This window comes from Pelomonas sp. V22 (assembly GCF_030014915.1).
Lineage (GTDB): Bacteria > Pseudomonadota > Gammaproteobacteria > Burkholderiales > Burkholderiaceae_C > JAUASW01.
This window is the reverse complement of record NZ_JAGIXS010000001.1, coordinates 1,408,369-1,465,527: the sequence shown is the minus strand read 5'-3', so window position 1 is coordinate 1,465,527 and position 57,159 is coordinate 1,408,369. Positions and strand designations below refer to the sequence as shown.

Below are 57,159 nucleotides of genomic sequence, written 5' to 3'. Positions count from 1 at the left end.
GCATGGAGGCTACAGCGCGCACGTATCGCTACCTCGATGCCAATGAGGTGGCTGAGCAGAAGAAGGCCGCAGCCAAGGCGGCCAAGAAATGAGGCCGGCAATGACGATGCAAGCACCTAGATTTGCGGCGCTGCTCGCCCTGGGCCTGGCGCTGGCCGGCTGCTCTGCCGACATGGAAGAGCTGCAGACCTGGATGAACGCCGAGAAGACCAGTGCCCGTGCCAACGTTCCCCCGTTGCTGCCGCCCAAGAAGTTCCTGCCCCAGCCCTACGAGGCCATGGGCGGCGTCGACCCCTTCAGTGCGCAGAAGCTCAGCGTGGCGGTCAAGCAGGAGGCCAGCCAGCCGAATTCGCTGCTGGCAGCCGAGTTGAACCGCCGGCGTGAGCCGCTGGAAGCCTACCCGTTGGACAGCATGAGCATGGTTGGCAGCCTGACGCGCCAGGAGCGCCGCTACGCCTTGGTCAAGGTGGACAACCTGCTGTATCAGGTGAAGACCGGGGACTACCTCGGCCAGAACTTCGGTCTCGTCAAGCAAATCAGCGAGACGGCCATCACGCTGCGGGAACTCGTCCAGGACGCGACCGGCGATCAGGTTGAGCGCATCACGACCCTCCAGCTTCAGGAGAAGGGACGATGAGAAAAATCACTCAGGAGATCTCGAGGATGAATCGTTGGCGCGCATGGGCTCTGGCTCTTTCCACGTGCATGCTGCTGCCGCTTCAGGCTTGGGCGCAGAACAGCATCAAATCGATCAACAGCGCACAGCAAGCCGGTTCGGAGGTTGTGCGCATCGAGTTGGCGCAGCCGCTGACCGAACTGCCGCGCGGCTTCACGGTGCAGACGCCGCCGCGGATCGCCATCGATCTGCCAGGGGTCAGCAATGACCTTGGCCGCTCCATGATCGAGATCAACCAGGGCAATCTGCGATCGATCAACGTGGCCCAGGCCGGAGAGCGAACCCGCCTCGTGCTGAACCTGCGTCAGGCCGCCAGCTACCGTGCGCAATTGCAGGACAGCGCCCTGGTCCTCGTCCTTGAAGGCGCGGCAGGCGCTGCGGTGGCCGCGACCACCAGCGAGCCTGTGCACTTTGCGCAAGCCCTCAACAGCAGCCCGCAGGCGATCAAGGAAGTGGATTTCCGTCGGGGCCAGGATGGCACCGGACGTGTGATCGTCAACCTCCCGAGCAACCAGGTCGGGGTCGACATCCAGCAGCAGGGCCAGTCGCTGGTGGTGGAGTTCTTGCGATCGACTCTGCCTGAAGCCTTGCGTCGCCGCCTGGACGTGACCGATTTCGGCACGCCGGTGCAGGCCATTGCCATCAACCAGATCGGTGATCGCGTGCGCATGGTGGTTGAGCCGCGCGGCTCCTGGGAGCACAGCGCCTATCAGACCGACAACCAGTTCGTGCTGGAGGTGCGGCCTCAGAAGGTTGATCCGAACAAGCTGGTCGCCGGCCCTGGTTTTGCGGGTGACAAGCTGTCGCTGAACTTCCAGAACATCGAAGTCCGGGCCCTGCTGCAGGTCATCGCCGATTTCACCAACTTCAACGTGGTGACCAGCGACACCGTGACCGGCAATGTCACGCTGCGCCTGAAGGACGTGCCCTGGGACCAGGCGCTCGACATCATCATGCAGGCCAAGAACCTGGGCCTGCGCAAGACCGGCAATGTGCTGCTGATCGCGCCCAAAGATGAGCTGGCTGCCAAGGAGAAGATGGAACTGGAAGCCAAGGCCCAGATTGCCAATCTCGAGCCTGTGCGCACCCAGGCCTTCCAGCTGAACTACACCAAGGCCGAGGAAGTCGCCAAGGGGCTGGCCGGTACGGCCACCAGTGCTGGCGGCGGCACCGGTGCCACTTCGACGCGCATCCTCTCGCCACGGGGCAGCGTGATTTCGGAAAGCCGCACCAACCAGCTCTTCGTCAGTGACATCCCTTCCAAGCTGGAAGAGATCCAGGCCATGATCGCCAAGATCGACGTGCCGGTGCGCCAGGTGCTGATCGAGGCCCGCATTGTTGAAGCGGACGACAAGTTCGGTCGCTCCCTCGGCGTCAAGCTGGGCAGCCAGGACCTGCGCGGTGTTCAGGGTGGCATTCCCGGCTACAACGTCGCAGGCAACAACTACCTGACGGTGGGCGGCAATTACAACGCGGTCGGCTCGCAGACCGGCCAAGGCCCGGCACAGAACTACGCCAACAGCCAGTTCGTGAACCTGCCGGCCAACGTCTCCTCGGATGCCTTCGGTGGTGCCAACGCAGTGAACTTTGCCCTGTCGCTGTTCAGCGCTACGGCCAACCGTTTCCTGAATCTGGAACTCTCGGCACTTGAAGCCGACGGCAAGGGCAAGATTGTTTCCAGCCCACGGGTCATCACCGCCGATCAGGTCAAGGCCCTGATCGAGCAAGGTGAGGAGCTGCCCTACCAGGTGGCCACGGCCAGCGGCGCGACGTCCATCTCGTTCAAGAAGGCGGTGCTGAAGCTGGAAGTGACCCCACAGATCACGCCCGAGGGCAATGTGATCATGACCGTTGACGTCAACAAGGACAGCCGCGGCACGCTCACGCCGCAGGGCTATGCAATCAACAACAAGCACGTGCAGACGCAGGTGCTGGTCGAGAACGGCGGTACGGTCGTGATCGGCGGTATCTTCACGCAGGACGAGCGGGTGGACGAGCACAAGGTGCCACTGCTGGGGGATATCCCCTTCCTCGGCAACCTGTTCAAGAACAAGTCGCGTATTTCGAGCAAGACCGAACTGCTGATCTTCCTGACCCCCAAGGTGGTCAGTGAGCGCACCGTTGTCAAGTGATGGCGGAAGACGGCTCAGCCGAGGTCGTGTGGTGTGAATGGATGGATGAGGGAGCCGCTGGCACCTGATGGCTGCCGGCCCAGATGGAGATTGTGGAAATGAAGAAACTTGTTGGCCTTGGACAGCGTGCGCTGCAGTGCCTCGCGGGCTTGGCCCTGAGTGCGACCCTGGTCGCCTGCGGCGGCGGTGGCGGTTCGGCGGGAACGCCGGTGGTGGGCGGTGGCGGCACAACGACGCCTACGACGCCCGCGACAGATGTTGCTACGGTCACGATGAGTCTGTCCTCCACCACGGTGACGGCCGGCGCGCCAGCCACGCTGACGGTCAAGGTCGTCAACAAGGCTGGCACGGCGCTCCCAGGCCTCATTGTCAAGTTCTCAACCGATGGGGGCCTGGGCGCCTTCAGCGCCGCGTCGGCGCTGACGGATGCAAGCGGTGTGGCTTCGACCGTGATGTCTCCCGCCGTGGCAACGTCCACGGGCGCTGATACGGTCAAGGCGACCGTTACCTATCTTGACAAGTCATACAGCGCGTCCACGGGCTTCCAGTTGACGGCCACGAACGTCACGATTGCCTCCTTTACCTCGGACGTGGCCAATCTGTCCGCCTATGGACAAGCCAACCTGACCGTGACCCTGGTGGGCACTTCGGCCACGACGCCTGTGACGCTTGCGATGACGTCGTCATGCACCACCTCGGGCAAGGGGAGCCTGACACCAGCGACGCAGACCACCAGCACCGGTCGCGCGACTTTCACCTTCCGTGACGGGGGCTGCGGCGCAGTCGCTGCCAGCGAGAACCTTCAAGTGTCTGTTACCGGTACCAGCTTGACGCAATCACTTGCGCTGCCGGTCTCTTCTCCGTCTGCGGCCAGTATCGGGTTCGTGTCAGCCGCACCAACGAGCATCTACCTGCGTGGATCCGGTCTGGTTGAAAGTTCCAACGTGACCTTCCAGGTCAAGGACGGAAACAACAATGGCCTTCCCGGCAAGACTGTGGTGCTGGAGCCCAGCGTCTTGGTCGGCGATTTGCGGCTCGACGATCAGACAGGTGCCGTGACAAAGATTACGGACAGCAATGGCAACGTGATCGTGCGCATCAATTCGGGCACGGTACCCACGCCCGTTCGAATCAAGGCGACTTTGCAGGGGAGCAACATCTCGACGGTCTCCAGCGCGTTGGCGATTGCCGTCGGCCTGCCTTCGCAGCTGAACTTCTCCATGGCGCCTGCCACGTTGAATATCGAAGGCTACTCAATCCAAGCGACGCCCAACACATTCACGGTCATCGCGGCAGACCGCCTGGGTAACCCGGTGCCCGACGGCACGGCGGTGAACTTCGTTGCAGAAGGCGGCCAGATTCAAGCCATCAAGATGACTGCGCTGAATAACAGCGGCATCGCAACCACGACGGCCAACTTTGTCTCGGCGTCGCCGGTGCCGGTGGATGGCCGCGTCACCGTGGTGGCTTACGCGCTGGGCGAGAAGTCATTCCTGGACGTCAACGGCAACAACGTCTACGACGCGGGCGAGGACTTCCAGGACTTGGGCGATATCTTCCTCGACCGCAAGTACGACAACTTCTACCAGGCCAGCGAAGACCAGTTTGTTTCTCTGGCCACCGGTGACAGCAAGTCCTGCCTGCCGGCGGCGTCCAGCTTGCTGGCAACGGACGTCACCGTGCCCGTGCGTCCCAATACCTGCAGTCAGCAGTGGGGGCGTGCCTACGTCAGGCGGGCATCGCAGATCATCTTCTCGACATCGGATGCGCGACCCCTGTGGGGCGAGGCTTGGCATCCGAATGCTGTGGGTGTCGGCGGCTCCTGCGCGGCCTCCGCGACCTTGACGACGCATTACGTCAGCGACGTCAAGCAAGACAAGGTCTACAAGGTCGTGTCGGGTACGCAGCTCTATGCAATGGGTGGCAGCAGCAGCATCTCCATCACCCTCGCTGACGCCAATGGCGTTGCGTTCAACCCGATGGCCGCTGGCACGGTGGCGAGCTTTGTGGCCACGGATGGCCTGTCGACGACCTTGTTGGGCGGTTCGCCTGTCCCCAGTACGGCTTATCCGACCGCGCTGAATTTCAGCTACAAGTTCGATGAGAAGACGGACGAGGGCACCGTCACGATCAATCTGAAGTCCCCCAGTGGGCTGACGACGTCCGTGCCGGTCAAGATCTCGACTCGTGCGATCGGGCAGGCCGTGAAGGACGCAATCAAGGTGGCGTGGGACGCAGATACCAATGTTCCGAAGAAGGTGACTGCGGATCCGGACAAACCAGCGACTTGGTCACTGGACCAACAATATCGCTACAGCTTGGCTGCGTGCACCCCCTGAAAATCGCCCTCGTCGGCATGCCCGGCGGTGGCAAGTCCACGGTCGGGAGACAACTGGCACGTCAGCTTGACGTGCCTTTTGTCGATTCGGACACAGAGATCGAGAAGCGCATCGGCTGCGCCATCAAGAGCTTCTTTGCCCGTGAGGGCGAAGAAGTTTTTCGCTTGATCGAGAGCGAAGTGATTGCCGAGCTGCTCGCTGCTGATACCGACATGGTGCTGGCCACCGGTGGTGGTGCCGTGCTGCGCGAGGAGAACCGCGACTGCCTGCATGAGCGCGCAACCGTGCTCTACCTGCGCTCGACGCCGGAAGAGCTGTTCCGCCGCCTGCGCCACGACACCCAGCGGCCGCTGCTGCAGGTCAAGGACCCGATGGCAAAACTGCGCGAGCTCTTTGCCGTGCGAGACCCGCTTTACCGCCGCACCGCCCACTTCGTGCTCGAAACCGGCCGCCCCTCGGTGCAGGGCCTCGTGAATATGGTGCTGATGCAATTGGAGCTGGCCGGCCTGGTCAGTCCGATGCGGGTGAAGGCTTCGGTGGGCGCAGAGCCTCACTGAGTGTTTGACGACGATTCGCTGCATCCTGGCGGCGAGTTCGAGCAGAAGCGGCCCGTACACTTGCGGGCATGAGTGCTTCGCAGTTGCCCGTCATCACCGTTCCCATCGCGCTGGATGAGCGCAGCTACGACATCCTGATCGCCCCCGGCTTGCTTGACGCAGGCAGCAGCTGGCAAGGCCTGCCCAAGGCCACATCCGCATTGATCGTCAGCAACGAGACCGTTGCGCCGCTGTATCTGGAGCGGGTGAGGGCGCAACTCAGCAAACATTACGCCCGCATCGAAACGGTCGTGCTGCCCGATGGCGAGCAGCACAAGGACTGGACTTCGCTGAATGCGATCATCGACAAGCTCCTGTCCACGGCCAGCGACCGCAAGACGGTGCTGGTGGCCCTGGGTGGCGGTGTGATCGGCGACATGACCGGCTTTGCCGCGGCCATCTATATGCGCGGCGTGCCTTTCGTGCAGGTGCCCACCACGCTGCTCTCGCAGGTCGATTCTTCCGTAGGCGGCAAGACCGCGATCAACCATCCGCTGGGCAAGAACATGGTGGGCGCGTTCTACCAGCCGCAGCGCGTGATCGCTGACCTGGACACGCTGGACACGCTGCCACCGCGCGAGCTGTCGGCGGGCCTCGCCGAAGTGATCAAGTACGGCCCCATCGCCGATGGCGCCTTCCTCGACTGGATCGAAGCCCATCTCGATGCCTTGCTGGCCCGAGACAAATCGGCCCTGGCCTTTGCCGTGCAGCGCAGCTGCGAGATCAAGGCCTGGGTCGTGGGCCAGGACGAGCGCGAGAGTGGCATCCGCGCCATCCTCAATTTCGGCCACACTTTCGGCCACGCTATTGAAACCGGCATGGGCTATGGCGAATGGCTGCATGGCGAGGCCGTCGGTTGCGGCATGGTGATGGCTGCCGAGCTGTCGGTGCGGTTGGGCTTGATGCCCGCCGCGTTTGCGACGCGCATGCGCCGCTTGATCGAGCGAGCTGGCCTGCCGGTCGTCGGCCCCAAGCTTGGCACCAAACGCTATCTGGAGCTGATGCGGGTCGACAAGAAGGCCGAAGGCGGTGAAATCCGCTTCGTGCTGATCGAGGCCATGGGCCGGGCCGGCATGCACAACGCGCCCGATGCGCTGGTGGCCGAGGTACTCGACCACTGCACCACTGCCTAACGGGACCGAAGAACAACACGATGCGCGCCGCCTACGCTTGCCACCCCAACCAGAGCAAAGGCCGCCGCTTCCCTGAGCCGGCCGCACCGACGCGCAGCGAGTTTCAGCGCGACCGCGACCGCATCGTGCACAGCACGGCGTTTCGTCGCCTGGTCTACAAGACGCAAGTCTTTCTGAACCATGAAGGCGATCTGTTCCGCACGCGGCTAACGCATTCGCTGGAGGTGGCGCAGCTGGGCCGCTCCATCGCCCGCAGCCTCGCGCTGGATGAAGACTTGGTCGAGACCGTGGCCCTGGCGCACGACCTCGGCCACACGCCTTTCGGCCATGCGGGCCAGGACGTGCTGGACGATTGCATGAAGGACCATGGCGGCTTCGAGCACAACCTGCAGAGCCTGCGCGTTGTGGATCAACTGGAGCAGCGTTACCCAGCCTTCGACGGGCTCAACCTCACCTTTGAATCGCGCGAGGGCATCCTGAAGCATTGCTCGCGGCGCAATGCGCAGGCGCTTGAAGCTGCCGAGCCGGGTGGCGTGGCCGCGCGCTTCCTGAATGGCACGCAACCCAGTCTCGAAGCCCAGCTCTGCAATCTGGCCGACGAGGTGGCCTACAACGCCCATGACGTGGACGACGGTGTGCGTTCGGGCCTGATCACGCTGGAGCAGCTCGAAGCGGTGCCGCTTGTGCGGCGCTACCTGCGCGAGGCCCTGGCCGAGTATCCACAGCTGAACGCCAAGCGTCTGCTGGCCGAAACCATCCGCCGCATGCTCTCGGCACAGGTCTACGACATCATCGATGCCAGCCGAGCCCTCCTGCTCGAAGCCGCGCCGCCTGACGCCGACGCCGCTCGCGCCGGCCCGCCGCTGCTGCGCTTCAGCGCCGACATGCGCGCGGCCAGCACCGAGCTGAAGCGCTTCCTCTTCGCTAATCTCTACCGCCACCGCCAGGTGGCCGAGACGCGCATGAAGGCCGAGGCCGTGCTGCGCGACCTGTTTCGCGTCTACTTTGAAGATCCGACCCAATTGCCCGAGGAGTTCGCCAGCGCCGACGACATTCCGCGCGCCGTGGCCGACTACATCGCCGGCATGACCGACCGCTATGCCCTGCGCGAACACCAGCGCCTGACCGGCCAGCAATTGTTCCCGGCTTAAGTCAGCTCCCGCGCGTAATAATGGGGACAGACTCAACTGTCTGAATCCCCACATGGCCCGATTGCCCCGGCTCGCCGTTCCCGGCCAGCCCCATCACCTGATCCAGCGCGGCCTGAACCGCCAAGCCATCGTCGCGGACGACGTGGACCGACAGCGCCTGCTGGACGAGTTGCGTGAATGCGCGGCCACGCACAAGGTCGCCATCCACGCCTACGTGCTGATGGACAACCACCTGCACCTGCTCGCCACGCCCGAGAGCGCCGAGGGCCTGAGCCGGATGATGCAGTCGCTCGGCCGGCGCTATGTCGCCGCCTTCAACAAGCGACATTCTCGCAGTGGCACGCTCTGGGACGGCCGCTTCCGTGCCGCGCCCATCGAAGCAGGCGCCTACCTGCTGGCGTGCATGCGCTACATCGAACTGAACCCCTTGCGCAGCCAGTCGGCAGGGCAGGCCGGTGACTACCGCTGGTCCAGCGCCGCCCATCACCTGGGCCAGCGGCGCGATCCCCTGGTCTTCGACCACGCCTTGTTCTGGGCCACCGGCAATACGCCGTTTGAACGGGAACTGGGCTGGAAGTCCTGGCTGGAGCAGGGCTGCAGCACTGGCGAGTGGCGCGTGCTGACCGAGGCCGCCCAGAAAGGCTGGCCGCTCGGCTCGGCCGGCTTTCTGCACGGCCTGGCGCAGGACACCGAGCGCCCATTGCAGCCGCGCAAACGAGGGCGCCCGGCCGGCCGCAAGGCAGTTCCCAGCGGCCTTCTCTGACTATGTCCCCATTTAATTGAATCAAGCAGACGACGAATCCATCAAAAGGAGTCTGACCCCATTTGTTCGTTCTTGAATGTAATGCTGCAGCGCAGTAATCTCGCGGCTCACTTTTGCCCATGTTGGAGAGCGCCGTGAGCACGATCACCCAGGCCGCACAGATTCAAGCCGAAATTGCCGAGTTGACCGCCAACGGGCTCTACCGCCCGAGCAATGAAAGGGACGCTTGCGGCCTTGGCTTCGTGGCCCACATCAAGGGCCAGAAGGCGCATGCCATCGTCCAGCAGGGCCTGAAGATCCTCGAGAACCTGGACCACCGCGGTGCGGTCGGTGCCGACAAGCTGATGGGCGACGGCGCCGGCATCCTGATCCAGATCCCGGACGAGTACTACCGCGAGGAGATGGCCAAGCAAGGCATCGAGCTGCCGCCCCCGGGTGAATACGGCGTCGGCATGATCTTCCTGCCCAAGGAACATGCCTCCCGCCTGGCCTGCGAACAGGAACTGGCCCGCGCCATCAAGGCTGAGGGTCAGGTCTTGATCGGCTGGCGCGATGTGCCGGTGGACGCCGAGCTGCCGATGTCGCCCACGGTGCGCGAGAAGGAGCCGATCATCCGGCAGATCTTCATCGGCCGCGGCCCAGACATCATCGTGCCCGACGCGCTGGAGCGAAAGCTCTACGTCATCCGCAAGACCGCCTCTAGCGCGATCCAGGCGCTCAAGCTGACCCACAGCCGCGAGTACTACGTGCCCAGCATGAGCTGCCGCACGGTGATCTACAAGGGCTTGCTGCTGGCCGACCAGGTCGGTGCCTATTACAAGGACCTGAGCGATGAGCGTGTCACCTCGGCCATCGCCCTGGTGCACCAGCGCTTCTCGACCAATACCTTCCCCGAGTGGCCGCTGGCCCACCCTTACCGCATGGTCGCCCACAACGGCGAGATCAACACAGTCAAGGGCAACTTCAACTGGATGCGCGCCCGCGAAGGCGTGATGAAGTCGCCGGTGCTGGGTGACGACTTGAAGAAGCTGTACCCGATCAGCTTCGAGCACCAGTCCGATACGGCCACCTTCGACAACGCCATCGAGCTGCTCACCATGAGCGGCTACCCGCTGGCCCATGCCGCGATGATGATGATCCCGGAAGCCTGGGAGCAGCATGAGCTGATGGACGAGCGCCGCCGGGCGTTCTATGAGTACCACGCCGCCATGATGGAGCCGTGGGACGGCCCGGCCGCCATGGTCTTCACCGACGGCCGCCAGGTCTGCGCCGCACTCGACCGCAATGGCCTGCGCCCGGCCCGCTATGTGGTGACGGACGACGACCTGGTCGTGCTGGCCTCCGAATCCGGCGTGCTGCCGATTCCGGAGAGCAAGATTGTCAAGAAGTGGCGCCTGCAGCCGGGCAAGATGTTCCTGATCGACCTGGAGCAGGGCCGCATCGTTGACGACGAAGAGCTGAAGACGCAGTTCGCCAACGCCCGCCCTTACCGCCAGTGGATCGAGAACGTCCGCGTAAAGCTGGACGACATCGAAGTCGGCGCCGTGCAGCCTGCCGAGTTCGCCACCTCGCTGCTGGACCGCCAGCAGGCTTTCGGCTTCACGCAGGAAGACATCAAGTTCCTGCTCGCGCCGATGGCCGCCAACGGCGAAGAAGGCATCGGCTCGATGGGCAACGATTCGCCGCTGGCCGTGCTCTCGAGCAAGGACAAGCCGCTCTACAACTACTTCAAGCAGCTGTTCGCCCAGGTCACGAACCCGCCGATCGATCCGATCCGCGAAGCCATCGTGATGTCGCTGAACAGCTTCGTGGGCCCCAAGCCCAATCTGCTGGACATCAACGCGATCAACCCGCCAATGCGGCTGGAGGTGTCGCAGCCGGTGCTGGACTTCGAGGACATGGCGCGCCTGCGCGGCATCGAGGCCCACACGCATGGCAAGTTCAAGCCCTTCGAGCTGGACATCAGCTACCCGCGCGAGTGGGGCCGTGAAGGCGTCGAAGCCCAATTGGCTTCGCTGTGCGCCTCGGCAGTGGACGCGATCAAGACCGGCCACAACATCCTGATCATCACCGACCGCCATCTGAGCGCCGAGCGCATCGCGATTCCCGCGCTGCTGGCCCTGTCTGCTATCCACCACCACCTGGTGCGTGAGGGCCTTCGCACCACGGCCGGCCTGGTGGTTGAAACCGGCACGGCCCGCGAAGTGCACCACTTCGCTGTGCTGGCCGGCTATGGCGCAGAAGCGATCCACCCCTACCTCGCGCTGGAGACGCTGACGGCGATGTCGGCAGAGCTGCCGGGCAACCTCTCGGCCGAGAAGGCGATCTACAACTACATCAAGGCCGTGGGCAAGGGCCTGTCGAAGATCATGTCCAAGATGGGCATCTCGACCTATATGTCCTACTGCGGCGCGCAGATCTTCGAGGCCATCGGCCTGAAGTCCGATTTCGTCGAAAAGTACTTCCGCGGCACGCCCACGCAGGTCGGTGGCATCGGCGTGTTCGAGGTGGCGGAAGAAGCCATCCGCCTGCACACGGCTGCCTTTGGCGACGACCCGGTGCTCGAGAACATGCTGGAAGCCGGTGGCGAATACGCCTGGCGCAGCCGTGGCGAAGAACATATGTGGACGCCGGACGCGATTGCCAAGCTGCAGCACAGCGCGCGCTCGGGCAAGTTCGATACCTACAAGGAATACGCCCAGATCATCAACGACCAGAGCAAGCGCCACATGACGCTGCGCGGCCTGTTCGAGTTCAAGTTCGACCCGACCAAGGTCGTGCCCATCGAGGAGGTCGAATCGGCCGCCGAGATCGTCAAGCGCTTCGCCACGGGCGCCATGTCGCTGGGTTCAATCTCCACCGAGGCGCACGCCACGCTGGCTGTGGCGATGAACCGCATCGGCGGCAAGAGCAACACGGGCGAGGGCGGTGAAGACCCGGCGCGCTATCGCAACGAACTGAAGGGCATCAAGATCACGGCCGGCACCAAGGTGTCCGACGTGATTGGCGGCAAGGTCATCGCGGTCGACTACGAGCTGAAGGAAGGCGACTCGCTGCGTTCCAAGATCAAGCAGGTGGCCTCGGGCCGCTTCGGTGTGACCACCGAATACCTGGTCAGCGCCGACCAGATCCAGATCAAGATGGCCCAAGGCGCCAAGCCGGGCGAGGGCGGTCAGCTGCCGGGCGGCAAGGTAAGCGAGTACATCGGCATGCTGCGCCACTCGGTGCCGGGCGTGGGCCTGATCAGCCCGCCGCCGCACCACGACATCTATTCGATCGAAGACCTGGCCCAGCTGATCCACGACCTGAAGAACGTGAACCCGCGCGCCGACGTGTCGGTCAAGCTGGTGTCGGAAGTGGGCGTGGGCACCATCGCTGCCGGCGTGACCAAGGCCAAGGCCGACCACCTCGTGATCGCCGGCCATGACGGCGGCACCGGTGCTTCTCCCTGGTCGTCCATCAAGCATGCCGGCACGCCGTGGGAACTGGGCCTCGCCGAGGCGCAGCAGACGCTGGTGCTGAACCGCCTGCGCGGCCGCGTGCGTGTGCAGGCCGACGGCCAGATGAAGACCGGCCGCGACGTCGTGATCGGTGCGCTGCTGGGCGCTGATGAATTCGGCTTCGCCACTGCACCGCTGGTGGCCGAGGGCTGCATCATGATGCGCAAGTGCCACCTGAACACCTGCCCGGTGGGCGTGGCCACGCAAGACCCGGTGCTGCGCGCCAAGTTCTCGGGCAAGCCCGAGCATGTCGTCAACTACTTCTTCTTCGTGGCCGAAGAGGCGCGCCAGATTATGGCGCAACTGGGCATCCGCAAGTTCGACGAACTGATCGGCCGCTCCGACCTGCTCGACACCCGCAAGGGCATCAGCCACTGGAAGGCCAAGGGCCTGGACTTCAGCCGCGTCTTCCACCGGCCGAATGTGCCGGCCGACGTGGCCCGCATCCATGTCGACAAACAGGACCATGGCCTGGAGCGCGCGCTGGACGTCAAGCTGATCGAGAAGTGCCTGCCCGCCTTCGAGAAGGGCGAGAAGGTGCAGTTCATGCAGCAGGTGACGAATGTGCGTCGCACGGTCGGCGCCATGCTGTCCGGCGAGCTGATCCGCCGCCGGCCCGAGGGCCTGCCGGACCAGACCGTCTTTATCCAGATGGAAGGCACGGGTGGCCAGAGCTTCGGCGCCTTCCTGGCGCAGGGCATCACCTTCTACCTGATCGGTGACGCGAACGACTACACGGGCAAGGGCCTGTCAGGCGGCCGCGTGGTGGTGCGCCCGAGCATCGATTTCCGTGGCGATGCGACGAAGAACATCATCGTCGGCAACACCGTGCTCTACGGTGCAACGCGTGGCGAGGCCTTCTTCCGTGGCGTGGCGGGCGAGCGTTTCGCCGTGCGTTTGTCCGGCGCTTCGGCGGTGGTCGAAGGCACGGGCGACCATGGTTGCGAGTACATGACCGGCGGCACCGTCGTGGTGCTCGGCAAGACCGGCCGCAACTTCGCTGCCGGCATGAGCGGTGGCATTGCCTATGTGTACGACGAGGACGGCCACTTCGCCCGCCGCTGCAACACCGCCCAGGTCGCACTGGAGAAAGTGCTGCCGAGCCACGAGCAGGAAGCCGGCGTCGACAAGGCCATCTGGCATCACCTGCATGGCGCGGAGCAGCAGACCGACGAGGCGATCCTGAAGAAGCAGATCGAGGACCACCACCGCTGGACCGGCAGCCAGCGCGCCCGCGACATCCTCGACCACTGGGCCGAGTCGCGCGCCAAGTTCGTCAAGGTGTTCCCGCATGAATACCGCCGCGCGCTCGGCGAGATCCACGCGGCCAAGCAGGCAGCGGCAACCATCGAAGTCGCCAAGTCGCCCGCCGCCCAGCCCGCCGTCAAGGCCTGAAGCCGCAACCGCCAGAGGAAGGAAGAATCATGGGAAAAGTCACCGGCTTCATGGAATACGAACGCCTGGACGAGGGCTATGAGCCCGTAGAGGCCCGGGTCAAGAATTACAAGGAATTCGTCATCGGCCTGAACACCGAGCAGGCGAAGGTGCAGGGCGCCCGTTGCATGGACTGCGGCACGCCGTTCTGCAACAACGGTTGCCCGGTCAACAACATCATTCCGGACTTCAACGACCTGGTCTACAAGGGCCGTCCGGAAGACTGGAAGAGCGCCATCGCCGTCCTGCACTCGACCAACAACTTCCCCGAGTTCACCGGCCGCATCTGCCCCGCACCGTGCGAGGCGGCCTGCACGCTGAACGTGAATGACGACGCGGTGGGCATCAAGTCCATCGAGCACGCCATCATCGACCGAGCCTGGGCCGAGGGCTGGGTCAAGCCGCAACTGCCCAAGCTGAAGACGGGCAAGACCGTGGCCGTGGTCGGCTCCGGCCCGGCGGGCATGGCCGCCGCCCAGCAGCTGGCACGCGCCGGCCACAGCGTCACGCTGTTCGAGAAGAATGATCGCGTGGGTGGCCTGCTGCGCTACGGCATCCCCGACTTCAAGATGGAGAAGAACCATATCGACCGTCGCGTCGAGCAGATGCAGGCCGAGGGCGTGACCATCCGCACCGGCGTGCTGGTCGGCTCGATGCCGGAAGGCTCCAAGGTCACCAACTGGGCCAAGGAAACCATCACCGCCGAGGAGCTGCAGGCCCAGTTCGACGCGGTGCTGCTGACCGGCGGCGCCGAAGCGTCGCGCGACCTGCCAGTGCCGGGCCGCGACCTGGCCGGCATCCATTTCGCGATGGAATTCCTGCCCCAGCAGAACAAGGTCAATGCGGGCGACAAGCTCAAGGGCCAGATCCGCGCCGACGGCAAGCACGTGATCGTGATCGGCGGTGGCGACACCGGCAGCGACTGCGTGGGCACCAGCAACCGCCATGGCGCCAAGAGCGTCACCCAGTTCGAGCTGATGCCCCAGCCTCCCGAAGAGGAAGACCGCCCGCTGACCTGGCCCTACTGGCCGATCAAGCTGCGCACCTCCAGCAGCCACGAAGAAGGCTGCGAGCGCGAGTTCGCCATCGCCACCAAGGAATTCCTCGGTGAGAAGGGCAAGCTGACGGGCGTCAAGACGGTGCGCCTCGAGTGGCAGGGCGGCAAGATGACCGAGGTGGCCGGTTCCGAGCAGGTGCTCAAGGCCGACCTGGTGTTCCTGGCCATGGGCTTTGTGTCTCCGGTGGCGACAGTGCTGGAGGCTTTCGGCGTCAGCAAGGATGCTCGTGGCAACGCCAAGGCCACGACCGACTTCACGGGCGGCTACGCCACCAATGTGGCCAAGGTGTTTGCCGCCGGCGACATGCGCCGCGGCCAGTCGCTGGTGGTCTGGGCGATCCGCGAAGGCCGCCAGGCGGCCCGCGCGGTGGACGAGTTCCTGATGGGCGAGAGCGCCTTGCCGCGCTGAAACCGACCCCGCCCAGCGCAGAGCCACCTTCGGGTGGCTCTTTTCATTCCAGGCTGTTGCGACTGCTTACCTGGGGGAACCACTTGTCGGCCAGGTCCTTGCGCTCGTCGGCGGACCTCATTAATTTGCCAACTTTTGCAGGACATTGGGGCCGGCGGTGACCACAATGGCCCCAAAGGTCATGCCAGAGGGAACACTACGGCCCCACACCGTCGACCCAACGCATAGAAAGCACAGCCCCGACCATGAGCAAGCAAGCAGCATCCTTCAAGCCCGGCAAGAACGCGCGTCAGCAAGGCTTCACGCTGGTGGAGCTGATGATCGTCGTTGCCATCATCGGCATCCTCGCCGCCGTGGCCGTGCCTTCCTACAAGGACTATGTGCGTCGGAGCCAACTGCCCGAGGCCACTTCGGCCATGGCCACGCTGCGCATCAAGTTCGAGCAGTACTACCAGGACAACCGCAACTTCGGCACGGCAAGCTGCACGAACGGCGCGGTGGCCTTGGGTGGCGCTTCCAGGTTTACCATCACTTGCGAGCTCACCAACACGGGGCAAGGCTACGTGTTGACGGCCACCGGAGCGAGTGGACAGGCCGTCGGCCACGTCTACACGGTGAACCAGAGCAACGTCCAGGGCACCACGAAGTTCAAGGGCGAGACGGTTTCAGACAAGGCCTGCTGGCTGCTGAAGGGTGACGAATGCTGAGGCCGGCAGCGCAGCGCGGTTTCACGCTGATCGAGGTCATCGTGGTGATGGTGATCTTTGGCGTGCTGCTGGCTGTTGCCATGCCTCAGGCCAGCGAATGGATGCGCAACCTCAGGCTGCGCAACGCCGCCGAATCGATCAAGAACGGCCTGGACCTGGCCCGCATGGAAGCGCTCAAGCGCAATTCCAACGTGGGTTTCTGGATGGTCGAGGACAGCACGTCCAAGGTGCCGACCAATGCCTGTGATGTTTCCTCCAGTTCCGCGGCCTGGGTTGTCAGCGTTTCCAATCCCGGCGGCGAGTGCGGCGCCGATCCTTCGCTGACCACTGCGCCGCAGCTGGTGCAGCGGTCCACGGCTTCCGAGAATGCGGCAAACCTGTCGGTGAGTGCACTGTCGGCCACCGGTGCGGCTGCCAACCGGGTGATCTTCAATGGCCTGGGGCAGGTTCAGACCGTGGCCGGCTCCAGCAATATCCAGACGATAGATGTGCAGGCCAGCAGCGGCACGGCTCGACGCCTGCGCATCGTGATCGAAAGCGGTGGCGCGATCCGTACCTGCGATCGCGATGTCGCCGCCGAAGACGCGCGGGCCTGCCCCGCTTTGTGAGGTTCATATGCGAGCCCCCCTTCTCATCCCACGGCGCCCCCGCCCCCAGCACGGCGTGGCCCTGATCGAGGCGATGATCGCCATCCTGATCTTCGCGTTTGGCATTCTGGGCCTGGTGGGCCTGCAGGCCGCCATGACCCAGGCCCAGACGACGGGCAAGATCAGAGCCGACGCCGCCAACCTGACGGCCGATCTGTTTGCCTTGGTGCAGACCGACCACGCCACCATGCTGAGCCAGTACAGCACGGCCAACTGCGCCGGCTACTCGCGCTGCAATGACTGGAAGCACAAGGTCGAGTCGGTCTTGCCGGGCGCCAACATCACAATGACTGCCACCGATGCGACGCGCACGGTGCAGGTGACGCTGTCCTGGCAGCAGGGGCAGGAACCGCGCAATCAATACACCTCAACCATGGTGTGGCAGCAATGAAGCAGCTTCTTGCAATCCGGTCCTACCGCCGCCAGGCGGGCTTCACCTTGGTGGAGCTGATGGTGGGCGTCGTGGTGGGCCTGCTGGCCACGCTGATGATCGCGAAGGTGCTGGGCCTGGCCGAAGGCCAGCGGCGCAGCGCCACCTCCGGCTCGGATGCCCAGGTCAGCGGAGGCCTCGCCATCTACACACTGGACCGCCAGCTCAAGATGGCGGGCTATGGCCTGACGGTGGAGGGCGCAGCCCTGGGGTGTAGCCTGTCTGGCACCTACGCCGGCGCAGTGCCTGCCGGCATGCCGGCCGTCTTGGCGCCGGTCCTGATCACGGCCGGTGCCGATGGTGCACCGGACACGATACGCCTGCTCTCCAGTTCCAAGGCGAGCTTCTCCCTGCCAGCCAAGCTGACGGCACCTTTCTATGACCCCAACGACGTGATCGGCGACAAGGCCCGCCGCATCGCCCTGACCTCTTCGCTGGGCATGAGCCAGAACGACCTGCTGGCCCTGGTCTATCAGGACAGCGTGCCGCCCGCTGCCAGGCGGGACTGCCAGTTGTTCCAGATCACGGCGACCCCGGGTCTGAAGGAAATCGCACGTCAGACTACGGGCTCGTGGAACTCCGCCGGCTTTCCCAGTGCCGTGGCGGGCGAGGGGGCTTTTGTGATCAATCTGGGCGTGTTGAACGACGTGACGTTCAGCGTCACTGCGGACTACCGGCTGCGACAGACGACGCGTGCATTGCGCGATCAGACTAGCGCCGACCAGGATCTGCAGTCCAACATCGTGGGTCTGACGGCCTTCTATGGCAAGGACACCAATGGCGACGACGTGGTCGACACCTTCAACAAGGACACGCCGACCAACAATGCTGAATGGATGCAGGTGCGGGCCGTGCGCCTGGCGCTGCTGGCTCGCAGCACGCAGTTCGAAAGTGAAGAAGTCACCAAGGTGGCGCCGAGCTGGGACGTGGGCACGTTTGCCACCGTGAGCGGCGCCGCGACCTGCGGAAGCAGCAAGTGCGTCGCGCTGAAGGCCGATGTGACCACCGACTGGAAGCACTATCGCTACAAGGTGTTCGAGCTGCTGGTTCCGCTGCGCAATCAACTCTGGCGTGCCGACTTCACCCAGTCGGCATCAGCCCCGCCCCTGCCGACTCCATGAGGCCCGACATGGCTCGTAGAACTCTCAGACATTCGATGAAGGCCGGTGTGCACCGCGTGCAGCGCGGCATCTCGCTGGTGTTTGCGCTGATGGGCCTGGTGGTCCTGACACTGGGCGCGGTTGCACTGCTTCGGTCGGTCGACACGGGCCTGATGGTGCTGGGCAATCTTGGCTTCAAGCAGGACTCGCTGGCCGCGGCCTCCATAGGCACCGAGAGCGCCATCAACTGGATTCAAGGTTCGACCATCGACACCTTGCAGAAGTCGCAGGCCGCACTCGGCTATTCGGCGGTGGCCATGCCCACGCTGGAAACCACAGGCCCGCGGGCCGACGCCGACCCGACCAGCAAGGCGGTGTTGGTCGACTGGCTGGGCAACAGTTGCGATGTGCCGGGCTTGAACGGCCGGACGGTGGATGTCTGCAACCTGCCAGGCTTCCTGCCGGATGTGGGCAACAACAAGATCCGCTACTACATCACCCGGCTGTGTGCCAACGAAGGCCTGCCCGACTCGTCGAACGATTGCGTCAAGCCCATCGTGCTGTCGGCAACGGGTTCGACGAGCCAGCGCGGCTCGCTGGGCTACGGTTCCAGCACCCGTTTTACCGACATCAGCCCGGGTACCTATTTCCGCATCATCACGCGGGTCGAAGGCGTCCGGGGTACGGTCAGCTTTACAGAGACCCTGGTCCATTTCTGAAACTGGCACACGAATCCAGATTCGAGAGGCAGTCATGAACGCAAGCAAACATCCCAACCCGCCGCGCCGCTTTCTGGCCCTGGCCCTTGGTCTGCTGACCACGGCCCTGCTGCCCGCGCAGGCTGGCACGACCGATATTGCCTCGGCGCCGCTTTTCACCACGAGCACCACCAAGGTCAAGCCCAACGTGATGTTCGTGCTGGACGATTCCGGCTCCATGGCCTGGGACTACATGCCGGACGACGCCAGGTTCGGCAGTTCCAACTACAACAGGGTCTACGGTCGCCGTGCCGCGCAGTGCAATGGCCTTGCCTTTGACTCGACCAAGGACTACGTCGTGCCGGTCAACGCTGCCGGCGCCGACCTGGGCAATGCCAGCCAGGACTTTCTCAGCGGCACCTATGTCGACACCGCGAGCTACCTGTCCAGCGGTGACGTCAACAACACCTCGAACAAGAACAAGCTGACGGGTACTACCAGCCTGAGCGTGGCCAGCAGCGGTTCGATCACGGTGACCGTGACCAGCGGTACCGTGCCGTACTACAGCACCAATGGCGGCATGATCGTCAGCCTGTTCGGCAGCACGGTGCCCGATTGGCGTGGGCGCTTCTCCTATCTCAGCAGCGCCTACATGATTGGCAAGGTCACGGGCTGGGACCCCAGTACCAAGCAATTGACGGTGGAACGTCTTCAATCCGTGGGTTCGGGCACGATAGACAACGTCTATGTCGGCGTCGGTTCCCCCATCGACAACGTCTACTACACCTACAGCGGCAGCAAGACCAAGCTCGACTACGTCTACACCGCTGCCGGTATCGATGTCGAAAAGGGCATCTACCCTGAATGCAGCGCGCCCATCGGCGACGCCGCTGGCAAGGGTGTGTTCACGGCCAACCTGGTGCTGCCCGGTTCAACCCATGCGAAGAACTACGCCAACTGGTACTACTACTACAGCACCCGCATCCGGATGATGAAGACCAGCCTGACCCGGGCGTTCTCGCCGCTGGATGAGCGGTACCGGATCGGCTTCATGACGATCAACGACAACACCGACGAAGGCATCCTGAACGTGCGGGACTTCGGTATCACTGGCACAGGTTCCGATGCCATCGACCAGAAGGACCTGTTCTATTCCCGCGTCAATGGCGCGATCGCCCGCAACGGCACGCCGCTGCGTGCGGCGCTGTCCAAGGCCGGCCTGTACTTCGCCAAGAAGATTGCTGGCCAGACCTACGACCCGGTGCAGTATTCCTGCCAGAAGAACTTCACGATCCTGTCGACCGATGGCTACTGGAACGGCAGCGCCGGCTACCAGCTCGATGGCACGACGGCCGTGGGTCAGCAGGACGGCGGCGCGACGGTTCGTCCGATGTTTGACGGTGGCAATGCCATCGTGAAGAAGGTGGAGACCTGGACCGAGACCTCCACGCTGGAGCGCACGACGATCACGCCGTACAGCAAGACCGACTCTGTGACGACGACTCGGAAGATCCCCGGGACCACCTTCCTTACCAAGACCTACACGCGAGGCACGCTCAGCTCCGACTCAGGGTTGACGATTTCTAGCATTAGCCGCAGTTGCAGCGGCAGCTACACCTGTACCGTCACTGTCACGACGAGCAGCAACCACAACATGTCTACCGGTGACAAGGCGATCATCACCGGGACCAGCATTGCGGCCTACAACAGCAGCACGCCGGTGACGATCACCAAGACCGGCAACAAGGTCTTCACCTACGTGATCTCGGGCAGCGGCGCAGCGCCCGGAACGCCGACCGTTTCCTCGGCAAAGATCGGCTACTCGCCAGGTGGCTGTCCCATGGGGCAAGGTGCTGTGACGCGGACCGAAGCGACCTACACCACCGGCATTCTTGACGTGAAGCGCACCGACACGGTCTGGGCATTCACGCGCACGCTGGTTCAGAACGTGGCGACAGCGACGCCCTACACCAGGACGGTCACGACCGTCGATGGCGTGCTGAGCTCGGACGTGACGACGACGGGCTCGCCGAGCACCAACACCAGCACCGTGTCCTCGACGGATTCCACGCCGGTGTCGGACACGCGATCGCCGGTCAATGGCACAGGCAATGGCAACAGCTACACAACCTCGCCGGTGACGAGCGGGTCCTACCCGGACGGCTGTGCCTCTTCGGCGCCTTCAACCACGACCACGACCACGACGCTGGCCGCGGAAGGCGCTCCCACAACGACAACTTCGGTGGCGCCCAGTTACACGGCGGGCACCTCGTCCGTGAGCAACGGACCGGCGGTCAATGTGGTGGGCGAGAAGACCACCACCACCTCCTCCACGGCGTCGACCGGCGGTTCCATGGACAGCCTGGCCGACGTGGCGATGTATTACTACCAGACTGACCTGCGCGACGATGGTCGAAGCAATTGCACGGGCGCACTGGGCCTCAGCGTTTGTGAGAACAACGTCAAGTCCGTAGGTGCCGACACGGCCGAGTGGCAGCACATGAGCACCTACACCCTGGGCCTCGGGGTGAATGGCCTGCTCAAGTACCGGTCCGACTACGACACCGCCGACACCGGCGACTTCAAGGCCATCAAGGGCGGCACGGCCAACTGGCCGGCGCCTTCGAGCGACGCCGTGGCCAATATCGACGACCTCTGGCATGCGGCGGTCAACGGGCGCGGGCGCTATTTCAGCGCGACGGATCCGACCACGCTGGCAGCCAGCCTGTCGTCTGCGTTGAGCTCTATCGATGCCGATACGGGCTCGTCTTCAGCAGCTGCGACCAGCACCTTGCAGCCGGTGGAAGGCGACAACGGCGTGTTCATCGCCCAGTTCCAGTCCGGCAACTGGACCGGTGACCTCAGGGCCTACGCGATGAATGTGAAGACCGGCGCGGTGCCGACGACGAAGCTCAATTCGGAAGGCAAGATAGTTGACGCTGCGGCATGGTCGGCAAGCGCCATGCTCAACGCGGCGAAGGTGGCGGCCCGCACGGTCTATTACTTCAAGGGTGGCACCGGTGCGACCGGATCGCTGCGCGCTTTCAACCTTGCCAATCTGACGGCCGACGGCATGAACGGCTACGTCGAGAATGCCTGTTCCAAGACGCCTGCGCTGACGCAGTGCGGAAGCGCTGGCACCACCATGCGGGACAGCCTGAACTCGGGCGCCAACATGGTCAGCTTCCTGCGAGGCGAGGTGCAGACGCAGTACCGCGTGCGCACCGCCGTGCTGGGCGACATCGTGAATTCATCGCCCGTCTACGTCGGCAAGCCCGGTTTCAGTTACACCGAGAACGCCTACGCCAGCTTCAAGTCGAGCAAGGCCTCGCGGGCCCCGACGCTCTATGTCGGCGCCAATGACGGCATGCTGCACGCCTTTGATGCTTCCAATGGTGATGAGCGCTGGGCCTACATTCCGCGCCTGGTGATGGACAAGCTGTACCGACTGGGCGATTCGGTCTACGAGTCCAAGCATCTGTACTACGTGGATGCCACCCCGGTGGTGGGCGATGTCTTTGTCGGGGGCGCCTGGAAGACCATCCTGGTCGGCGGGCTCAACGCCGGCGGCTCGGGCTACTACGCGCTGGACGTGACCGATCCGGCCAACCCTGTCGCGCTGTGGGAGTTCAATGACACCAACATGGGGCTGAGCTACGGCAACCCGGTCATCACCAAGCGCAAGGACGGCAAGTGGGTCGTGGCTTTCACCTCGGGCTACAACAATGCAGACGGTCTGGGCCATCTGTTTGTCGTCGATGCTGCCACCGGTGAAAAGCTGACCGACCTTTCGACCGGCATCGGCTCGGCTGGGGATCCGAGCGGCCTGAACAAGCTCAACGCCTGGATTGCGGCGGACAGCGACAACACCGCGCTGCGCTTCTATTCCGGTGACCTGAAGGGCAACATCTGGCGCTTCGACATCGACGGCAACCTGGAGCCCAAGAACAGTGCGCTGAAGCTGGGCCAGGCGATCAAGGATGGCGTGCCGCAGCCGATCACGACCACGCCTCAATTGGCCGAGATCGAGGCCAACGGCGGCAAGCATGCCGTGGTCTACATCGGCACGGGCCGCTACCTGGGCAAGACGGACGTGACGGACGCGCAGGTGCAGACCATCTACGCCGTCAAGGACGGCCTGGGTGCGACCGGGCTTGGTGACCTGCGCAGCACGGCGGCTGCTCTGGTGGCGCAGGAGATTGATGACCCCACGGGCAGCGTGCGCACGGTCAAGGAAGGTCATCCGGTCGACTGGAGCACGCAGAACGGCTGGTACCTGGACCTGCCCTCCACGCGGGAGCGCATCAATGTGGACATGCAACTGGCCTTCAGCATGCTGACCGCCGCGGGCAACATTCCCGGCAATACGGCAACGGACTGCGACAAAGCCCAGGACGGCACCTCCTATATCTACCAGCTGAGCGTGATCAGCGGCCGCGGCACGGCCAAGAAGCTGAGCTCCATGGTGGCGGGCCTGAGCACGGTGCAACTGGCCGACGGTACGGGCGTGACCGTCGTGACCAAGACCGACGCTTCGGCACCCGACCCGCTGACCGTGCCCCCTTCGTCGATGGCCAACGCCAAGGCACGCCGCAGCTCGTGGCGCGAGTTGATCGATTGAGCGAGGCCGGCTGGCGGCGCGCCCCCCTGCTGGTCTGCACAGGGCTGGCGGTGGGGGGGCACCTGATGCTGGCCTTGCTGGGCGGACGCGGCTCCGCCTCAGCCGCAGCGGTCGCGCCGGGCGCTCTGACGGTGCGTGTGGTGCAAGCCCCGCCTGCCCCCGCTCCCCTCGAGCTTCTGGCCGAACTTGCTCGGTCGGAGATCCCTGCAGCTGAGCCGGACCGCCGGGAGCCCCCGCTGAGCGTTTCTGCAGCAGCCAGCCAGCCTGAGCCGGCGCTGCTGATCCGTTTCGACGAAGCCGACTACCGCCCCCGTCGCGAGCTCACGGTGGCGCCCGTCCTGAAGGCCGACGTGCCGCTGGTCTGGCCTGAGGAGGGCGTGCTGGCGGGCCACTACAGCGACGTGGCCACACTGTTCATCGATGAGACCGGTCGGGTCCGCAAGCTGCGCTTCGAGGGCGAGGGCTTGCCGCCGCGTCTGCAGGACCAGGCCCGGGAGGCCTTCCTGGGCGCCAGCTTCAGCCCGGGCGAGCTGCAGGGGGTTCCGGTGAAATCGCGCATCCGTGTCCAGGTGGCGTTTGATGCGCCCGGACACGTCAGACGAGGTGGGTCAGGGCTGTGACAACGGCTGCCGGCGGGTATCAGGTGTTTCCCCTATGATGGCGCCTTCCGACTGTCGGCCCGCCGGGCTGGCACGCTTCGAGCTAAGCCCCAAGGCACATGGCCCCAACAACAATTCATCAGTCCACCCGGTCCGACCCGCCGCTGATTGAGCTCCGCAATGTCACCTGCGGATATGGCGGCCGTGTCATCCTCGAGAACGTCAATCTCACGGTGCAGCGCGGCGAGGTGCTGGCCCTGATCGGCACCTCTGGCGGCGGCAAGACCACCGTGCTGCGCCTGCTCGGCCGGCAGATCAAGCCCATCGCCGGCCAGGTGCTGTTCGACGGCCAGGACCTGGCGCCGCTGAATCTCGATCAGCTCTACGCCGTGCGTCGCCGCATGGGCATGCTGTTCCAGTTCGGTGCGCTGTTCACCGACCTCTCGGTGTTCGAGAACGTGGCCTTCCCGCTGCGCGAGCACACCCGGCTCAGCGAGACCATGATCCGTGACCTGGTCTTGATGAAGCTCAACGCCGTGGGCCTGCGCGGCTCGCGCGACCTGATGCCTTCCGAGATCTCCGGCGGCATGGCGCGGCGCGTGGCTCTGGCCCGTGCGATTGCGCTGGACCCCGACGTGGTGCTGTACGACGAGCCTTTCGCTGGGCTCGACCCGATCTCGCTGGGCGTGGCTGCCCGGCTGATCCGCGACCTGAACGATGCGCTGGGCCTGACCAGCATCATCGTCTCGCACGACTTGCACGAAACCTTCGAGATCGCCGACCGGGTGGCCATGGTGGCCAATGGCCGCGTGGTGGCGCAAGGCACGCCCGATGAGCTGCGCCACAGCGAGGATCCGCTGGTCAAGCAGTTCGTCGGCGCTGAGGCCGATGGCCCGGTGCGTTTCCATCAGCCGGCCGCGCCGGTCGCGGCCGATTTCGGCCTGGGAGTCACCGCATGATGGCGCTGTCCGCATCGATTGGCCTCGCGCTGCGCCAGAAACTGGCCGGCATCGGCTGGGGCGCGCGCTTGTTCGGCCAGATCCTCGCGCGCTCGCTGCAGGCGCTGCGGCGCTTCTCGCTGATCCGTGAGCAGGTCTTCTTCCTCGGCAATCGCTCGCTGTCCATCATCGGGGTCTCTGGCCTCTTCGTCGGTTTCGTGCTGGCTTTGCAGGGCTATTACACGCTGCAGCGCTACGGCTCGGCCGAGGCGGTGGGCCTGCTCGTTGCCTTGAGCCTGGTGCGCGAACTGGGGCCGGTGGTGACCGCATTGCTGTTCGCTGGCCGCGCTGGCACCTCGCTGACCGCCGAGATCGGCCTGATGAAGGCGGGCGAGCAATTGACGGCCATGGAGATGATGGCCGTCGATCCGCTGACCCGCGTGCTGTCGCCGCGTTTCTGGGGCGGCTTCATTGCGATGCCGCTGCTGGCGGCGGTGTTCTCGGCCGTGGGCGTGATCGGCGGCTGGCTGGTGGCCGTGCCGCTGATCGGCATCGACGGCGGTTCGTTCTGGTCGCAGATGCAAGGCGGGGTCGACGTGTTTGCCGATGTGGGCAACGGCGTGATCAAGAGCCTGGTCTTTGGTGTCACCGTGACCTTCGTCGCCCTGCAGCAGGGTTATGCATGCTCGCCCACGCCCGAAGGCGTGGCGCAGGCGACGACGCGCACGGTGGTGATTTCTTCTCTGGCGGTGCTGGCATTCGACTTCATGCTGACCGCCATGATGTTCTCGATCTGAGGGAGATAAAACAATGCAAGCCTCTCGCCATGACGCCTGGGTCGGCCTGTTCGTGCTGATCGGTGGTGCCGCGCTGCTGTTCCTGGCCCTGAAGGCCGGCAACCTGCTGAGCCTGAACTTCGACGAGACCTACCAGGTCACGGCCAAGTTCGACAACATCGGCGGTCTCAAGGCCCGCGCCGCTGTGAAGAGCGCCGGCGTGGTCGTCGGCCGCGTCGAATCGATCACTTTTGACGACAAGAGCTTCCAGGCCAAGGTCACGATGAACCTGAACAAGAACGTTCAGTTCCCGACCGACAGCTCGGCCAAGATCCTGACCGCCGGCCTCCTGGGCGAGCAGTACATCGGCCTGGAGCCTGGCGCCAGCGAGAAGAACCTCGTGGCCAAGGACCAGATCAAGGCCACGCAATCGGCCGTGGTGCTGGAGACCCTGATCGGCCAGTTCCTCAACAGCAAGGCCGCCGACATGGGTTCGGCGCCGGCACCGGCAGGGGACAAGAAGTGACCCTCGCACCCCAACCCCGCTGGCGCGCGCTGGTCTTTCTCTTGATGGCTTTGCTGCTGAGCGGCTGCGCCGTTCTGCGCGGGCCGAGCGCCGGCAAGAAGCTGGACCCGTTCGAGAATTGGAACCGCAAGGTCTTCAGCTTCAACGAGAAGCTGGACGAGGCCGTGCTCAAGCCGGTGGCCACGGGCTACAGCGAGATCGTGCCCGAGCCGATCCGCAAGTCGGTCGACAACTTCTTCGGCAATGTGGGCGATGGCTGGTCGGCGATCAACCTGTTCCTCCAGGGGCGCTTCAAGACCGGCATCCAGCAGACCATGCGCTTCGCGGTGAACACCACGCTGGGCCTGGGCGGCTTGCTCGACATCGGCAGCGAGGTGGGCCTGGAGCGCAACACCGAAGACCTGGGCAAGACCTTTGGCCGCTGGGGCTTCGGCACCGGCGCCTATATCGTCTGGCCGCTGTTCGGCCCCTCGTCGGTGCGCGACTCGCTGGCCATGCCCTGGGACCGCCTGGCCTCGCCGGCCCTGGCCTTCAACGATGGCCGCAGCAAGGTGTCCATCTATGTGTTGCAAACGGTCAATGCCCGCTCCAACTTCCTGCGCGCTGGCGAGATGCTCGATGGCATCGCGCTCGACAAGTACACCTTCATCCGCGACGCCTACCTGACCCGCCGCGGCAGCATCTCGCAGGATGATGATGACTTCGAGGTGCTGACGCCGGGCTCCCTCCCGGCCTCGGCACCGGCGTCCGCGCCGGAAGCACCGGCCTCCGCTGCATCAACTCCTGCCGCAGCGGCCCCTGCTGCCTCGGCAGCAGCTTCTTCACCGACCCTGTGAACCAAGCCCCCGGGTGGCGCGTTGCCACCCGAGACGCCTAGCCGGCGTCGCTGAAACGACAAGGAAATTCAAGATGACGATGTCGACGATGTTGAAGAAGGGCCTGATCGGCCTGGCCGCCGTGCTGGCCCTGAACGTGCATGCCGCTGACAACAGCACGCCCGACGGCCTGATCCGCCAGCTCTCGCTGGAGACCATCGAGACCATCAAGGGCGACAAGGCCATCCAGGGTGGCGATGTCAGCAAGATCGCTGCGCTGGTGGACAAGAACATCATGCCGCACGTCAATTTCCAGCGCATCACGTCCACCGCCGTGGGCCGCTACTGGCGCCAGGCCACGCCCGAGCAGCAGAAGCGTCTGCAGGACGAATTCAAGACGCTCTTGATGCGCACCTACGCCGGCGCGCTGACCCAGGTGAAGGACCAGACCATCGCGCTCAAGCCGCTGCGTGCCTCGGCGGAAGACACCGAGGTGGTGGTGAAGACCGAAGTGCGTGGCAAGGGCGATGCGATCCAGCTGGATTACCGCCTCGAGAAGACGCCCGCCGGCTGGAAGATCTACGACGTGAACGTGCTGGGCATCTGGCTGGCCGATCAGTACAAGAGCAGCTTTGGCCAGGAGATCGGCCTCAACGGCATCGACGGCCTGATCAAGGCGCTGACCGACAAGAACCAGAAGGCCGCCGCCGCGCCTGCCAAGGGCTGAACGGGTGGCCGACATGCTGAAGCTGCCTTCTTCCATCCGCATGGCCGAGCTGCCGGTGCTGTGGCCCCAGCTGCAGGCCAGCCTGCGGGCCGAGGCCGCGCAGGTGGGCAGTGCTGCGGGCCATGTGGTCCGGCTTGATGTCGGCGACCTGCACGACTTCGACTCCGGTGCGCTGACCTTGCTGCTCAGCGCCGCCCGGTTGCTGGAGCAGCAGGGCTTGCAGCTGCAGCTGAGCCAGGTGCCGGTCAAGCTGCAGGAGCTGGCCCGGGTCTACGGCGTGGATGAGGTGCTGTGGCGCACCTCGAATGGCACGAGCGGCACCAACAGCGCTTCCGCCGCTCAGGCCGCGTAACGCTTGCTGCGCAGGTTGCGCTTGATCTCCTGCAGCACCGGCCGCAGATCCTGGCCGAGTTGCAGGGCGACGCCGGTGGTCAGGATGTCGATGGCGATCAGGTGCAGCAGCCGCGAGACCATGGGGCTGTAGCGGTCGAAGTCTTCCGGATGATCGACCGCCAGCAGCACCTGGCCCGGGCTCTGCGCCAGCGCCGCCAGCGGTGAGCCGCTGGCCGTGATGATGATGGTGGTCGCGCCTTTCTTGCGCGCGATCTCCGCCGCGTCCAGCAGGTCGCGGCTTCTTCCCGAATTGCTGATGATGACGGCGCAGTCGCCGGGCTTCAGCATCGTCGCGCTCATCAGCTGTACATGGCCGTCGCTGCAGGCGGCGGTGTTGACGCCCAGGCGGAAGAACTTGTGCTGAGCATCCTGCGCCACGATGCCGGAATTGCCGACGCCGTAGAACTCGATGCGGTGGCCATTGCGGCCGGCTTCGACGAGTGCCGTGATGGCGCGATCGAAGGCGTGGCTCGCGGCATCGTTGCGGTAGTGCAGAAGGGCTGCGACCGCGTTGTCGACGACCTTGACGATCAGGTCGCCCGGCTTGTCATCCTCATCGACCGCACGGTGCACGAAGGGCACGCCTTCGTTGACGCTGCCGGCCAGCTTCAGCTTGAAGTCCGCGAGGCCGTCGTAGCCGACCGAGCGGCAGAAGCGCACCACGGTGGGCTTGCTGACATGGGCCCGGTCCGCCAGCTCGCTGACCGGCAGGCTGGCGAAGGCGCGGGCATCCGCGATCAGCAGCTTGGCCACGCGCTGCTCGGCGGGCGGCAGGGCGGGCAGGGCGGCCTTGATGCGTTCGACGATGCTCATGACTCTTCAGCCCAGGCATTGCCGTCACGCGCCACCAAGGCGCTGGCCGCCGCCGGGCCCCAGGAGCCGGCGTTGTAATGGCGCGGGCCGGTGCTGTCCTGCTTCCAGGCTTCGAGGATGGGCTCGACCCAGCGCCAGGCCTGCTCCTGCTCGTCGCTGCGCACGAACAGGTTCAGCTTTCCGGCGATGGCATCGAGCAGCAGGCGTTCGTAGGCGCCAACGCGGGCGCTGCCGAAGGCCTTGTCGAAGTCCAGGTCCAGTGACACTGGTGCCAACGATTCGCCATGCGCGCCGCCCTTGGCCGCGAGCAATTGCAGCTCCAGGCCGTCTTCCGGCTGCAGCTTGATCACCAGGCGATTCGGCTGGTTGGTGCCCGGGAAGATCGGGTGCGGCACCGGGCGGAAGTTGACGACGATCTGCGCATCGCGTGCCGCCAGGCGCTTGCCGGTGCGCAGGTAGAAGGGCACGCCGGCCCAGCGCCAGTTCTGCACCTCGGTGCGCAGGGCCACGAAGGTTTCGCAAGGGCTGTCTGCAGGAATCTTGGCTTCGTCCAGATAGCCCACCACGGCCTTGCCGTCGACGCTGCCGGCGCGGTACTGGCCGCGCACCACGTCGCGCGCCACCGACTCGGCGGTGAAGGGCTTGAGCGAGCGCAGCACCTTGAGCTTCTCGTCGCGGATCGCATCGGCATCGTTGGTGGCCGGCGGCTCCATGGCGATCATGGTCAGCAGCTGCAGCGCGTGGTTCTGGATCATGTCGCGCAGCGCGCCGGTGCCGTCGTAGAACGGGCCGCGCGTGCCGACGCCCAGGCCTTCGGCCAGCGTGATCTGGATGTTGGCAATGCTCTCGCGGTGCCACAGCGGCTCGAACAGCGCATTGCCGAAACGCAGGGCCATCAGGTTCTGCACCGAGGGCTTGCCGAGGTAGTGGTCGATGCGGAAGGCCTGCGACTCAGCGAACACCGAGCGCACGACCTTGTTGATTTCCTGTGCGCTGGCCAGGTCGTGGCCCAGCGGCTTCTCGAGCACCACGCGCACGCGCGGCTCGTTCAGGCCGGCAGCGCCGAGCTGCTGGCAGATCTGGGTGAACAGGTGAGGGCTGGTGGCGAGGTAGAGCACCACGGTGTCGGCCTGGCGCTCTGCGAGCCATTCCTTCAGGCGCTGATAGTGCTCGGGCTGCGACAGGTCCATGCGGCGGTAGTGCACCAGGGCCGCGAACTTCTCGAACTCCTCGTCGCTCGGGCGCTTGGGGCCCTCGACCTCGCGGAAGCGTTCCTTCAGCCACTCGCGGTAACGCTCGTCGGGCATCTCGTCCCGCGCCACCGCGAGGATGCGGCCGCCGGACGGCAGCTTGCCGTGGCGGAAGGCCTGGAACAGGGCCGGCATCAGCTTTCTCCAGGTGAGATCGCCGGTACCGCCGAAGAAAACGAGATCGAATGACATGCGCGCAGCCACCTGCAGGGTGGTCCTTGAAGAAGAAGTACGCCGAGAAAAAAGTTCTCTTGATGTAACGAAGTTACGGGAATTATGATGCCCGAGTTTCTTGGAAGGGTCAATCCGGACGGCTGCCCCGGTTCTAATCGAGGCTTCCGTTTCTTTGCTGCCCACCACAAGTCATGAACCAGCTCGACCAACTCAAGGCCCTCACCACCGTTGTCGCCGACACCGGCAACTTCCTGCAACTGGCGCAGTTCGCGCCGCGCGACGCGACGACCAATCCTTCGCTGATCCTCAAGGCCGTGCAGTCGCCCGACTACGCGCCGCTGCTGAAGGACACGGTCGCTGCGCACAAGGGCAAGCCGCTCGACCAGATCGTCGATGAAGTGCTGGTGCGCTTCGGTCTCGAGATCCTGAAGGTCGTGCCGGGCCGCGTGTCGACCGAGGTCGATGCCCGCCTGAGCTTCGACAAGGCCGCCACCGTGGCCCGTGCCAAGCGCATCATGGCCCTGTACGAAGCCGCAGGCATCGGCCGCGAGCGCGTGCTGATCAAGATCGCCTCGACCTGGGAGGGCATCCAGGCCGCAGCCGAGCTGGAGCGCGAAGGCATCCGCTGCAACTTGACCCTGCTGTTCTCCTTCTGCCAGGCCGTGGCCTGCGGCGCTGCTGGTGTGCAGCTGATCTCTCCTTTCGTGGGCCGCATCTACGACTGGTACAAGAAGGCTGAAGGCAGCAAGTGGGACGAGGCCGCGATGGCCGGCGCGAACGACCCCGGCGTCAAGTCGGTGGCGCAGATCTACGCCTACTACAAGAAGCATGGCATCAAGACCGAGGTGATGGGCGCCAGCTTCCGCAACGTGGGCCAGATCCAGGCCCTGGCCGGCTGCGACCTCTTGACCATCAGCCCTGACCTGCTGGCCCAACTGCAAGCGAGCGACGCGCCGCTGAGCCGCGCGCTCGACGCCGATGCTGCCCGCCAGGCCGACATCGCCGCTGTTTCCTACGATGAAGCGGGCTTCCGCTTTGCCCTCAACCAGGACGCCATGGCCACCGAGAAGCTGGCCGAAGGCATCCGCGCTTTCGCCGTCGATTCGGCCAAGCTCGACCAGATGATTGCGAGTTCCTGACGATGCTGTTCCCGCGTTGTGACCAGAGCCCCGCCTGGGCCGCCCTGCAAGCCCACTATGAGACCACTGGCCGCGGCTTCGATCTGCGCAAGGCCTTCGCGGCCGAGCCGGATCGCTTTCCAAGCTGGTCGCTGCAGGCCCCCGAGGTCTTTGCCGACCTGTCCAAGAACCGCATCGATGCGGTGGCCTTGAAGCTGCTCCTGCAGTTGGCCGAGGACTGTGGGCTCGAGTCGCAACGCAATGCCATGTTCGCCGGCGAGGCGATCAACCACACGGAAGGCCGCGCAGTGCTGCACACGGCCTTGCGCGCGCCGGCCGGCGCCGGCCTGCATAGCGTCGAAGTCCAGGAATCGCTTCAGCGCATGCTGGCCTTTGCCGATGGCGTGCCGGCCCAGGGCTTCACCGACGTGGTCCACATCGGCATCGGCGGCAGCGACCTCGGCCCGGCCATGGTGGTGCAGGCGCTGCAGGCCTATGGCCGACCGGGCATCAAGCTGCATTTCGTATCCAACGTTGACGGGCATGACCTGGCCCCGGTGCTGCAAGCGCTGAAGCCAGCGACCACGCTCTTCGTCATCGCCTCCAAGACCTTCACCACGCAGGAGACGCTGGCCAATGCGCTGGCGGCCAAGGCCTGGTTCCTGGCTGCTGGCGGCACCGACATCGCGAAGCACTTCGTCGCCACCAGCAGCAACACGCAGGCGGCCGGTACCTTTGGCATCACGACCACCTTCGGCTTCTGGGACTGGGTCGGCGGCCGCTACTCGCTGTGGTCGGTGATCGGCCTGCCGATTGCCATCGCGGTGGGCGGCGAGAACTTCCGCAACCTGCTGGCCGGCGCGCATGAGATGGACGAGCATTTCCGATCGGCGCCGCTTGCGCAGAACCTGCCGGTGCTGCTTGCGTTGATCGACGTCTGGTACCGCAATTTCCACGGTTTCACCAGCCGCAGCGTCGCGCCCTATCACCAGGGCCTGCGCCGCCTGCCAGCCTATCTGCAGCAGCTCGAAATGGAGAGCAATGGAAAGGGCGTGGACCGTGAGGGTCAGGTCTTGCCCTATGCCACCAGCCCCGTGGTCTGGGGCGAGGCGGGCACCAACGGCCAGCATGCCTACTTCCAGATGCTGCACCAGGGCACGGACGTGATCCCGGTCGAGTTCATCGCGGTGAAGACGCCGCGCTTCAACGCCAGCGGCGAGTTGCTGGAACGATTGAACGACCAGCATCAGAAGCTGCTGGCCAACTGCCTGGCACAGTCGCAGGCGCTGATGCAGGGCAAGTCGGTGGGGGAGGCGCTGGGTGAGAAAGCGCCGACCGCCTCGGCCTCGCTCGACGCGCAGACCGTGGCCCGCCATCGCAGCTTCCCCGGCAACAGGCCCAGCACAAGCTTTGTGCTCGATGAGCTGAGTCCGCGCTCGCTTGGCGCCCTGATCGCGCTGTACGAGCACCGTGTGTTCGTGAGCGGCGCGCTGTGGGGCATCAACAGCTTCGACCAATGGGGCGTGGAACTGGGCAAGGCCCTGTGCTCGGCCCTGCTGCCGCGCATCGCCGCGGGCGACGTGGCGGGCCTGGATGGCTCGACCGCCGGACTGATGCAGCGACTGAGCCGCTGATGGCGAACATCGTCTTTGATTTCGGCGGCGTGCTGTTTCGCTGGCATCCGCCAAGTTTTCTCGCGCGGGTCTGGCACGAGCGCGTACCGGACCTGGAAGCCGGCCAGGCCGTGGCTGCGCAGTTCTTCGAGAACTACCGCGGCGACTGGGGTGCGTTCGATCAGGGCCTGATCGATGAGTCGACCGCGATTGATCGCATCGCCGTACGCACCGGCTGGCCGCGCGAGGACGTGCAGCAGGTGGTCGATTCAATCCCGGAAGAGCTGCAATTGCAGGCGGGCACGGTCTCGCTGATCGAGGACTTGAAGAAGGCCGGCCATCGCCTGTTCTTCCTCTCCAACATGCCCGAGCCTCTGGCCGATCATCTGGAGCAGCTGCATCCGCTGAACGACTGGTTCGAATGCGGCGTGTTCTCGGGCCGGGTCAAGCATTCCAAGCCGCGGGCGGCTGTGTTCGAACTGGCCGTCGCGCGATTCGGTGTGCCTGCCGCGTCCTTGCTGCTGCTGGACGACCACCCGGAGAACATCGAGGCCGCGAAGGCCTGCGGCTGGCAGGCCGAACTGTTCACCGACGCAGCGGCAGCTCGTGCGGCGCTGCGGGCGCGAGGCTTACTGCTCTAGGTCCTGGCCATCAGCCGGCGGCGCAGCCTCGACGCGGAAGCTCTCGCTGGCCCAGGCGCCCAGATCGATCTGGCGGCAGCGCTCGCTGCAGAAGGGCCGCCAGACATTGCTGGGCGCGAAGACGCTGTCGCCTTCGCAGGTGGGGCAGCGGACGATGCGCGGCTTCACGTCCTGCTCGCTCATGAGCACAGCGTCAGCTCGAAGCTGGCGTCCTGCTGAGCCGGCCGCAGACGGCCTTCCTCGTCCTGACGCATCAGGCGGATCGAGACCATCAGGCGGTGGCCGCTGATCTCAGGCACGAGGCCGAGGCTGGGGTCGATCTTGAGGCGCAGCAGGTGGTAGGTCCGGCCGGCACCCAGGCTCTGCTGGTACTGGCCACCTTGCGCCGCCACCTTGTGCGGCGACCCGGAATCGCGCAACAGACCGAGCAGCACGTTGAGGCCCTCGGCCAGCGGCATCAGCGACTGGGTCCAGGTCATCAGGTCCTTGCGGCGGCGCGCCGGCAGGAACTGCTGCCAGGTGTAGTAGGCGGGCAGGTCGAACTCGCAGGTGCCGCCAGGGATGGAGATGCGGCTGCGGATGCTCATCAGCCATTCATTGGCCGTCAGCGCCTGGCCGGCCTTGCCGGCGAGCTGGTTGATGCCGGCGAAGGCGTGGTCGATGCGGGCAATGACTTCGTCCAGCGCCGCCTCGGCGATGGCCGGGTTGCCGCGGTAGCTGTTGAGCTGGGCCTTGTGGCGCTCCAGCTCCTTCAGCAGGTCTGACTTCAGATCGGCCCGCGAGGCCACGTCCATGATCTCGAAGATCGTGGCGAGCGCGAAGTGGTGATCCAGTGGCGTCTCGCGCGGGATCAACTGCCCCAGGCGGTCGAACAGGTGTTCCAGACGCAGCATCGTGCGGATGCTTTCGTTGAACGGGTATTCGTATAGGACCAAGGGGGCCATTCCTCGACAGCTGCGTTAGGGCGCGGAGAGGGCTGCGCGCGAAGGGCCCGATTGTTTCATAACAATTTCTCGCTTCTTAGCGCCACTGCGCGGCCAGGCCCTCGATTTGCTGCTGCAACTGCTCGAGCGGCAGGCCTTCGTTGTAGATCAGCACATCGGCCGCTGCACGCCGTTCGGCGCGCGTGGCCTGCTGAGCGATCACAGCCTCGACCGCCTCGCGGGTCCAGCCGGAGCGCTGCATCACGCGCTCGACCTGCGTCGTCTCCCGGCAATCGACCACCATCACGCGGTCCAGCTTGCGCCGCCAGCGGCCGGACTCGACCAGCAGCGGCACGTCAAAGACGATGAATCGGCTGCTCGAGGCGGCCGCGCGGGCCTCGGTCTCCTGGCCGATCAGCGGATGAAGGATGGCTTCCAGCCGCTGCCGCACGCCGGGGTCGGCGAAGGCCAGCTCGCGCATGCGCAGGCGATCGAGCGCGCCGTCGGGCGCTTGAACCTGCGGGCCGAACTCGGCCACGATGGTGTGCATGGCCGCACCACCGGCCAGCGTCAGCTCGCGGGCAATGGCATCGCTGTCGATGACGGTGGCGCCGATGGACAACCAGCAGCGCGAGACCGTGCTCTTGCCGCTGCCAATGCCGCCCGTCAGGCCTAAGCGCATGGCGCGATCAGCGGGCCTCTCAAGCCCAGCCCAGCCAGCCCATCACGCGCTCCGCGCCGGCGAACAGCACGACGAAACCGCCGCCCGCCAGGAAGGGGCCGAAGGGCACGTAGCGGCCCTCGCGCAGGCTGCTCGACATCTTCATGCCAATGCCGACGAGGGCGCCTATCACCGAGGCGCCGAGCACGATGGGCAGGATCATCTTCCAGCCCAGCCAGGCGCCGAGCGCAGCCAGCAACTTGAAGTCGCCATAGCCCATGCCCTCCTTGCCGGTGGCCAGCTTGAAGACCCAGTAGACGGTCCACAGCGACAGAAAGCCCAACATGGCGCCGGCCAGCGAGATGTGCATGGGCACGGTCCAGCCCAGGTGTGCCACGAACAAGCCCGCCCACAGCAGCGGCTGGTTGAGCGAGTCGGGCAGCAGGGTCGTGTCCCAGTCGATGGCAGCGAGGGCCAGCAGCGTGGCCGCGAAGCCGCACCACAGCAGCGTGGTCGGCTGTGCACCGAAGCGCCAGGACAGGGCGGCGAACAGCAGGCCGGTGCTCAGCTCGATCAGCGGATAGCGCTTGGAGATCGGGGCCTTGCATTTGGCGCAGCGGCCACCGAGGCGCAGCCAGCCGAGCAGGGGAACGTTCTCGTGCCAGGCCAGTTGATGGCCGCAATGCGGGCAGCGCGAGCGCGGCTTGGCCAGCGTGAGAGCGGGCTGGGCCTCCAGCTTCTTGTTCAGTGCTTCCGCCGCCGTGGCCAGCTTGTCGGCATCGGCTTTGGCCAGACCCGAAGCCCTTTGTACCGCTTCCGATTCGGCCAGCTGTGCGGCCGCGTCGCCCAGCCACTGCCGCTCCATCATCAGCGGCAGGCGGTGGATGACGACGTTGAGGAAACTGCCTATGCAAAGGCCGAGGATAAAGAGGGCAGGCGGGGAGAGGAGCCAGGCGTAGTCAGCCATCGTCAAACCACCTGACCCAGCTTGAAGATGGGCAGGTACATGGAGACCACGATGCCACCGATCAGGCCGCCCAGGAACACGATGATGATGGGCTCCATCAGGCTGGAGAGCGATTTGACCGCCTCGTCCACTTCGTCTTCATAGAACTCAGCCGCCTTGGACAGCATGTGGTCCAGCGAGCCGGATTCTTCACCGATCGAGGCCATCTGCAGCACCATGGTCGGGAAGATGCCGGTCGACTGCATCGAGGTGGTCAGCGCCGCACCGGTCGAGACGTCGCGCTGGATCTTCTCGGTGGCCTCCGAGAACACGGCATTGCCGGAGGCACCACCCACGGAGTCCAGCGCCTCGACCAGGGGCACGCCGGCGGCGAACATCGTGGACAGCGTGCGAGTCCAGCGCGCGATGGCCGACTTGTAGAGCAGGTCGCCAAACACCGGAATCTTCAGCAGCAGCCGGTCCATCGTCTTTTGCATCTTCTCGGAGCGCTTCCACGTCTGCATGAAGAAGTACCCGCCGCCGCCAATGACGCCAAATATCAGCCACCAGTAGCTGACGAAGAACTTGGACATGGCGATCACGACCAGGGTGGGCGCCGGCAGGTCGGCACCGAAGGACTTGAACACGTCCTCGAAGGCCGGCACGACGAAGATCATGATCACCGCGACCACGATGAAGGCCACCACGCCGACCGCAATAGGGTAGGTCAGTGCACCCTTGATCTTGTTCTTCAGCGCGACCGTTTTCTCCTGGTACATGGCCAGGCGGTCCAGCAGTGCTTCCAGGATACCGCCCGACTCGCCGGCTTCGACGAGGTTGCAGTAGAGCGCGTCAAAGTACATCGGATGCTTGCGGAAGGAGGAGGACAGGCTCGTGCCGGTCTCGACGTCCTGACGGATCTCGTTCAACAGCCGCGTCAGTCGCGGGTTGGTACTGCCCCGCGCGACGATGTCGAAGGACTGCAGCAGCGGCACGCCCGCGCGCATCATCGTGGCCAGCTGGCGGGTGAATACGGCGATGTCCTTTTGCTTGATCGCCTTCCCGCCGCTGGCGCGGCGCTTCTTGACCTTGCTGACCAGGATGCCCTGGCGGCGCAGGGTCGCGCTGACCATGGCTTCGCCGCCGGCACGGATTTCTCCGCGGACGATCTTGCCATTGCGGTCCTTGCCCTCCCATTCGAAGACGAAGTCCTTGACCTTGGCTGCTGCCGATGCACTGGTTGCCATAGCTACTCCTGGGCGGTCGCCCTGGCAGGCTGCGAGGGGCGCGCCTGCGAATTATTCATTGGTGGCCGCGAGTACTTCTTCCAGCGTGGTCACGCCGGCCCGCACCTTGACCAGGCCCGACTTGCGCAAGTCGCGCACGCCTTCGCTCTCAGCCTGCTTGGCAATGTCAATCGCCGTGCCCTGGGTCAGGATGATGCGCTGGATAGGCTCGGTGACCGGCATCACTTGGTAAATGCCTACCCGGCCGCGGTAACCGTTGTTGCAACTGCTGCAGCCGACGGCGCGATAGGGCTTCCAGCTGCCATCCAGCTCTTCCTCGGCGTAGCCAGCCCGTATCAGCGCGTCGCGTGGATAGTCCGCTGGCGTCTTGCAGTTCTCGCACAGGCGTCGGGTGAGGCGCTGCGCCGTGATCAAGAGCACGCTGGAGGCGATGTTGAACGGCGCCACGCCCATGTTCATCAGGCGGGTCAGTGTGGTCGGTGCGTCGTTGGTGTGCAGTGTCGACATCACCATGTGGCCGGTCTGCGCGGCTTTGATGGCGATGTCGGCGGTCTCAAGGTCGCGGATTTCGCCGACCATGATGATGTCTGGATCCTGCCGCAGAAAGGACTTCAGCGCGGCGGAGAAAGTCAGCCCGGCCTTGTCATTCACATTGACCTGGTTGATGCCCGGAAGGTTGATTTCAGCCGGGTCCTCGACGGTGGAGATGTTGACGCCAGGCTGGTTCAGGATGTTCAGGCAGGTGTAGAGAGACACGGTCTTGCCCGAGCCGGTCGGGCCCGTTACGAGCACCATGCCATAGGGCCGGAAGATGCAGGCCAGCAAGCGGTCTTTCTCGATCTTCTCGTAGCCCAAGGCTTCGATGCCCAGCTTGGCAGAGGAGGGGTCAAGAATCCGGATCACGATCTTCTCGCCGAACAGTGTCGGCAAGGTGCTGACCCGGAAGTCGATGGCCTTGGCACCGAACTTGAGCTTCATGCGGCCGTCTTGCGGCACGCGACGCTCGGCGATGTCCAGGCGCGAAATGACCTTGATGCGCGAGGACAGCTTGTCCTTGATGGCGATCGGCGGCTGGGTGATCTCGCGCAACTCGCCGTCGACGCGGAAGCGCACGCGGTAGTGGTACTCGTAGGGCTCGAAGTGCAGGTCGGACGCGCGCAGATTGATCGCGTCGATCAGCATCTTCTGAAGGAAGCGCACGACCGGTGCGTCTTCGACGTCGGTCGAGATATCGGCTGCTTCCTGCGCAGCGGCAGGGTCTTCCTCGGCGACGTCGAACTCGAAGTCGCCGCCGGCAATCGATTCCAACTGCTCGCTGGCGCTGGAGCCGGAGCCGGCCAGCATCTTGCTGAGCTTGTCATGCTCGACGATCACCCATTCGGGCGACAGCTGGGTGGCGAACTTGATACGCTCGACCACCTCCTGGTCGGTCGGGTCGGCCCCGCCGATGAAAAGCCGGTTGCCCCGCCGGCCCAGCACCACGACCTGGTACTGGTGGGCCAGCTTGGCCTCGATGATGTTCTGGGGCAGGCGCTGAGCGTCCAACGCATTCAGGTCCATGACCGGCAGGGCCAGCGCATGCGACAGCGTGTGGGCGAGGTCGACAGCCGACAAGGCCGAGGCCGCCATCAGCGCATTGACGAAGCTGATCTTCTTCTCGCGGGACTGGCGAACCAGGTCTTCCGCGGTCTTGACCGGCAGCTTGCCGGCATGGACGAGCACGCGCGCGACCCCTGACAGGGAGGAATGGGTCGACTCGGCCAAGGTGGTGTCCACGTGCAAGCGTTCTGCTGAGCAGGCTGATACAGGCCTGCATGTTCAATGAGAGCGGGCCATCATGACCCATGGATTTCACACTGTAAACCGAGCTTTTTCCCGGGTGAGACAAGCCGGTGTGACGGTGTGCGCACAAGGCCGTGCCTTGGCGCGCCGATGGATCGCCTGCGCAACAGTTCCGGCGATCGCGTGCCGCAGACAAATGGGACGCCTTGCGTGGTGCTGTGCGGAAAAACAAAAAAGCCCAAGTGGAGGTCCACTTGGGCTTTTTCGATTTGTCTGGTCGGGGTGAGAGGATTCGAACCTCCGGCCTCTACGTCCCGAACGTAGCGCTCTACCAGGCTAAGCTACACCCCGATTTTTGAACCAGCTTGCCTGCAGCAGGCGCCTCGGTCATCAATCTCTTCAATTGGCGCCTTCAAGAAGTTCGCTCAACTGACTGAACTGCGAATTCTAGCAGAGATTCTCGCCACTTGTTGCGAGGCAGTGCATTTATCGCGTCACTCGCCTTCTGGGCTTCGGCGCGAGCGGCCAGGCGCGTGGCTTCGATGGCGCCCGTGCTGCGCACGATCTGCACGATGTCGCCCAGGCGCTCTACCTCGCCGTGTTCGATGGCGTGACGGATCAGCTGGCGTTGCTCGGGGCTGCCGCGTTCCATGGCGATCAAGAGGGGCAGCGTGGGCTTGCCCTCGCGCAGGTCGTCGCCGACGTTCTTGCCGAGTTCGTGCGAGTCGCCTTCGTAATCCAGCAGATCGTCAATCAGCTGGAAGGCTGTGCCCAGGCTGCGGCCATAGGCGGCACAAGCTTCCTCGATTTCGGCGCTGGCCTCGGCCAGCACCGCACCCAGGCGCGCGCTGGCCTCAAACAGCTTGGCGGTCTTGTAGCGGATGACGCGCAGGTAGCTGTCGACCGACACATCTGGGTCATGCATGTTCATCAACTGCAGGACCTCGCCTTCGGCGATCACATTGGTCGCCTCGGCCAGCACCTCGAGCACGCGCATGCGATCGACCGAAACCATCATCTGGAAAGCGCGCGAGTAAAGGAAGTCGCCCACCAGCACGCTGGCTGCATTGCCGAACAACGCATTGGCGGTGGCCTTGCCGCGACGCAGCGAGGACTCATCGACGACGTCGTCGTGCAGCAGTGTGGCGGTGTGGATGAACTCGACAACGGCGGCCAGTTCGAAGCGGGCGTCCTTCTGGTAGCCCAGGGCATTGGCAAACAGCAGCACCAGCTTGGGCCGCATGCGCTTGCCACCCGCGTGCACGATGTAGTTGCCGATCTGGTTGATCAGGGCCACGTCCGACTTGAGTCGCCGGGCAATGACGGCATCAACCTCGAGCATTTCTGCGCTCAACGCGGCGAGGACCTCGGCGACAGGGGAAAGGGGCGAGGCTGACGCGGCTTGCACTCTTTGCTCTCAATGGAATGGAGTCAGGATTATAGAAACAGCTTTCCATCCGCCCTGCGCCGTTGACGAAGCGAGCCGGACGGCGATGCTCAGCTTTCACAGGGTTTGCCCTTGTTTTGTGAAGCTGCTACACTCGCGGGCTCTGCGCTCGATGAAGGGCGTTGAGAGGGTCTCGGGCCGAGGCCGCCAACTCCGGTTGGCAGCGCAGCGGCGCGGGCGATTAATTTGAAAGGGCTGATATGTACGCGGTCATAAAAACCGGTGGCAAGCAATACAAAGTTGCTGCTGGCGAAAAGATCAAGATAGAACAGATTGCTGCGGATGTTGGCCAAGAGATTGTGATCGACCAAGTTCTCGCCGTCGGTAGCGGCGCGGATCTGAAGATCGGCACTCCCTTGGTTGCTGGTGCAAGCATTACCGCCACGGTGGTGGCTCACGGTAGGCACGACAAAGTGCGCATCTTCAAGCTGCGCCGTCGCAAGCACTACAAGAAGAGTCAAGGCCATCGCCAGAACTTCACCGAGCTGCAAATCAGCGCGGTGAACGCCTAAGCGATCGTTCGATCTTCTTCGCCAACAGTTCAAGGAGCTAATCCATGGCACAGAAAAAGGGCGGCGGTTCCACACGGAACGGCCGCGACTCCAAACCCAAGATGCTGGGCGTCAAGGCCTTCGGTGGTCAGCTGATCTCGGCAGGTTCCATCATCGTGCGTCAGCGCGGTACCAAGTTCCACGCTGGCACCAATGTCGGCATGGGCAAGGACCACACGCTGTTCGCGCTGGTCGACGGCCAAGTGTCGTTCGCCATCAAGGGTGAAAAGAACCGTCAGACGGTTTTCGTCACGCCGGCCTGAGTCTTCAAGACCCAGCGGGCATGATGCGGTGGCAGCAGCCGGCCGCATCGTGAAGCAAGAGCCCCGGCACTGTCCGGGGCTTTGTTTTTTGCGGCTGCGACAGAAGCAGGCCTTTTTCGAGGTCTCGCTTACCATGGCCCATCGGGCTCGAAAAGCAAGCGTATGAAGTTCGTCGACGAAGCCACCATCGATATCGTGGCCGGCAATGGTGGTGCCGGTTGTGCCAGTTTCCGGCGCGAAAAGTTCATCCCATTCGGTGGCCCCGATGGCGGTGACGGCGGCCGAGGCGGCAGCGTCTATGCGATGGCCGACCTGAACCTCAATACCTTGATCGACTACCGCTATGCGCGTCGTCACGAGGCGCGCAACGGCGAAGCCGGCCGAGGCTCCGACCAGTTCGGTGCCGCCGCTGAAGACATCGTGCTGCGCATGCCGGTGGGCACCATCATCCGTGACGTCGAAACCGAACAGATCATTGCCGAGCTGCTCGAGCCGGACGTGAAGGTGCTGCTGCTCAAGGGCGGCGACGGCGGTTTTGGCAATCTGCATTTCAAGACCAGCACCAACCGCGCCCCGCGTCAGAAGACGCCCGGCTGGCCCGGCGAGGCCAAGAAGGTCAAGCTGGAGCTGCGCGTGCTGGCCGACGTGGGTCTGCTCGGTCAGCCCAATGCCGGCAAGTCCACGCTGATCACGGCGGTCTCCAATGCCCGCCCCAAGATCGCCGACTACCCGTTCACGACGCTGCACCCGAATCTGGGCGTGGTGCGCGTGGCACCGGAGAAGAGTTTCGTCGTTGCCGACATTCCCGGCCTGATCGAAGGCGCTTCCGAAGGTGCGGGTCTCGGCCACCAATTTCTGCGCCACCTGCAGCGCACGCGCTTGCTGCTGCATGTGATCGACCTGGCGCCGTTCGATCCCGAAGTGGATCCGGTGGCTGAAGCCAAGGCCATCGTGGCCGAGCTGAAGAAGTACGACCAGGAGCTCTACGACAAGCCGCGCTGGCTGGTGCTGAACAAGCTGGACATGGTGCCGGCAGAGGAACGTGCGGCCCGTGTCAAGGACTTCGTCAAGCGCTACAAGTGGAAGGGCCCGGTCTTCGAGATCTCGGCCCTGACGCGCGAAGGCTGCCAGCCGCTGATCCATGCGATCTACGAGCATGTGGCCGCAGCGCAGTACCGCCATGTCGAGCCAGACGTCCGCTTTGCCGCTCCGGAGGGCGGTGAGCAGGGGGCGGTCTGATGGCAGCCTCGGTGTTGAAGGACGCACGCCGTATCGTCGTCAAGGTTGGCTCCAGCCTGGTCACCAATGAGGGTCGTGGCGTCGATGCCGAGGCAATCGGCAACTGGTGCCGTCAACTGGCCCTGCTGGCCGGCGAGGGGCGCGAGCTGGTGATGGTGTCCAGCGGTGCCATCGCCGAAGGTATGAAGCGCCTCGGCTGGGCGACCCGCCCGAAAGAGATTCACGAGCTACAGGCCGCAGCAGCTGTCGGGCAAATGGGCCTGGCCCAGATGTACGAGACCAAGCTGCGCGAGCAGGGCATGGGCAGCGCGCAAGTGCTGCTCACCCATGCCGACCTGGCCGACCGCGAGCGCTACCTGAATGCGCGCTCCACGTTGCTGACGCTCTTGCAGCATCGCGTGCTGCCGGTCATCAACGAGAACGACACCGTCGTCAACGACGAAATCAAGTTCGGCGACAACGACACACTGGGAGCGCTTGTCGCCAACTTGGTTGAAGCCGATGCCCTGGTCATCCTGACTGACCAGAAGGGCCTGTACTCGGCCGATCCCCGCAAAGATCCCAACGCCCGCTTCATCGATGAAGCGGTGGCCGGCACGCCCGAGCTCGAGTTGATGGCCGGCGGCGCGGGTTCATCGCTGGGTCGCGGCGGCATGATCACCAAGATCCTGGCGGCCAAGCGCGCGGCGGGCAGCGGCGCTTCTACCGTGATCGCCTGGGGGCGCGAGCCCGATGTGCTCTTGCGACTGGCGGCAGGCGAAGCCATAGGCTCGGCCCTGCTGGCGAGCACACCGAAGCTGGCCGCGCGCAAGCAATGGATGGCCGACCATTTGCAGCTGCGCGGTGCCGTCACCGTCGATGCTGGTGCGGCCATCAAGCTTCGTGACGAGGGCAAGAGCCTGCTGCCGATCGGCGTGGTCGAGGTGCAGGGCGACTTCCATCGTGGCGATGTGATCGCGGTGCGCGATCCGGCGGGCGTCGAACTGGCGCGAGGCTTGACCAATTACTCGAGTGCCGAAGCCAGGCTCATCGCCCGCAAGCCGTCATTCGAATTTGAGCGCGTGCTGAGCTACGCCGCCGAGCCCGAGCTCATTCACCGGGACAACATGGTGCTCGCTTAGCGAGCGCCATGTTGCGGCGCAAGCTCATATCGCTTGCGATGTGAGTGGCGCCACAACAGGGGCCTTGCACAGCAAGCCCCTCATTCGTCCCTGGGCGGCGTTGCTGCCTCGGCCACCTGCTGCTGTTCAGCCGGCGGCCCGTCCCGATGCTGCGGCCGCATGCCCGAACGCAGATAGCGGTTGTGGTGGTTGATGCGCGGCAGGTAGCGGGCGAGCTCGGTCAGCGCCATCTCGTAGACGCCACGCTTGAACTCGATCACGGCCTCCAGCGGCACCCAGTATTCGTTCCAACGCCAGGCGTCGAACTCGGGGTGGTCGGTGGCGCGCAGGTTCATGTCACTGTCGCGACCCGTCATCTGCAGCAGGAACCAGATCTGCTTCTGGCCACGGTAGTGGCCGCGTGCGTCGCGCCGGATGAAGTGCTCGGGCACCTCGTAGCGCAGCCAGTCTCGGGTGCGCGCAATGATGCGCACATGTTCGTCGGTGAGCCCCACCTCTTCGTGGAGCTCACGGTACATCGCCTGCTCGGGCGTCTCGCCGTACTTGATGCCCCCTTGCGGGAACTGCCAGGAATGCGTCCGGATGCGTTTGCCCCAGAACACTTCGTTCCTGTGGTTGAGCAGGATGATGCCGACGTTGGGGCGGAAGCCTTCACGGTCGAGCATAATCAACCTCAAATCTATAGTTGGATCGATTATTGCATTGGGCCGCCGTCCCGGCGCTCCCCTCGCTAACCCTCACAAGAACATCTGGCCCTGCGGGGCCAGTTTTGCCTGCCGCACCTTATGAAAGCCTCCCAGTTTTTCGTCTCCACCCTCAAGGAAGCGCCCGCCGATGCGGAAGTGGTCAGCCACAAGCTGATGATGCGCGCGGGCATGATCAAGCGACTGGGCGCCGGCATCTACAACTACATGCCCATGGGCCTGCGGGTGATCCGCAAGGTGGAAAGCATCATCCGCGAGGAGATGAACCGTGCCGGCGCCGTGGAGCTCCTGATGCCTGTCGTGCAGCCCGCCGAGCTGTGGCAGGAGACCGGCCGCTTCGACAAGATGGGCCCCGAACTGCTGCGGGTGAAGGACCGCCACGACCGCGACTTCATCATCCAGCCCACCAGCGAAGAGGTGATCACCGACATCGCCCGCCAGGAGCTGCGCAGCTACAAGCAGCTGCCGAAAAATTTCTATCACATCCAGACCAAGTTCCGTGACGAGCGCCGCCCCCGCTTCGGCCTGATGCGCGGCCGCGAGTTCACGATGAAGGACGCCTATTCCTTTGACCGTGACGTGGCCACCGCCACCGTCAGCTACGACGCGATGTTCGCCGCCTACCAGCGCATCTTCGACCGCTTCGGCCTCCAATACCGCGCCGTAGCGGCCGACACCGGCGCCATCGGCGGCGACCGCTCGCACGAGTTCCAGGTGATCGCCGACACCGGCGAAGACGCCATCGTCTACTGCCCCACCAGCGACTACGCTGCCAACATCGAGTTGGCCGAAGGCGTGGCCTTGCTGGCCACTCGCGGTGCTGCCACGCAGGCGCTGACCAAGGCGCCGACGCCGGGCAAGAGCACCTGCGAAGACGTGGCCGCGCTGCTCGGCCTGCCGCTGACGCAGACCGTCAAGTCCCTGGTCCTGGCCACCGACGAGAAGAACGAGGCCGGCGACATCATCAAGTCCACCGTCTGGCTGCTGCTGGTGCGCGGCGACCATGAGCTGAATGAAGTGAAGGCCGGCAAGCTGGAAGGCCTGAAGGCCGGTTTCCGCTTCGCCACCGTGGCCGAGATCGACGAGCACTTCGGCTGCAAGCCCGGCTACCTGGGCGCCATCGGCCTCAAGAAGCCAGTCAAGGTCGTGGCCGACCGCACCGTGGCCCAGATGAGCGATTTCGTCTGCGGCGCCAACGAGGCCGACTTCCACTTCACTGGCGCCAATTGGGGCCGCGACCTGCCCGAGCCGGACGTGATTGCCGACATCCGCAATGTCGTGGCCGGCGATCCGTCACCGGATGGCAAGGGCGTGCTGGCCATCCAGCGCGGCATCGAAGTGGGCCATGTGTTCCTCCTGGGTACCAAGTACTCCAAGGACATGAACGCCACCTACCTCGACGAAACCGGCAAGCCCCAGCTGATGGTGATGGGCTGCTATGGCATCGGCGTGACCCGCATCCTCGGCGCGGCCATCGAGCAGAGCCACGACGAGCGCGGCATCATCTGGCCCGATGCGATTGCTCCCTTCACCGTGGTGCTGTGCCCCATCGGCATGGACCGCAGCGAAGCCGTCAAGGAGGCCGCTGCCAAGCTGCACGATGAGCTCCAGGCCCTGGGCGTGGACGTGCTGCTGGACGACCGCGGCGAGCGCCCGGGTGCGATGTTTGCCGACTGGGAGCTGGTCGGCGTGCCGCACCGTGTGGTCATCTCCGACCGTGGCCTGAAGGAAGGCCAGCTGGAATACCAGGGCCGCCGCGATGCCGAGGCCAGCAAGGTGGCCGTGGCCGATGTGGTCGCGCATCTGAAGGCGCGCCTGCAGGCCTGAGCCGGATGAGTCTGCGCCGACGCGCCCTGCTCGGTGCCGGGCTGGCCACGCCGCTGCTGGCTTGGCGCCCCGCGCTGGCCGGCGCGCAGATCGAGGAACCCTTGGCCGACGCCGTGCGATCGGCGCTGTCTGCGTCGATTGCCAACAGCGCGCCGCCCAAGCCACGCTTCGACAGCATCGAGCCCCGGCTCGAGTACCTGAAGTGGCTGGGTGTGATGAGCGAGAAGCTCAAGAAGCGCAAGAGCGAGGCGCAGACGCGCATCGAGTTCCTCGAAACGGTCTGGTACGAATCCAAACGTGCTGGCCTGGAGCCGGCGCTGGTGCTGGGCCTGATCCAGGTCGAGAGCGGTTTCCGCAAGTACGCCATCAGCACCGCCGATGCACGCGGCTACATGCAGGTGATGCCTTTCTGGACCCGCGTGATCGGCGATGGCCAGGCCTCCCGGCTCTTTCACATGCAGACCAATCTGCGCTTCGGCTGCGTGATCCTGCGTCACTACCTGGACCGTGAGAAGGGCGACATGTTCCTCGCCCTCGGCCGCTACAACGGCAGCCGTGGCCGGGCCGAATATCCGAACGCGGTGTTCGCCTCGCGCCGTCAGTGGCTGATGCCCGGCGAGACATAGCCCACCCTCTACGGCCTGCGGCCGCCCCCTCAAGGGGGCAAGCCCGCAGGACCGGCAAAGCCGGATCCCCGGGCTTCGCTCGGTCAGTCAGGCGCCCCGCAGTCCTTGCCAAGACTGTGGCGCCGCGCCGGCCAAGCCGGCCAGCTCCAGCACCCGTTCGCAACTTTCGTTGATCAGCTCTTCGATGGTCTGCGGCCGGTGATAGAAGGCCGGCAGCGGCGGAAAGACGATGCCGCCCATCTCGGTCACGGCCGTCATGTTGCGCAGGTGCGCCAGGTTCAGCGGCGTCTCGCGCACCATCAGGATCAGGCGGCGGCGCTCCTTCAGCGTCACGTCGGCGGCGCGGGTCAGGAGGTTGTCGCCAAAGCCATGGGCGATGGCCGCGAGGCTCTTCATCGAGCAGGGCGCCACCACCATCGCGGCCGTGGCGAAGCTGCCGCTGGCCACGCAGGCGCCGATGTCGCCCGGTGCATGGCTGTGGTCGGCCTCGGCTTCCAGCGCGTCACGCACGAGGCCCAACTCGTGGTGGACGTTGAGGATGCCGGCCGGCGTGGCGATCAGATGCGTCTCGGCGCCGAGCTCGCGTGCCCGGCGCAGCAAACGCAAGCCGTAAGCAGCGCCGCTGGCGCCGGTGATGCCCACGACCAGCCGCGGCTTGGTCATCAGCCTTGAGCGCCCAGCACCTGCTGCAGTTCGCCGGCCTGGTACATCTCCATCATGATGTCCGAGCCGCCGACGAACTCGCCGTTGACGTAGAGCTGCGGGATGGTGGGCCAGTTGGCATAGTCCTTGATGCCCTGGCGGACTTCTTCGTCCTCCAGCACATTGAAGGTCTTCAGGTCGCCGACATTGCAGGCCTTGAGGATCTGGATCGCGCGGCCGGAGAAGCCGCACATCGGGAATTGGGCCGTGCCCTTCATGAACAGCACGACGCGGTTGTTCTTGACCAGCTCGTCGATGCGTTGTTGTACGTTGCTCATAGGAAATCGCCCCAGGTTCTTCAGGAATGGGCGGGATTATCGGGCAGGCCCGATGGCCTGTGCCTGTGCAAGGTCACAAGGTCAGAAGCGGAAATTCAGGCCCAGTTGCAGCACGGCCTGGTAGCGGCCCACACGTGTGGCATCGTCCAGGCTGAGGGTCGAACGGCCCAGGCGCAGGCCATCTGACAGGCCCGACACCGCCAGCCCCAGGTCGGCCGAGAACCCCCAGCCGCTGCGCAGCGACTGGCCGGTGTAGCCAATGCCCACGTAGGACAGGCTGGAGCCATAGTCACCCGCCAGGCCGCTACCGCCCAGGCCGGGCAGCGAAACCAGGCGCTGGCCCACCGCGAAGCGGCTGTTCGACAGGCCGTTGTTGCCCAGGGCCAGGCCGCCGTTCCCTTGCAGCACCGACAGCGGCCCGAGCAGCAGGCCGCCGGTGGCACGCAGGCCGCCGCTGACCTGGTTGCCGAGCAGGGAGCCGGTGAGGTAGTAGTCGCCCAGCAGATTGGCGCCCAGCAGGCGCGAGCCCAGCGGGCCGGCGGTGTCAAGTTGGTTCAGTTGCAGGCGCGCCTGCCAGCGCTGCGTAATGAGGTCGCCAGGGCGGACCTGCAAGCCGTCCGCAGCCTGGGCGGACAGGCAGGCCAGGGCCAGCGCGAGGCTGGGGCTGCAAAGGCGCAGAAGGCGTGCAGGGCGGCGGATCATGGCGGTCTCCCCTGGGGGGCGACTCGCCCCCGATGTCGGCCCATACTACGCCGCGATGGCAGCCTTGTGGCCCCTCAGATGGAGCAAAAAAATGCGAAGTTGTGGGCTTTGCCGTCAGCCTGGGCGGCGTCCGCCCGAGGCCCTGGGATTGCCGCCCAGATCGTTGCGGCAAGCCAACTCCCTGAAGCCGGCCGCTCGTAGCAGATCGGCGACGGCCGGCGCCTGGTCCCAGCCATGTTCCAGCAGCAGCCAAGCACCGGGCCGCAGATGGGCCTGGGCGTCGGCGATCAGGATGCGCAGCGAATCCAGGCCGTCGCCGCCGGGCGTCAGCGCGCTCAAGGGCTCGTGGCGCAGGGCTGGCAGGTGGTGGTCGTCGCCGGCGATGTAGGGCGGGTTGCTGACGATCAGGTCGAAAGCCCGGCCGGCCAGCGGCTGCCACCAGTTGCCTTGCAGCCATTCGACTTGCAGGCCCAGCGCTTGGCCATTGGCCCGTGCCATGGCGAGCGCACCCGGCGACAGGTCAACGGCCGTGACTTTGGCGGCCGGCCTGCGATGCGCCAGGGCCAGGGCGATGGCGCCGCTGCCGGTGCCGAGGTCCACCACCTCGGCTGCCTGGCCTTCGGGCATCAGCTCCAGCGCCCAGTCCACCAACACCTCGGTATCGGGCCGGGGCACCAGGGTGTGACGGTCGACCTTGAGCATCAGGCCGTGGAATTCCTTCTCGCCGACCAGATAGGCCAGCGGCACGCCGTCCAGGCGCTGGGCCAGCCACCGCTCGAAGCGCTCGGCCTGTTCATTGCTCAAGGCATCGTCGCCATGGATCAGCAACCAGGCGCGGTCCACGCCGAGCAGGGCGGCCAGCAAGAGTTGCGCATCGATGCGCTCGAGACCCGCCGCAATGGCCCGGGTCTGCGCGGCGCCGATGCCAAGGCTCACGAGCGACCTTCCAGCTGCGCCAATTGCTCGGCCGCCTGCGCCTGCTGCAGGCCTTGCACCACGTCGTCCAGGTCGCCATCCATGATGGCGCCGAGCTTGTAGAGCGTCAGGTTGATGCGGTGGTCGGTGAAGCGGCCCTGGGGGAAGTTGTAGGTGCGGATGCGGTCGCTGCGGTCGCCCGTGCCGACCAGGCTCTTGCGCTGGGCGGCCTCCTTGGCGGCGCGCTCGTTGCGGTCCTTGTCGCGCAGGCGGGCGGCCAGCACGGCCATGGCCTTGGCCTTGTTGCGGTGCTGGCTGCGGTCGTCCTGGCATTCGGCCACCAGGCCGGTGGGCAAGTGGGTGATGCGGATGGCCGAATCGGTCTTGTTGACGTGCTGTCCGCCGGCGCCACTGGCACGGAAGGTGTCGATGCGCAGCTCGGCCGGGTTGAGCTGGATCTCCTCGGTCTCGTCCGGCTCGGGCATCACGGCCACGGTGCAGGCGCTGGTGTGGATGCGACCCTGGCTCTCGGTGGCGGGCACGCGCTGTACACGGTGGCCGCCGGAGTCGAACTTGAGGCGGCCGTACACCTTGTCGCCTTCGAGGCGGATCACGACTTCCTTGTAGCCGCCGAGGTCCGAATCGCTGGCCGACAGGATTTCGCTCTTCCAGCCCTCGCGCTCGGCATAGCGCAAATACATGCGCGCCAGGTCGCCTGCGAACAGGGCGGATTCATCACCGCCGGTGCCTGCGCGGATTTCCAGGAAGGCGTTGCGTTCGTCGTCCGGATCTTTGGGCAGCAGGGCCAGTTGCAACTGCTCGTTCAGGCGCGTGATGTCGGTCTCGGCCGCAGCGATTTCCTCCCGGGCCATCTCGGCCATCTCCGGGTCGGCCAGCATCTCGCGCGCCGCAGCGAGGTCGGATTCGCGCTGCAGGAACTGCCGGTAGGTGCCCACCAGGTCCGCCACCTCGCTCTGCTCCTTGGTGAGCGAGCGGTAGCGCTTCATGTCGCTGGCGATGGCGCCATCGGCCAGGATGGTGTCGAGTTCGACCAGGCGGTGGCCCAGGCGTTCGAACTGCTGGCGCAGGGTGTCTTTCATGGGGAGATCGGTCCGGATTCTTTGAGCAGGTCCGCCGAAAGTTCAGCGGGGCAGGGCGAGGCGCAGGAGGCGCGGCCGCTAATGCTCGTCGCCGGAATCCGAAACCTTGCTGCCCGGCGACTGGCTGCTGCCGCGCAGGAACAGGCGCGAGATGGTCTGCGCCAGTTGCTCGCGCTGTGAGCCATCGCTGGCATGCAGCTCGGCGAGGCTGCCATGCAGCATCTTCTGCGTGAGGCCGCGCGCCAGCGCTTCCAGCACTTCTTCCACATCGGCCCCGCGCGCCAGCTGCTTGCGGGCGCGGGCGATTTCCAGCTCGCGCCAGCTCTCGGCCTGGCTGTTGAGGGCCTGGATCAAGGGCACGGTGTTGCGCTGGCCCAGCCAGTGCACAAAGCTTTGCACGCCGGTCTCGATGATGGCCTCGGCCTGCTGCACTGCGGCCTGGCGCTTCTCGCCGGCGCTTTGCACCACGGCCGAGAGATCGTCCACGGTGTAGAGATAGACGTCGTCCAGCTGCGCCACTTCGGGCTCGATGTCGCGCGGAACGGCCAGGTCGACCATGAACATCGGGCGGTGGCGGCGGCTCTTCAGCGCGCGCTCCACGGCGCCGAGGCCGATCAAGGGCAGGCTGCTGGCGGTGCAGGAAATCACCGCGTCGAATTCATGCAGGCGCTGGGGCAGGTCGGCGAGGCGGATGGCTTCAGCCCCGAGGCGGCCGGCCAGCTTCTCGCCACGCTCCAGCGTGCGGTTGGCCACGGCCATGTGCTTGGGCGTGCGGGCGGCAAAGTGGGTGGCGACCAGCTCGATCATTTCGCCGGCGCCTACGAAGAGCACCTTGATCTTGCTGAGGTCTTCGAACAGCTGGCCGGCGAGGCGCACCGAGGCGGCCGCCATGCTGATCGAGTGTGCGCCAATCTCGGTCGAGGTGCGCACTTCCTTGGCGACCGAGAAGCTGCGCTGGAACAGCTGGTGCAGCGTTGTGCCCAGGGTGCCAGCCGAATCGGCTTCGCGCACTGCCTGCTTCAGCTGGCCGAGGATCTGCGGCTCACCGAGCACCATGGAATCGAGCCCGCTGGCCACGCGGAAGGCATGGCGCGCGGCGGCGCTGCCTTCCATCACATAGGCATGGCTCATCAGCGCGTCGCTGCCGACGCCGCCGACCTGGGCCAGCCAGTCGATGGTGGGGCGCACCAGCTGCGGTGCGCCGGCCACATAGAGCTCGGTGCGGTTGCAGGTGGAAACGAGCGCCGCCTCGGTGCTGGCACGCGGCTGGCGCTGGGTGAGTTGCTCACGCAGGCCGAGCAAGGTGGGGGCGAGTTGCTCGAGCGAGAACGCAAACCGCCCGCGCAGATCCAGCGGGGCGGAGTTGTGGTTCAGGCCGAGGGCAAAAACGCTCATGAAGCGGCGATTATAAAATTCCGGGCCCAACGGCCCCTGACAAAGATCACAAGACCTTGAGCCCGCTCGACGCCCTTTGGCATCTTCTCAATTTCCTGGCCCCGGCCTGGGCCGTGGCAGCCCTGGTGGCGGCGCTGGCCAAGCTGCTGTGGCGGCAGGAACTCAAGGGCCAGGCCTGGCGGCGACTGGCGCTGTGGGGCGGCATCGGCGGCAGCCTGGGCCTCATCGCCGCCCTGGCCTTGTTCGGCCGGGACGGCAAGATGGCCGGCTACGGCCTGATGATCGGTGCCGTGGCCTTGCCGCAATGGTGGCTGGCCTTCAGGCCGGGACGCTGAGCACTTCTTCCTTCACCACGACCTCGCCGCGCAGCGAATGCGCGAAAGCCTGGGTGATGGTCACATCGATCAGCTGGTTCATCAGGCGTGGCTGGCCCTTGAAGTTGACGATGCGGTTGCACTCGGTGCGACCCATCAGCTCGGTCGGGTCCTTGCGGGCATTGCCGGTGACGAGGATGCGCTGCGTCGTGCCGACCATGGTCTCGCTGATCTTCACCGCGTTCGCCTCGATGGCGGCCTGCAGTTCCTGCAGGCGCTTGACCTTGGCTTCGTAGGGTGTCGTGTCTTCCAGCGCGGCGGCCGGCGTGCCGGGGCGCGGGCTGAAGATAAAGCTGAACGAGGCGTCGAAGCCCACATCGGTCACCAGCTTCATCAGCTTGGCATGGTCGTCCTCGGTCTCGCCGGGGAAGCCGACGATGAAGTCGCTGGCGATGCGGATGTCCGGCCGGATCGCCCGCAGCTTGCGCACGATGCTCTTGAACTCCAGCGCCGTGTAGCCGCGCTTCATCGCCATCAGGATGCGGTCGCTGCCATGCTGGACCGGCAGATGCAGGTGGTTCACCAACTGCGGAATCTTGCCGTAGGCCTCGATCAGGCGCGGGCTGAATTCGTTGGGATGGCTGGTGGTGAAGCGCAATCGCTGGATGCCGGGGATCTCGGCCGCGTACTCGAGCAGCAGGGCCAGGTCGGCGAATTCACCGCTGTCGCCCATCTTGCCCCGGTAGGCATTGACGTTCTGGCCCAGCAGGTTGATCTCCATCACGCCCTGGTCCGCGAGGCCGGCGATCTCGGTCAGCACGTCCTCGAAGGGGCGCGACATCTCGTCGCCGCGCGTGTAGGGCACGACGCAGTAGCTGCAGTACTTGGAGCAGCCTTCCATGATAGAGACGAAGGCCGACGCGCCTTCGACCTTGGCGGGGGGCAGGTTGTCGAACTTCTCGATCTCAGGGAAGCTGATGTCGACCTGCGGGCGGCGCTGCTCCTTGCGGGCGGCCAGCATGGCCGGCAGGCGGTGCAGGGTCTGCGGGCCGAAGACCACGTCCACATAGGGCGCGCGCTCAATGATGGCGGCGCCTTCCTGCGAAGCCACGCAGCCGCCGACGCCGATCATCACGCCCTTGTCCTTCAGGTGCTTGACGCGGCCGAGGTCGCTGAACACCTTCTCCTGCGCCTTCTCGCGCACCGAGCAGGTGTTGAAGAGGATGAGGTCGGCCTGCTCCGGGTCGTCGGTCTTTTCGAAGCCCTCGGCGGCGCCCATCACGTCGGCCATCTTGTCCGAGTCGTACTCGTTCATCTGGCAGCCGAAGGTCTTGATGTAGACCTTCTTCGTCTCGTTGCCGGCGCTCATGGCTTGCTCCAGGTCTGGGTGCCGGGCTCGAACTGCAGCTTGGCCGCTTCCTCGCGGCTGCGCGGCCAGGTCTTGTTGGCCAGTTCGGCGCTGTTGAGCACCCACACGTCCATCAGGAGGCCCTGCGGGTCCACCGTGTAGTGCACGACGAGCTTCTGGCCCATCAGGCTGGCGGGCTGTTGCAGCATGTTGTTGTCGCCCTTGACGCGGCTGCCGGGCGCGAGGCGCGCAGGCTTGCCGTTGAGCGTCACGTCGGGCGTTTGCTGCACCACCAGCTCGCCGCGCAGCGCGGTGGCCGGGAAGTAGCGGTGGGTCTGGGCGAAGGCGCTGGCATGCAGCGCGACCGTGGTCACGAGAGCGACGACGGCAATTCGGGCACAGCGGTACATGGTATTTGTCCAGTGGCTGCTGAAATGGAACCGGCCCGGGCTGGAAGCTCCGGGCCGGCGAGGTGGCGGGATTTTAGCGGCTTGGCGCTTTGCGCGGATCAGGGCGTCTCGAACACAGGGTCTGTCAGACCTTGCAGCGTGGCCTCGTTCACGCCGGGCCGGTCGCTCAGCACGAGCACTTCGTTGTGACCCTTGCGCAGCCACACGCCGGGCAGGTAGAGCGACTGCTGCGGGCCGATCTGCCAGTAGCGGCCGAGCAGGTGGCCATTGACCCAGACCTGGCCGCGGCCCCAGCCGCGGGTGTCGAGGAAGCTGTCGCCGGCCTTGTCGAGCGTGAAGCCGCCCTTGAAGAAGGCCGGGCCGCTGCTCGATGGCGTGGCGGCCTTCAGGCCTTGGACCTCAGAGAGCGGCAGCGTGAACACGTTCCAGTCCAACAGCTCCTGGCCCGCCAGCTTGACCGAGCGGGTGATGCCCTTGTGTTCGGCATCGAGCTTGGCGCCGAAGCCGATGCGGCCGAGGTTCTCGACCAGGATGTCCAGCGTGGCACCGGCCGGTAGGTCCACCGCCAGCTCGCGCTGGCCAAGCCGGCGCTCCAAGGTGCCGACCAACTGGCCATTGACCAGCACGGTGGCGATGTCGCGGGCCTCGTCGATCACGAGCGTGCCCTTCACGGCCTGCTCGATCTTCTTGCGGTAGAGGATCAGCCCATAGCCTTGGCCGTAATGCTCCATCGAACGCGGGAAGCGCGAGGCGATGGGCTGGCTCAGCTGTGGCAGGGCATCGAGCAGCCCGGTGAGGCGCTGGAAGGCGAAGGGCGCAATCGCCTGCGTGCTCGGGCTGTCACCAACCAGCGGCGGCAAGCTCTCGCCGCGCGCTGCCAGATGGCTGGCGATGCGTTCGCGTATCAGCCGGTACTTGGGCGTGAGGCGGCCGGCTTCATCGAGCGCAGCGTCGTAGTCGTAGCTGGTGGTGTCGGGCTGGTAGGGCTCCTTGGCCGAGTAGTTGGCGCCGGGGAGCCAGCCGAAGCTAGTGCCGCCGTGGAACATGTAGAGGTTGAAGGAGATCTTTTCCTTCAGCATCCATTCCACCGTGGCGGCCGCTTCTTCGGGGGCCTGCGTGTGGTGCTTCTCGCCCCAGTGATCGAACCAGCCGGCCCAGTATTCGCCGGCCATGCGCGGGCCGCTCGGCCGCCAGGCCTGCAGCGCGACGAAGGAGGCCTGTGCATCGGCCTTGCCACCACCGAAGTTCACGACAGCCGGCAGATGCCCCAGCGTGCCGCCCTCGAACAGACGCTCGGCGCCGCCGTCCGAGGTGAACAGTTGCGCGTCGAACCCCGCATCGCGCATCTGCTTGAACATGGCCTGCATGTAGTCGTGGTCCTGGCCGTAGGAGCCGTATTCGTTCTCGACCTGCAGCATCAGGATGGGACCGCCGCGCGTGACCTGCAGATCGCCGACTTCCTGGGCGAGACGCTTCAGGAAGCGTGCGCTGGCGGCCATGTAGCGCGAGTCCATGCTGCGCACGCGCAGGCCCGGCGTGCGCAGGAGCCAGGCCGGGAAGCCACCGAAGTCCACCTCGGCGCAGACATAAGGGCCCGGCCGCAGGATGACCTTGAGCCCCTCTTCGGCGGCGGTCTTGATGTAGGCCCGCAGGTCGTTCTGGCCCTTGAAGTCCCAGCGCCCCGGCTCGGGCTCATGCTGCGACCAGAAGGCGTAGGTGGTGATGGTGTTGAGCCCCATCGCGCGGGCCTTGCGGAAGCGGTCGCGCCACAACTCCTTGGGTACTCGCGGGTAGTGCATCTCGCCAGAGCGGATCTGGAAGGGCTTGCCGTCCAGCATGAACTGCGAGCCCTCGACCTTGAAGCTGGGCGCTGCTTGCGCCAGCGTCATCGAGAGGATCAAGGCAGCCAGTGCTCCGCCGACCCGGGCCAGCGGGCCTTTGAATGACTTCGACATCAGCAGCTCCTCAGGCCTTGGCCTTGCGGTTGAAGAAGGCCTCGATCTCTTCCAGCGTCTTGCCCTTGGTCTCAGGCAGCAGGAAGGCGGCGGTGAGGAAATAGACCAGCGTGCAGCCGGCCCAGAAGAAGAACATCGCCGCATAGCCGTGCTGGCCCACCGTGGGCAGGAAGACGGCGGCGATCACCGTCGACACGAACTGGTTGATCAAGAGCGCAATGCTCATGCCGTTGGAGCGGATGCGCGTGGGCATCAGCTCCGACAGCGCCAGCCAGACGCAGACGCCCGGGCCCACGGCGAAGAAGGCGACGAAGGCAAAGATGCTGATCGCGACCCACCAGCCATGCTGCTCGCTCGGCACCGGGCCGACGAGAGCCTGCTCGATCTTGAGCGGCGCGGCGGCACCGGCGGCCGGGTCGGCGAAGGGGTTCAGGTGGAGGCGTCGGAAGAAGGCGCCGATCACGCTGTCGGCCTGCACGGTGTCGGCGCGGTTGATCTGGATGGCGCTCGCGCCGGCCTCGTCGCTGCGGCGGCTCTGCACATTGGTGAAGGGGCCGTAGGAGTAGGAGATCGTCAGTTGCTGGGCTGCTGTGCCCTCGGCCTTGTGACCCAGGGCCTGCAGCGCGGCGTTGTCGAAGGCGAGCGTCAGCGCATCGCCCTGCACGCGGGCCTGGACCGCCGGTGCCAGGTCTTGCCGGCCGCTCTCGGCGCTGTGGAACAGCGCGCCGGCCACCAGCAACGAGGCGAGGATGCCTCCGCTGCCCAGCATCAGGAGGAACTTGCGGCCCTTGCGGTCCACCAGCAGCACGGCCACGACGGTCATCAGGGCGTTCAGCAGCTTGATGGCCACGTCGGCCTGGTTGGCCAGCGAGCCGGGCAGGCCGGCCTGGTTCAGGATGTTGACCACATAGGCCAGGATGCTGTTGA

General features: G+C 65.2%; 53 protein-coding genes and 1 tRNA gene (2 of these 54 cut by a window edge). 33 read left to right on the top strand and 21 right to left on the bottom strand.

All coding sequences use genetic code 11. The features are described 5' to 3' along the window. The 23 genes from J7U46_RS06595 to J7U46_RS06485 form a co-directional block, all read left to right on the top strand. Window positions 1-92: the 3' end of a type 4a pilus biogenesis protein PilO gene (locus tag J7U46_RS06595; RefSeq protein ID WP_282824015.1), read on the top strand. It extends 595 nt beyond the left edge of the window; 92 of the gene's 687 nt are visible here — the last part of the coding sequence; its start codon lies beyond the left edge, outside the window; it ends in the stop codon at window positions 90-92. Window positions 93-106: 14 nt separating this feature from the next. Next, entirely contained in the window at window positions 107-637 is a 531-nt protein-coding gene (locus J7U46_RS06590; protein WP_282825014.1) for a pilus assembly protein PilP, read from the top strand. 26 nt (window positions 638-663) lie between these two features. Further along, complete coding sequence (locus tag J7U46_RS06585) at window positions 664-2,808, top strand: type IV pilus secretin PilQ (protein WP_282824014.1); 2,145 nt, start codon at window positions 664-666, stop codon at window positions 2,806-2,808. 98 nt (window positions 2,809-2,906) lie between these two features. Next, a complete protein-coding gene (locus J7U46_RS06580) occupies window positions 2,907-5,147 on the top strand; it encodes a hypothetical protein (RefSeq protein ID WP_282824013.1) in 2,241 nt (746 codons plus the stop codon). Then, on the top strand, window positions 5,144-5,704 hold the full coding sequence (locus J7U46_RS06575; RefSeq protein ID WP_282825012.1) for a shikimate kinase: 561 nt from the start codon (window positions 5,144-5,146) through the stop codon (window positions 5,702-5,704). Before J7U46_RS06580 ends, J7U46_RS06575 begins: the two co-directional genes overlap by 4 nt. 68 nt (window positions 5,705-5,772) lie before the next feature. Then, entirely contained in the window at window positions 5,773-6,876 is a 1,104-nt protein-coding gene (aroB, locus tag J7U46_RS06570; RefSeq protein WP_282824012.1) for a 3-dehydroquinate synthase, read from the top strand. Window positions 6,877-6,896: 20 nt separating this feature from the next. Beyond that, window positions 6,897-8,027 (top strand): deoxyguanosinetriphosphate triphosphohydrolase, encoded by a 1,131-nt coding sequence (locus J7U46_RS06565; RefSeq protein WP_282824011.1) that lies wholly within the window; start codon window positions 6,897-6,899, stop codon window positions 8,025-8,027. 52 nt (window positions 8,028-8,079) lie between these two features. Then, window positions 8,080-8,790, top strand: a complete 711-nt coding sequence (locus J7U46_RS06560) for a transposase (protein ID WP_282824010.1) — start codon at window positions 8,080-8,082, stop codon at window positions 8,788-8,790. Between the two features lie 143 nt (window positions 8,791-8,933). Further along, window positions 8,934-13,685 carry a glutamate synthase-related protein gene (locus J7U46_RS06555; protein ID WP_282825010.1) on the top strand — a complete coding sequence of 1,584 codons (4,752 nt, stop codon included), beginning with the start codon at window positions 8,934-8,936 and terminating at the stop codon, window positions 13,683-13,685. A gap of 29 nt (window positions 13,686-13,714) precedes the next feature. Further along, entirely contained in the window at window positions 13,715-15,190 is a 1,476-nt protein-coding gene (locus tag J7U46_RS06550) for a glutamate synthase subunit beta (protein ID WP_282824009.1), read from the top strand. A 245-nt stretch (window positions 15,191-15,435) separates the two neighbouring features. Further along, a complete protein-coding gene (locus J7U46_RS06545; RefSeq protein WP_282824008.1) occupies window positions 15,436-15,897 on the top strand; it encodes a type IV pilin protein in 462 nt (153 codons plus the stop codon). Further along, window positions 15,891-16,505 carry a GspH/FimT family pseudopilin gene (locus tag J7U46_RS06540; RefSeq protein ID WP_282824007.1) on the top strand — a complete coding sequence of 205 codons (615 nt, stop codon included), beginning with the start codon at window positions 15,891-15,893 and terminating at the stop codon, window positions 16,503-16,505. The genes J7U46_RS06545 and J7U46_RS06540 overlap by 7 nt, the downstream gene beginning before the upstream one ends. A gap of 7 nt (window positions 16,506-16,512) precedes the next feature. Next, window positions 16,513-16,935: a prepilin-type N-terminal cleavage/methylation domain-containing protein gene (locus J7U46_RS06535; RefSeq protein ID WP_282824006.1), complete on the top strand. Its 423-nt coding sequence runs from the start codon at window positions 16,513-16,515 to the stop codon at window positions 16,933-16,935. Then, on the top strand, window positions 16,932-18,095 hold the full coding sequence (locus J7U46_RS06530; protein ID WP_282824005.1) for a PilW family protein: 1,164 nt from the start codon (window positions 16,932-16,934) through the stop codon (window positions 18,093-18,095). The genes J7U46_RS06535 and J7U46_RS06530 overlap by 4 nt, the downstream gene beginning before the upstream one ends. A gap of 8 nt (window positions 18,096-18,103) precedes the next feature. Next, on the top strand, window positions 18,104-18,793 hold the full coding sequence (locus J7U46_RS06525; RefSeq protein ID WP_282824004.1) for a hypothetical protein: 690 nt from the start codon (window positions 18,104-18,106) through the stop codon (window positions 18,791-18,793). Window positions 18,794-18,827: 34 nt separating this feature from the next. Beyond that, the gene (locus J7U46_RS06520; RefSeq protein ID WP_282824003.1) at window positions 18,828-23,393 is read left to right on the top strand and encodes a PilC/PilY family type IV pilus protein; all 4,566 of its coding nucleotides are present in this window, start codon (window positions 18,828-18,830) and stop codon (window positions 23,391-23,393) included. Between the two features lie 65 nt (window positions 23,394-23,458). Then, the gene (locus J7U46_RS06515; RefSeq protein WP_282824002.1) at window positions 23,459-24,013 is read left to right on the top strand and encodes a hypothetical protein; all 555 of its coding nucleotides are present in this window, start codon (window positions 23,459-23,461) and stop codon (window positions 24,011-24,013) included. A 98-nt stretch (window positions 24,014-24,111) separates the two neighbouring features. Continuing rightward, on the top strand, window positions 24,112-24,951 hold the full coding sequence (locus J7U46_RS06510; protein ID WP_282824001.1) for an ABC transporter ATP-binding protein: 840 nt from the start codon (window positions 24,112-24,114) through the stop codon (window positions 24,949-24,951). Next, the gene (gene mlaE, locus J7U46_RS06505) at window positions 24,948-25,727 is read left to right on the top strand and encodes a lipid asymmetry maintenance ABC transporter permease subunit MlaE (protein ID WP_282824000.1); all 780 of its coding nucleotides are present in this window, start codon (window positions 24,948-24,950) and stop codon (window positions 25,725-25,727) included. Before J7U46_RS06510 ends, mlaE begins: the two co-directional genes overlap by 4 nt. A gap of 13 nt (window positions 25,728-25,740) precedes the next feature. Continuing rightward, window positions 25,741-26,232 carry an outer membrane lipid asymmetry maintenance protein MlaD gene (gene mlaD, locus J7U46_RS06500; RefSeq protein ID WP_282823999.1) on the top strand — a complete coding sequence of 164 codons (492 nt, stop codon included), beginning with the start codon at window positions 25,741-25,743 and terminating at the stop codon, window positions 26,230-26,232. Further along, a complete protein-coding gene (locus tag J7U46_RS06495; protein WP_282823998.1) occupies window positions 26,229-27,068 on the top strand; it encodes a VacJ family lipoprotein in 840 nt (279 codons plus the stop codon). Before mlaD ends, J7U46_RS06495 begins: the two co-directional genes overlap by 4 nt. A 79-nt stretch (window positions 27,069-27,147) precedes the next feature. Further along, window positions 27,148-27,774, top strand: coding sequence for an ABC transporter substrate-binding protein (locus J7U46_RS06490; protein ID WP_282825008.1), 627 nt, complete (start codon window positions 27,148-27,150; stop codon window positions 27,772-27,774). Window positions 27,775-27,787: 13 nt separating this feature from the next. Then, complete coding sequence (locus J7U46_RS06485) at window positions 27,788-28,126, top strand: STAS domain-containing protein (RefSeq protein WP_282823997.1); 339 nt, start codon at window positions 27,788-27,790, stop codon at window positions 28,124-28,126. On the opposite strand, the gene J7U46_RS06480 is transcribed toward J7U46_RS06485, so the two are convergent. Together J7U46_RS06480 and zwf are read right to left on the bottom strand one after the other, a co-directional pair. Further along, window positions 28,114-28,974, bottom strand: coding sequence for a MurR/RpiR family transcriptional regulator (locus J7U46_RS06480; RefSeq protein WP_282825006.1), 861 nt, complete (start codon window positions 28,972-28,974; stop codon window positions 28,114-28,116). The genes J7U46_RS06485 and J7U46_RS06480 overlap by 13 nt on opposite strands. Before the next feature lie 2 nt (window positions 28,975-28,976). Continuing rightward, on the bottom strand, window positions 28,977-30,422 hold the full coding sequence (zwf, locus tag J7U46_RS06475) for a glucose-6-phosphate dehydrogenase (protein WP_282823996.1): 1,446 nt from the start codon (window positions 30,420-30,422) through the stop codon (window positions 28,977-28,979). A gap of 173 nt (window positions 30,423-30,595) precedes the next feature. Here zwf and tal point away from each other — a divergent pair, with 173 nt between their 5' ends. Genes tal through J7U46_RS06460 form a run of 3 tightly spaced genes read left to right on the top strand, consistent with a single transcriptional unit; the run spans window position 30,596 to window position 33,776 of the window. Further along, the gene (gene tal / locus J7U46_RS06470) at window positions 30,596-31,543 is read left to right on the top strand and encodes a transaldolase (RefSeq protein ID WP_282823995.1); all 948 of its coding nucleotides are present in this window, start codon (window positions 30,596-30,598) and stop codon (window positions 31,541-31,543) included. A gap of 2 nt (window positions 31,544-31,545) precedes the next feature. Beyond that, window positions 31,546-33,156, top strand: coding sequence for a glucose-6-phosphate isomerase (gene pgi / locus J7U46_RS06465; RefSeq protein ID WP_282823994.1), 1,611 nt, complete (start codon window positions 31,546-31,548; stop codon window positions 33,154-33,156). Then, entirely contained in the window at window positions 33,156-33,776 is a 621-nt protein-coding gene (locus J7U46_RS06460) for an HAD-IA family hydrolase (RefSeq protein ID WP_282823993.1), read from the top strand. Before pgi ends, J7U46_RS06460 begins: the two co-directional genes overlap by 1 nt. Here the strand turns inward: J7U46_RS06460 and J7U46_RS06455 are convergent. The 8 genes from J7U46_RS06455 to ispB all read right to left on the bottom strand — a co-directional run bounded on the left by J7U46_RS06455 (window position 33,765) and on the right by ispB (window position 40,677). Then, window positions 33,765-33,959, bottom strand: a complete 195-nt coding sequence (locus J7U46_RS06455; protein WP_282823992.1) for a DNA gyrase inhibitor YacG — start codon at window positions 33,957-33,959, stop codon at window positions 33,765-33,767. The genes J7U46_RS06460 and J7U46_RS06455 overlap by 12 nt on opposite strands. After that, window positions 33,956-34,711, bottom strand: coding sequence for a cell division protein ZapD (gene zapD / locus J7U46_RS06450; RefSeq protein ID WP_282823991.1), 756 nt, complete (start codon window positions 34,709-34,711; stop codon window positions 33,956-33,958). Before zapD ends, J7U46_RS06455 begins: the two co-directional genes overlap by 4 nt. Before the next feature lie 85 nt (window positions 34,712-34,796). Beyond that, window positions 34,797-35,381, bottom strand: a complete 585-nt coding sequence (gene coaE, locus J7U46_RS06445; protein WP_282823990.1) for a dephospho-CoA kinase — start codon at window positions 35,379-35,381, stop codon at window positions 34,797-34,799. Window positions 35,382-35,400: 19 nt separating this feature from the next. Then, entirely contained in the window at window positions 35,401-36,327 is a 927-nt protein-coding gene (locus J7U46_RS06440) for an A24 family peptidase (RefSeq protein WP_282823989.1), read from the bottom strand. A gap of 2 nt (window positions 36,328-36,329) precedes the next feature. Then, entirely contained in the window at window positions 36,330-37,553 is a 1,224-nt protein-coding gene (locus tag J7U46_RS06435; RefSeq protein WP_282823988.1) for a type II secretion system F family protein, read from the bottom strand. 51 nt (window positions 37,554-37,604) lie between these two features. Continuing rightward, window positions 37,605-39,335 (bottom strand): type IV-A pilus assembly ATPase PilB, encoded by a 1,731-nt coding sequence (pilB, locus tag J7U46_RS06430; RefSeq protein WP_282823987.1) that lies wholly within the window; start codon window positions 39,333-39,335, stop codon window positions 37,605-37,607. 274 nt (window positions 39,336-39,609) lie between these two features. After that, window positions 39,610-39,686, bottom strand: a tRNA-Pro gene (locus J7U46_RS06425). Between the two features lie 61 nt (window positions 39,687-39,747). Further along, on the bottom strand, window positions 39,748-40,677 hold the full coding sequence (gene ispB, locus J7U46_RS06420; protein ID WP_282823986.1) for an octaprenyl diphosphate synthase: 930 nt from the start codon (window positions 40,675-40,677) through the stop codon (window positions 39,748-39,750). A 305-nt stretch (window positions 40,678-40,982) separates the two neighbouring features. Between ispB and rplU the strand changes: the two genes are divergently transcribed. The 4 genes from rplU to proB all read left to right on the top strand — a co-directional run bounded on the left by rplU (window position 40,983) and on the right by proB (window position 43,956). Next, window positions 40,983-41,294: a 50S ribosomal protein L21 gene (gene rplU / locus J7U46_RS06415; RefSeq protein ID WP_282823985.1), complete on the top strand. Its 312-nt coding sequence runs from the start codon at window positions 40,983-40,985 to the stop codon at window positions 41,292-41,294. A 44-nt stretch (window positions 41,295-41,338) separates the two neighbouring features. After that, window positions 41,339-41,596, top strand: a complete 258-nt coding sequence (gene rpmA / locus J7U46_RS06410) for a 50S ribosomal protein L27 (RefSeq protein WP_282823984.1) — start codon at window positions 41,339-41,341, stop codon at window positions 41,594-41,596. A 162-nt stretch (window positions 41,597-41,758) separates the two neighbouring features. Continuing rightward, on the top strand, window positions 41,759-42,835 hold the full coding sequence (gene cgtA / locus J7U46_RS06405) for an Obg family GTPase CgtA (RefSeq protein WP_282823983.1): 1,077 nt from the start codon (window positions 41,759-41,761) through the stop codon (window positions 42,833-42,835). Beyond that, window positions 42,835-43,956: a glutamate 5-kinase gene (gene proB, locus J7U46_RS06400; protein WP_282823982.1), complete on the top strand. Its 1,122-nt coding sequence runs from the start codon at window positions 42,835-42,837 to the stop codon at window positions 43,954-43,956. Before cgtA ends, proB begins: the two co-directional genes overlap by 1 nt. A gap of 80 nt (window positions 43,957-44,036) precedes the next feature. Here proB and J7U46_RS06395 read toward each other — a convergent pair whose 3' ends face one another. After that, a complete protein-coding gene (locus J7U46_RS06395) occupies window positions 44,037-44,621 on the bottom strand; it encodes an RNA pyrophosphohydrolase (protein WP_282823981.1) in 585 nt (194 codons plus the stop codon). 120 nt (window positions 44,622-44,741) lie between these two features. On the opposite strand from J7U46_RS06395, the gene J7U46_RS06390 reads away from it, so the two are divergent. After that, a complete protein-coding gene (locus J7U46_RS06390; protein ID WP_282823980.1) occupies window positions 44,742-46,487 on the top strand; it encodes a proline--tRNA ligase in 1,746 nt (581 codons plus the stop codon). Window positions 46,488-46,492: 5 nt separating this feature from the next. Further along, window positions 46,493-47,113 (top strand): lytic transglycosylase domain-containing protein, encoded by a 621-nt coding sequence (locus J7U46_RS06385; RefSeq protein WP_282823979.1) that lies wholly within the window; start codon window positions 46,493-46,495, stop codon window positions 47,111-47,113. A gap of 87 nt (window positions 47,114-47,200) precedes the next feature. Here J7U46_RS06385 and J7U46_RS06380 read toward each other — a convergent pair whose 3' ends face one another. From J7U46_RS06380 to hemA, 6 genes are all read right to left on the bottom strand, one after another. Further along, a complete protein-coding gene (locus J7U46_RS06380) occupies window positions 47,201-47,776 on the bottom strand; it encodes a UbiX family flavin prenyltransferase (RefSeq protein WP_282823978.1) in 576 nt (191 codons plus the stop codon). Continuing rightward, on the bottom strand, window positions 47,776-48,093 hold the full coding sequence (gene grxD / locus J7U46_RS06375; RefSeq protein ID WP_282823977.1) for a Grx4 family monothiol glutaredoxin: 318 nt from the start codon (window positions 48,091-48,093) through the stop codon (window positions 47,776-47,778). Before grxD ends, J7U46_RS06380 begins: the two co-directional genes overlap by 1 nt. Before the next feature lie 81 nt (window positions 48,094-48,174). Beyond that, window positions 48,175-48,795, bottom strand: a complete 621-nt coding sequence (locus tag J7U46_RS06370; RefSeq protein WP_282823976.1) for a hypothetical protein — start codon at window positions 48,793-48,795, stop codon at window positions 48,175-48,177. Window positions 48,796-48,909: 114 nt separating this feature from the next. Then, window positions 48,910-49,731, bottom strand: coding sequence for a peptide chain release factor N(5)-glutamine methyltransferase (gene prmC, locus J7U46_RS06365; RefSeq protein ID WP_282823975.1), 822 nt, complete (start codon window positions 49,729-49,731; stop codon window positions 48,910-48,912). Continuing rightward, the gene (gene prfA, locus J7U46_RS06360; RefSeq protein WP_282823974.1) at window positions 49,728-50,810 is read right to left on the bottom strand and encodes a peptide chain release factor 1; all 1,083 of its coding nucleotides are present in this window, start codon (window positions 50,808-50,810) and stop codon (window positions 49,728-49,730) included. The genes prmC and prfA overlap by 4 nt, the downstream gene beginning before the upstream one ends. Window positions 50,811-50,888: 78 nt before the next feature. After that, on the bottom strand, window positions 50,889-52,205 hold the full coding sequence (gene hemA / locus J7U46_RS06355; protein WP_282823973.1) for a glutamyl-tRNA reductase: 1,317 nt from the start codon (window positions 52,203-52,205) through the stop codon (window positions 50,889-50,891). A 56-nt stretch (window positions 52,206-52,261) separates the two neighbouring features. Here hemA and J7U46_RS06350 point away from each other — a divergent pair, with 56 nt between their 5' ends. Next, complete coding sequence (locus J7U46_RS06350; RefSeq protein ID WP_282823972.1) at window positions 52,262-52,540, top strand: hypothetical protein; 279 nt, start codon at window positions 52,262-52,264, stop codon at window positions 52,538-52,540. Here J7U46_RS06350 and miaB read toward each other — a convergent pair. The 4 genes from miaB to J7U46_RS06330 all read right to left on the bottom strand — a co-directional run. Beyond that, window positions 52,524-53,888, bottom strand: coding sequence for a tRNA (N6-isopentenyl adenosine(37)-C2)-methylthiotransferase MiaB (miaB, locus tag J7U46_RS06345; protein ID WP_282823971.1), 1,365 nt, complete (start codon window positions 53,886-53,888; stop codon window positions 52,524-52,526). The genes J7U46_RS06350 and miaB overlap by 17 nt on opposite strands. Beyond that, complete coding sequence (locus J7U46_RS06340; RefSeq protein ID WP_282823970.1) at window positions 53,885-54,277, bottom strand: hypothetical protein; 393 nt, start codon at window positions 54,275-54,277, stop codon at window positions 53,885-53,887. The genes miaB and J7U46_RS06340 overlap by 4 nt, the downstream gene beginning before the upstream one ends. 98 nt (window positions 54,278-54,375) lie before the next feature. After that, entirely contained in the window at window positions 54,376-56,232 is a 1,857-nt protein-coding gene (locus J7U46_RS06335; protein WP_282823969.1) for a glycoside hydrolase family 35 protein, read from the bottom strand. A 10-nt stretch (window positions 56,233-56,242) separates the two neighbouring features. Continuing rightward, on the bottom strand, window positions 56,243-57,159 hold the 3' portion of the coding sequence (locus J7U46_RS06330; protein WP_282823968.1) for an MFS transporter. Its footprint extends 883 nt past the window's final position; 917 of the gene's 1,800 nt are visible here — the last part of the coding sequence; the start codon falls outside the window, past its right edge — the gene reads right to left on this strand; its stop codon occupies window positions 56,243-56,245.

Coding starts and splice junctions, on each gene's coding strand:
- J7U46_RS06590 (WP_282825014.1), top strand. CDS start 107: ATGCAAGCACCTAGATTTGCGGCGCTGCTCGCCCTGGGCCTGGCGCTG.
- J7U46_RS06585 (WP_282824014.1), top strand. CDS start 664: ATGAATCGTTGGCGCGCATGGGCTCTGGCTCTTTCCACGTGCATGCTG.
- J7U46_RS06580 (WP_282824013.1), top strand. CDS start 2,907: ATGAAGAAACTTGTTGGCCTTGGACAGCGTGCGCTGCAGTGCCTCGCG.
- aroB (WP_282824012.1), top strand. CDS start 5,773: ATGAGTGCTTCGCAGTTGCCCGTCATCACCGTTCCCATCGCGCTGGAT.
- J7U46_RS06565 (WP_282824011.1), top strand. CDS start 6,897: ATGCGCGCCGCCTACGCTTGCCACCCCAACCAGAGCAAAGGCCGCCGC.
- J7U46_RS06560 (WP_282824010.1), top strand. CDS start 8,080: ATGGCCCGATTGCCCCGGCTCGCCGTTCCCGGCCAGCCCCATCACCTG.
- J7U46_RS06550 (WP_282824009.1), top strand. CDS start 13,715: ATGGGAAAAGTCACCGGCTTCATGGAATACGAACGCCTGGACGAGGGC.
- J7U46_RS06545 (WP_282824008.1), top strand. CDS start 15,436: ATGAGCAAGCAAGCAGCATCCTTCAAGCCCGGCAAGAACGCGCGTCAG.
- J7U46_RS06540 (WP_282824007.1), top strand. CDS start 15,891: ATGCTGAGGCCGGCAGCGCAGCGCGGTTTCACGCTGATCGAGGTCATC.
- J7U46_RS06535 (WP_282824006.1), top strand. CDS start 16,513: ATGCGAGCCCCCCTTCTCATCCCACGGCGCCCCCGCCCCCAGCACGGC.
- J7U46_RS06530 (WP_282824005.1), top strand. CDS start 16,932: ATGAAGCAGCTTCTTGCAATCCGGTCCTACCGCCGCCAGGCGGGCTTC.
- J7U46_RS06525 (WP_282824004.1), top strand. CDS start 18,104: ATGGCTCGTAGAACTCTCAGACATTCGATGAAGGCCGGTGTGCACCGC.
- J7U46_RS06520 (WP_282824003.1), top strand. CDS start 18,828: ATGAACGCAAGCAAACATCCCAACCCGCCGCGCCGCTTTCTGGCCCTG.
- J7U46_RS06515 (WP_282824002.1), top strand. CDS start 23,459: ATGCTGGCCTTGCTGGGCGGACGCGGCTCCGCCTCAGCCGCAGCGGTC.
- J7U46_RS06510 (WP_282824001.1), top strand. CDS start 24,112: ATGGCCCCAACAACAATTCATCAGTCCACCCGGTCCGACCCGCCGCTG.
- mlaE (WP_282824000.1), top strand. CDS start 24,948: ATGATGGCGCTGTCCGCATCGATTGGCCTCGCGCTGCGCCAGAAACTG.
- mlaD (WP_282823999.1), top strand. CDS start 25,741: ATGCAAGCCTCTCGCCATGACGCCTGGGTCGGCCTGTTCGTGCTGATC.
- J7U46_RS06490 (WP_282825008.1), top strand. CDS start 27,148: ATGTCGACGATGTTGAAGAAGGGCCTGATCGGCCTGGCCGCCGTGCTG.
- J7U46_RS06485 (WP_282823997.1), top strand. CDS start 27,788: ATGCTGAAGCTGCCTTCTTCCATCCGCATGGCCGAGCTGCCGGTGCTG.
- zwf (WP_282823996.1), bottom strand. CDS start 30,422: ATGTCATTCGATCTCGTTTTCTTCGGCGGTACCGGCGATCTCACCTGG.
- tal (WP_282823995.1), top strand. CDS start 30,596: ATGAACCAGCTCGACCAACTCAAGGCCCTCACCACCGTTGTCGCCGAC.
- pgi (WP_282823994.1), top strand. CDS start 31,546: ATGCTGTTCCCGCGTTGTGACCAGAGCCCCGCCTGGGCCGCCCTGCAA.
- J7U46_RS06460 (WP_282823993.1), top strand. CDS start 33,156: ATGGCGAACATCGTCTTTGATTTCGGCGGCGTGCTGTTTCGCTGGCAT.
- J7U46_RS06455 (WP_282823992.1), bottom strand. CDS start 33,959: ATGAGCGAGCAGGACGTGAAGCCGCGCATCGTCCGCTGCCCCACCTGC.
- coaE (WP_282823990.1), bottom strand. CDS start 35,381: ATGCGCTTAGGCCTGACGGGCGGCATTGGCAGCGGCAAGAGCACGGTC.
- J7U46_RS06440 (WP_282823989.1), bottom strand. CDS start 36,327: ATGGCTGACTACGCCTGGCTCCTCTCCCCGCCTGCCCTCTTTATCCTC.
- J7U46_RS06435 (WP_282823988.1), bottom strand. CDS start 37,553: ATGGCAACCAGTGCATCGGCAGCAGCCAAGGTCAAGGACTTCGTCTTC.
- ispB (WP_282823986.1), bottom strand. CDS start 40,677: ATGCTCGAGGTTGATGCCGTCATTGCCCGGCGACTCAAGTCGGACGTG.
- rplU (WP_282823985.1), top strand. CDS start 40,983: ATGTACGCGGTCATAAAAACCGGTGGCAAGCAATACAAAGTTGCTGCT.
- rpmA (WP_282823984.1), top strand. CDS start 41,339: ATGGCACAGAAAAAGGGCGGCGGTTCCACACGGAACGGCCGCGACTCC.
- cgtA (WP_282823983.1), top strand. CDS start 41,759: ATGAAGTTCGTCGACGAAGCCACCATCGATATCGTGGCCGGCAATGGT.
- proB (WP_282823982.1), top strand. CDS start 42,835: ATGGCAGCCTCGGTGTTGAAGGACGCACGCCGTATCGTCGTCAAGGTT.
- J7U46_RS06395 (WP_282823981.1), bottom strand. CDS start 44,621: ATGCTCGACCGTGAAGGCTTCCGCCCCAACGTCGGCATCATCCTGCTC.
- J7U46_RS06390 (WP_282823980.1), top strand. CDS start 44,742: ATGAAAGCCTCCCAGTTTTTCGTCTCCACCCTCAAGGAAGCGCCCGCC.
- J7U46_RS06385 (WP_282823979.1), top strand. CDS start 46,493: ATGAGTCTGCGCCGACGCGCCCTGCTCGGTGCCGGGCTGGCCACGCCG.
- J7U46_RS06380 (WP_282823978.1), bottom strand. CDS start 47,776: ATGACCAAGCCGCGGCTGGTCGTGGGCATCACCGGCGCCAGCGGCGCT.
- grxD (WP_282823977.1), bottom strand. CDS start 48,093: ATGAGCAACGTACAACAACGCATCGACGAGCTGGTCAAGAACAACCGC.
- J7U46_RS06370 (WP_282823976.1), bottom strand. CDS start 48,795: ATGATCCGCCGCCCTGCACGCCTTCTGCGCCTTTGCAGCCCCAGCCTC.
- prfA (WP_282823974.1), bottom strand. CDS start 50,810: ATGAAAGACACCCTGCGCCAGCAGTTCGAACGCCTGGGCCACCGCCTG.
- hemA (WP_282823973.1), bottom strand. CDS start 52,205: ATGAGCGTTTTTGCCCTCGGCCTGAACCACAACTCCGCCCCGCTGGAT.
- miaB (WP_282823971.1), bottom strand. CDS start 53,888: ATGAGCGCCGGCAACGAGACGAAGAAGGTCTACATCAAGACCTTCGGC.
- J7U46_RS06340 (WP_282823970.1), bottom strand. CDS start 54,277: ATGTACCGCTGTGCCCGAATTGCCGTCGTCGCTCTCGTGACCACGGTC.
- J7U46_RS06335 (WP_282823969.1), bottom strand. CDS start 56,232: ATGTCGAAGTCATTCAAAGGCCCGCTGGCCCGGGTCGGCGGAGCACTG.